The organism is Janthinobacterium fluminis (genome assembly GCF_028595325.1).
GTDB classification, from domain to species: Bacteria; Pseudomonadota; Gammaproteobacteria; order Burkholderiales; family Burkholderiaceae_D; genus Janthinobacterium; species Janthinobacterium fluminis.
Genome location: NZ_JAQQXR010000003.1, coordinates 228,942 through 285,370 on the forward strand (window position 1 = coordinate 228,942; position 56,429 = coordinate 285,370).

The 56,429-nt window shown below is 67.4% G+C and carries 50 protein-coding genes (3 of these 50 running past the window's edge); 27 read left to right on the forward strand and 23 right to left on the reverse strand.

Annotated elements, in window-relative coordinates:
• Together OIK44_RS09725 and OIK44_RS09730 are read right to left on the reverse strand one after the other, a co-directional pair.
• Nucleotides 1-1,998 carry the 5' end (the start) of a calcium-binding protein gene (locus OIK44_RS09725; RefSeq protein WP_273670542.1) on the reverse strand. The gene continues 3,966 nt to the left of window position 1, outside the view, so only the first 1,998 of its 5,964 coding nucleotides appear in the window; its start codon is at nt 1,996-1,998; the stop codon falls past the left edge of the window.
• A gap of 1,364 nt (nt 1,999-3,362) precedes the next feature.
• Nucleotides 3,363-4,202, reverse strand: a complete 840-nt coding sequence (locus tag OIK44_RS09730; RefSeq protein ID WP_273670543.1) for a GIN domain-containing protein — start codon at nt 4,200-4,202, stop codon at nt 3,363-3,365.
• A gap of 316 nt (nt 4,203-4,518) precedes the next feature.
• On the opposite strand from OIK44_RS09730, the gene OIK44_RS09735 reads away from it, so the two are divergent.
• Nucleotides 4,519-4,932 carry a DoxX family protein gene (locus OIK44_RS09735; protein WP_273670544.1) on the forward strand — a complete coding sequence of 138 codons (414 nt, stop codon included), beginning with the start codon at nt 4,519-4,521 and terminating at the stop codon, nt 4,930-4,932.
• Between the two features lie 13 nt (nt 4,933-4,945).
• On the opposite strand, the gene OIK44_RS09740 is transcribed toward OIK44_RS09735, so the two are convergent.
• Nucleotides 4,946-5,272, reverse strand: a complete 327-nt coding sequence (locus OIK44_RS09740; protein ID WP_273670545.1) for a hypothetical protein — start codon at nt 5,270-5,272, stop codon at nt 4,946-4,948.
• A 146-nt stretch (nt 5,273-5,418) separates the two neighbouring features.
• On the opposite strand from OIK44_RS09740, the gene OIK44_RS09745 reads away from it, so the two are divergent.
• Complete coding sequence (locus OIK44_RS09745; protein WP_273670546.1) at nt 5,419-5,808, forward strand: VOC family protein; 390 nt, start codon at nt 5,419-5,421, stop codon at nt 5,806-5,808.
• Nucleotides 5,809-5,905: 97 nt separating this feature from the next.
• Here the strand turns inward: OIK44_RS09745 and OIK44_RS09750 are convergent, their stop codons facing one another.
• The 3 genes from OIK44_RS09750 to OIK44_RS09760 all read right to left on the reverse strand — a co-directional run bounded on the left by OIK44_RS09750 (nt 5,906) and on the right by OIK44_RS09760 (nt 10,711).
• Nucleotides 5,906-6,889 (reverse strand): glyceraldehyde 3-phosphate dehydrogenase NAD-binding domain-containing protein, encoded by a 984-nt coding sequence (locus OIK44_RS09750; protein ID WP_273670548.1) that lies wholly within the window; start codon nt 6,887-6,889, stop codon nt 5,906-5,908.
• Nucleotides 6,890-7,054: 165 nt separating this feature from the next.
• On the reverse strand, nt 7,055-10,072 hold the full coding sequence (locus OIK44_RS09755; protein WP_273670549.1) for an autotransporter outer membrane beta-barrel domain-containing protein: 3,018 nt from the start codon (nt 10,070-10,072) through the stop codon (nt 7,055-7,057).
• A 147-nt stretch (nt 10,073-10,219) separates the two neighbouring features.
• Nucleotides 10,220-10,711, reverse strand: a complete 492-nt coding sequence (locus tag OIK44_RS09760; protein ID WP_273670550.1) for an FAD synthase family protein — start codon at nt 10,709-10,711, stop codon at nt 10,220-10,222.
• 124 nt (nt 10,712-10,835) lie between these two features.
• On the opposite strand from OIK44_RS09760, the gene OIK44_RS09765 reads away from it, so the two are divergent.
• The 12 genes from OIK44_RS09765 (at nt 10,836) to OIK44_RS09820 (ending at nt 24,178) form a co-directional block, all read left to right on the forward strand.
• Complete coding sequence (locus tag OIK44_RS09765) at nt 10,836-11,663, forward strand: alpha/beta fold hydrolase (RefSeq protein ID WP_273670551.1); 828 nt, start codon at nt 10,836-10,838, stop codon at nt 11,661-11,663.
• A gap of 137 nt (nt 11,664-11,800) precedes the next feature.
• On the forward strand, nt 11,801-15,064 hold the full coding sequence (locus OIK44_RS09770) for a TIM-barrel domain-containing protein (protein WP_273670552.1): 3,264 nt from the start codon (nt 11,801-11,803) through the stop codon (nt 15,062-15,064).
• Nucleotides 15,065-15,197: 133 nt separating this feature from the next.
• Entirely contained in the window at nt 15,198-16,283 is a 1,086-nt protein-coding gene (locus OIK44_RS09775; protein WP_273670553.1) for a hypothetical protein, read from the forward strand.
• A 114-nt stretch (nt 16,284-16,397) separates the two neighbouring features.
• Nucleotides 16,398-17,816 (forward strand): sensor histidine kinase, encoded by a 1,419-nt coding sequence (locus OIK44_RS09780; protein ID WP_273670554.1) that lies wholly within the window; start codon nt 16,398-16,400, stop codon nt 17,814-17,816.
• Complete coding sequence (locus OIK44_RS09785) at nt 17,806-18,333, forward strand: hypothetical protein (protein ID WP_273670555.1); 528 nt, start codon at nt 17,806-17,808, stop codon at nt 18,331-18,333. The genes OIK44_RS09780 and OIK44_RS09785 overlap by 11 nt, the downstream gene beginning before the upstream one ends.
• The gene (locus OIK44_RS09790; protein ID WP_273670556.1) at nt 18,330-19,721 is read left to right on the forward strand and encodes a sigma 54-interacting transcriptional regulator; all 1,392 of its coding nucleotides are present in this window, start codon (nt 18,330-18,332) and stop codon (nt 19,719-19,721) included. Before OIK44_RS09785 ends, OIK44_RS09790 begins: the two co-directional genes overlap by 4 nt.
• A gap of 219 nt (nt 19,722-19,940) precedes the next feature.
• Nucleotides 19,941-20,303 carry a BON domain-containing protein gene (locus tag OIK44_RS09795; protein ID WP_273670557.1) on the forward strand — a complete coding sequence of 121 codons (363 nt, stop codon included), beginning with the start codon at nt 19,941-19,943 and terminating at the stop codon, nt 20,301-20,303.
• A gap of 124 nt (nt 20,304-20,427) precedes the next feature.
• Entirely contained in the window at nt 20,428-21,093 is a 666-nt protein-coding gene (gene bluB / locus OIK44_RS09800) for a 5,6-dimethylbenzimidazole synthase (RefSeq protein ID WP_273670558.1), read from the forward strand.
• A 117-nt stretch (nt 21,094-21,210) separates the two neighbouring features.
• Nucleotides 21,211-21,969 (forward strand): molybdate ABC transporter substrate-binding protein, encoded by a 759-nt coding sequence (modA, locus tag OIK44_RS09805; protein ID WP_273670559.1) that lies wholly within the window; start codon nt 21,211-21,213, stop codon nt 21,967-21,969.
• Nucleotides 21,970-21,987: 18 nt separating this feature from the next.
• Entirely contained in the window at nt 21,988-22,659 is a 672-nt protein-coding gene (modB, locus tag OIK44_RS09810) for a molybdate ABC transporter permease subunit (protein WP_273670560.1), read from the forward strand.
• Between the two features lie 13 nt (nt 22,660-22,672).
• The gene (locus OIK44_RS09815) at nt 22,673-23,353 is read left to right on the forward strand and encodes an ABC transporter ATP-binding protein (RefSeq protein WP_273670561.1); all 681 of its coding nucleotides are present in this window, start codon (nt 22,673-22,675) and stop codon (nt 23,351-23,353) included.
• Nucleotides 23,354-24,178 (forward strand): TOBE domain-containing protein, encoded by an 825-nt coding sequence (locus OIK44_RS09820; RefSeq protein WP_273670562.1) that lies wholly within the window; start codon nt 23,354-23,356, stop codon nt 24,176-24,178.
• 9 nt (nt 24,179-24,187) lie between these two features.
• On the opposite strand, the gene OIK44_RS09825 is transcribed toward OIK44_RS09820, so the two are convergent.
• Nucleotides 24,188-27,625 (reverse strand): response regulator, encoded by a 3,438-nt coding sequence (locus tag OIK44_RS09825; RefSeq protein WP_273670563.1) that lies wholly within the window; start codon nt 27,623-27,625, stop codon nt 24,188-24,190.
• 258 nt (nt 27,626-27,883) lie between these two features.
• Here OIK44_RS09825 and fnr point away from each other — a divergent pair, with 258 nt between their 5' ends.
• A complete protein-coding gene (gene fnr / locus OIK44_RS09830) occupies nt 27,884-28,645 on the forward strand; it encodes a fumarate/nitrate reduction transcriptional regulator Fnr (RefSeq protein ID WP_273670564.1) in 762 nt (253 codons plus the stop codon).
• A gap of 19 nt (nt 28,646-28,664) precedes the next feature.
• On the opposite strand, the gene OIK44_RS09835 is transcribed toward fnr, so the two are convergent.
• From OIK44_RS09835 to OIK44_RS09900, 14 genes are all read right to left on the reverse strand, one after another.
• Entirely contained in the window at nt 28,665-29,210 is a 546-nt protein-coding gene (locus OIK44_RS09835; protein ID WP_273670565.1) for a FixH family protein, read from the reverse strand.
• A 13-nt stretch (nt 29,211-29,223) separates the two neighbouring features.
• Nucleotides 29,224-30,612: a cytochrome c oxidase accessory protein CcoG gene (gene ccoG, locus OIK44_RS09840; RefSeq protein WP_273670566.1), complete on the reverse strand. Its 1,389-nt coding sequence runs from the start codon at nt 30,610-30,612 to the stop codon at nt 29,224-29,226.
• 12 nt (nt 30,613-30,624) lie between these two features.
• Nucleotides 30,625-31,545, reverse strand: coding sequence for a cytochrome-c oxidase, cbb3-type subunit III (ccoP, locus tag OIK44_RS09845; RefSeq protein WP_273670567.1), 921 nt, complete (start codon nt 31,543-31,545; stop codon nt 30,625-30,627).
• Nucleotides 31,538-31,723 carry a cbb3-type cytochrome oxidase subunit 3 gene (locus OIK44_RS09850; protein ID WP_273670568.1) on the reverse strand — a complete coding sequence of 62 codons (186 nt, stop codon included), beginning with the start codon at nt 31,721-31,723 and terminating at the stop codon, nt 31,538-31,540. Before OIK44_RS09850 ends, ccoP begins: the two co-directional genes overlap by 8 nt.
• Nucleotide 31,724: 1 nt before the next feature.
• A complete protein-coding gene (gene ccoO / locus OIK44_RS09855; RefSeq protein WP_273670569.1) occupies nt 31,725-32,339 on the reverse strand; it encodes a cytochrome-c oxidase, cbb3-type subunit II in 615 nt (204 codons plus the stop codon).
• 13 nt (nt 32,340-32,352) lie between these two features.
• Entirely contained in the window at nt 32,353-33,780 is a 1,428-nt protein-coding gene (gene ccoN, locus OIK44_RS09860; protein WP_273670570.1) for a cytochrome-c oxidase, cbb3-type subunit I, read from the reverse strand.
• Between the two features lie 227 nt (nt 33,781-34,007).
• On the reverse strand, nt 34,008-34,184 hold the full coding sequence (gene ccoS / locus OIK44_RS09865) for a cbb3-type cytochrome oxidase assembly protein CcoS (RefSeq protein ID WP_273670571.1): 177 nt from the start codon (nt 34,182-34,184) through the stop codon (nt 34,008-34,010).
• A 3-nt stretch (nt 34,185-34,187) separates the two neighbouring features.
• Entirely contained in the window at nt 34,188-36,632 is a 2,445-nt protein-coding gene (locus OIK44_RS09870; RefSeq protein WP_273670572.1) for a heavy metal translocating P-type ATPase, read from the reverse strand.
• Nucleotides 36,629-37,384, reverse strand: a complete 756-nt coding sequence (locus tag OIK44_RS09875; protein ID WP_273670573.1) for a sulfite exporter TauE/SafE family protein — start codon at nt 37,382-37,384, stop codon at nt 36,629-36,631. The genes OIK44_RS09870 and OIK44_RS09875 overlap by 4 nt, the downstream gene beginning before the upstream one ends.
• Nucleotides 37,385-37,394: 10 nt before the next feature.
• Nucleotides 37,395-38,825 (reverse strand): oxygen-independent coproporphyrinogen III oxidase, encoded by a 1,431-nt coding sequence (gene hemN / locus OIK44_RS09880; protein WP_273670574.1) that lies wholly within the window; start codon nt 38,823-38,825, stop codon nt 37,395-37,397.
• Between the two features lie 37 nt (nt 38,826-38,862).
• A complete protein-coding gene (locus tag OIK44_RS09885) occupies nt 38,863-40,509 on the reverse strand; it encodes a methyl-accepting chemotaxis protein (protein ID WP_273670575.1) in 1,647 nt (548 codons plus the stop codon).
• A 200-nt stretch (nt 40,510-40,709) separates the two neighbouring features.
• A complete protein-coding gene (locus OIK44_RS09890; protein ID WP_273670576.1) occupies nt 40,710-42,851 on the reverse strand; it encodes an EAL domain-containing protein in 2,142 nt (713 codons plus the stop codon).
• Between the two features lie 57 nt (nt 42,852-42,908).
• Nucleotides 42,909-43,337, reverse strand: a complete 429-nt coding sequence (gene yiaA / locus OIK44_RS09895) for an inner membrane protein YiaA (RefSeq protein ID WP_273670577.1) — start codon at nt 43,335-43,337, stop codon at nt 42,909-42,911.
• Between the two features lie 80 nt (nt 43,338-43,417).
• Nucleotides 43,418-44,359, reverse strand: a complete 942-nt coding sequence (locus tag OIK44_RS09900) for a DUF808 domain-containing protein (RefSeq protein ID WP_273670578.1) — start codon at nt 44,357-44,359, stop codon at nt 43,418-43,420.
• Nucleotides 44,360-44,549: 190 nt separating this feature from the next.
• Between OIK44_RS09900 and OIK44_RS09905 the strand changes: the two genes are divergently transcribed.
• Nucleotides 44,550-45,197 (forward strand): LysE family transporter, encoded by a 648-nt coding sequence (locus tag OIK44_RS09905; RefSeq protein WP_273670579.1) that lies wholly within the window; start codon nt 44,550-44,552, stop codon nt 45,195-45,197.
• A 9-nt stretch (nt 45,198-45,206) separates the two neighbouring features.
• Here the strand turns inward: OIK44_RS09905 and OIK44_RS09910 are convergent, their stop codons facing one another.
• Complete coding sequence (locus OIK44_RS09910) at nt 45,207-45,674, reverse strand: phage regulatory CII family protein (RefSeq protein ID WP_273670580.1); 468 nt, start codon at nt 45,672-45,674, stop codon at nt 45,207-45,209.
• A 109-nt stretch (nt 45,675-45,783) separates the two neighbouring features.
• On the opposite strand from OIK44_RS09910, the gene OIK44_RS09915 reads away from it, so the two are divergent.
• From OIK44_RS09915 to lipA, 6 genes are all read left to right on the forward strand, one after another.
• Nucleotides 45,784-46,722 carry a hypothetical protein gene (locus OIK44_RS09915; protein WP_273670581.1) on the forward strand — a complete coding sequence of 313 codons (939 nt, stop codon included), beginning with the start codon at nt 45,784-45,786 and terminating at the stop codon, nt 46,720-46,722.
• A 1-nt stretch (nt 46,723) separates the two neighbouring features.
• Nucleotides 46,724-47,512 (forward strand): DUF2491 family protein, encoded by a 789-nt coding sequence (locus OIK44_RS09920; protein ID WP_273670582.1) that lies wholly within the window; start codon nt 46,724-46,726, stop codon nt 47,510-47,512.
• A 47-nt stretch (nt 47,513-47,559) separates the two neighbouring features.
• Nucleotides 47,560-48,324 carry a hypothetical protein gene (locus OIK44_RS09925; RefSeq protein ID WP_273670583.1) on the forward strand — a complete coding sequence of 255 codons (765 nt, stop codon included), beginning with the start codon at nt 47,560-47,562 and terminating at the stop codon, nt 48,322-48,324.
• A gap of 90 nt (nt 48,325-48,414) precedes the next feature.
• The gene (locus OIK44_RS09930; protein WP_273670584.1) at nt 48,415-48,690 is read left to right on the forward strand and encodes a DUF493 family protein; all 276 of its coding nucleotides are present in this window, start codon (nt 48,415-48,417) and stop codon (nt 48,688-48,690) included.
• Between the two features lie 85 nt (nt 48,691-48,775).
• The gene (gene lipB / locus OIK44_RS09935) at nt 48,776-49,480 is read left to right on the forward strand and encodes a lipoyl(octanoyl) transferase LipB (protein ID WP_273670585.1); all 705 of its coding nucleotides are present in this window, start codon (nt 48,776-48,778) and stop codon (nt 49,478-49,480) included.
• A gap of 33 nt (nt 49,481-49,513) precedes the next feature.
• Nucleotides 49,514-50,512 (forward strand): lipoyl synthase, encoded by a 999-nt coding sequence (lipA, locus tag OIK44_RS09940; protein ID WP_273670586.1) that lies wholly within the window; start codon nt 49,514-49,516, stop codon nt 50,510-50,512.
• Nucleotides 50,513-50,704: 192 nt separating this feature from the next.
• Here the strand turns inward: lipA and OIK44_RS09945 are convergent, their stop codons facing one another.
• Nucleotides 50,705-51,631 (reverse strand): hypothetical protein, encoded by a 927-nt coding sequence (locus tag OIK44_RS09945; RefSeq protein WP_273670587.1) that lies wholly within the window; start codon nt 51,629-51,631, stop codon nt 50,705-50,707.
• Nucleotides 51,632-51,809: 178 nt separating this feature from the next.
• Between OIK44_RS09945 and OIK44_RS09950 the strand changes: the two genes are divergently transcribed.
• Nucleotides 51,810-53,873 (forward strand): TonB-dependent receptor, encoded by a 2,064-nt coding sequence (locus tag OIK44_RS09950; RefSeq protein WP_273670588.1) that lies wholly within the window; start codon nt 51,810-51,812, stop codon nt 53,871-53,873.
• A gap of 1 nt (nt 53,874) precedes the next feature.
• Nucleotides 53,875-54,882, forward strand: coding sequence for an ABC transporter substrate-binding protein (locus OIK44_RS09955; RefSeq protein ID WP_273670589.1), 1,008 nt, complete (start codon nt 53,875-53,877; stop codon nt 54,880-54,882).
• A gap of 1 nt (nt 54,883) precedes the next feature.
• A complete protein-coding gene (locus OIK44_RS09960; protein WP_273670590.1) occupies nt 54,884-55,675 on the forward strand; it encodes an ABC transporter permease in 792 nt (263 codons plus the stop codon).
• On the forward strand, nt 55,672-56,429 hold the 5' portion of the coding sequence (locus OIK44_RS09965; protein ID WP_273670591.1) for an ABC transporter ATP-binding protein. It continues 1 nt past the right edge of the window; only the first 758 of its 759 coding nucleotides appear in the window; the start codon lies at nt 55,672-55,674; only part of the stop codon is in view: it crosses the right edge, with 2 bases visible at nt 56,428-56,429. Before OIK44_RS09960 ends, OIK44_RS09965 begins: the two co-directional genes overlap by 4 nt.
• Nucleotides 56,423-56,429: the 5' end (the start) of an NnrS family protein gene (locus OIK44_RS09970; protein WP_273670592.1), read on the forward strand. The gene runs 1,196 nt beyond the window's last position; only the first 7 of its 1,203 coding nucleotides appear in the window; its start codon is at nt 56,423-56,425; the stop codon falls past the right edge of the window. Before OIK44_RS09965 ends, OIK44_RS09970 begins: the two co-directional genes overlap by 8 nt.

Consider the following 56,429-nt stretch of genomic DNA (forward strand, 5'->3'; position numbering starts at 1 on the left):
CGCGGCCGCGCCTGTCGTCGCGGCGAAGGCCGTGCTCTCTTGCAGCAGGGCCAGCGTGGTCAGGCCCGCCGTGCTGCCCCGTTCCGTGTAGCGCGTATGATTTTCGCCGAGATACGTCGTGATCAGGGTCTGGTCGCGCACTTTGATGAGGGGGGTGGGCGAGCCTTGCGTGACCAGCACCCGCGTCTTCGCCATTCTGGTTTGCAGCGCGGCAATCGCGCCGGAGACATCGACCTGGTTGGCGGCCAGGGCGGCCAGGATGCCCTGCCCCTGCCCGCGGCTTTGCGCCGCATAGCCCCTGGACGCATAGTTGGCGAACTGCAGCGCGGCGGCGCCCGGCATCCATTGGGCCGGCGCCGTATTGCCCTGGGCGACCAGTCCGACGTCGGCCACGTCGCCGCGCGTGCCATTGCTTCTGGTGTAAGCCGCGGTCAGCGCGATCTCGCCGCCGCCGAGCTGGCGGCCGTCCACGCGGGATTGCAGGTCGATGGATGTGATGCCCAGCTCGGCCAGCGTGAAGAACTCGCCCGCGTCGCTGTTGCCATCCTGATTGGCGTCCACCCAGATCCGCACCAGGTCGAAATAGCTGGCGCCGCTGGCCGGGTCGCTGCCGGCCGTCTGGCGCGAAAAGCTGGTGGCGCCGGATGCCGCCAAGGTCGCCAGCGCGGCAAAACCGTTCTGGCGCGGCGGCGGCGCGCCGTTGACGGAGAAGGATTCGCCGAACCATTCCGCGGCGCTATCGATTTTCCCGTTGCCGTTCTTGTCGAACACCAAAATGCCGTTGTCCGCCCCGACCCAGCCGACCTGTTCGCGCCGGCCGTCGGCGTCCAGGTCGAAGGTGGCATTGCTTTGCCACGGCGCCAGCAGTTTCACGCCCGCGCCGCTGAGGTCGAGAACGAGGGGATGGTGCGGCTCCAGCACGCGGACGGTGAAAATCGAGGGCTGGGTTTGCCGCAACTGCCACTGTTGTTGCGCAAGATTGGCCAGCGCCTGCTGGATCGCCGCCGTCTGGCTGCCCGCCAAGGACATGCCCGCCGGGATTGTTCCGCTTAGCATGACGGGAGCCCAGCGATCGGACACGGCGCCGAGCGCCAGCCGCGCCGCCAGATAGCGCTCCGAGGCGGCGTTGCCGAGCGCCGCGGCGACCCCTTCGGCGGGCGCCGCCATCGCCCCCGACAGCGCCGCGCCCGAGCTTTGCGTCGCCGACGCGCTCAGGGCCTGCGTCGCGTGCGTCACGGTGTTGGCGATGAAGCTGCCCAAATCGCCGCCCTGGTAGTTGCTGCCGTTTTGCTGCCACTGGATGGCGTCGCCGCCGGCGCCCAGATCCACGGCGTAATTCACGGACAGCTTGCCGTCGGCGCTGGTCCAGCGCACGGCCAGATTGTTATGGCTGAGCGTGATGTTTCCGCTCAGCTCGCCGTGTTTTGTGGCCATGGACAAAACGCCGTCGCCGATCGCGATCGCGGTGCCTGCGGGCACGATAAAAAGGGGCATGCCGTTGATGCCCACAGTCGCCTTGCCGTCGCTGCCAAACATCACCGTGGGGTCGGACGCGGTCGGCGTTGCGCCGAAGGATGGGCTGAGCAGCATATTGCCGCGCTCATCGAAACCCGCGTACTTGATCAAACCGTGCCCGATCGTGATGACGATGTTGTCCGTCAGCGAGGTCACCGTCGTGCCGCCGTTGGGGGTGTACTGGATGTTGAGTTGCCTGGAGATGTTGCCGTTGACGGTCAATACCGTCCGCGCAATGCTGCCGTCGGGGCGGTAATCGTTCGAGGCGGATATCTTGTTGCCGAACGCGTCAGTGCCATTTTCCGTCGACGTCAGGGGCTGTAAGCTCGCCCCGTCCGCCGCCTGCCTGTCGCTGGTGGCGTTGACGATATTTCCTGTCCCATCCGTTTTTGTCTGCCGCAGGATATATCCGCCGTTGGCGGCGTCGATGTCACGCGCATATTTCGTGGTGCCGCCGGTCCCGTCGGTATTGGGGACGAGCATGGAATACGTCCCGGTTTTTGTATTTATGTCGATTTTTGCCCCGTTAATGAAGCTTAATGACAAGTCATTGCCGGAGCGTTGAGGGATGCGTATTGTCTGGTTGGCGGGAACCTTATTGGGGTCGCTGATCCAGGGATTGTTGGCCAGTAAGTCAGATATGCTTATTTTATTGTTTCTTGCATTTTCCAAAGCAATAATGTCACCCAGGCCGGCAAAATCTTTGCCGTTGCTCGACGCGTTTAAAAATGCGCTGTCTACGCCATTGTAGGTTACAAAGCTGCTGGATTCACGGCCGGGGCTATTTATTTGAAGGTAAGGAGGGATAATCTCTGTCGGCGAGAAAAATTTATTACCTGACAGGGCGCCGAAGCCCGCTTTTAAATGCGGGACATTCGCCTCGGCGTTGAAAAAGACGCCAGCAACGTTGACCTTCCAGTTATTTGCTTTGGATATGATGTTTTGAAATCCGCCGCCCAGCATCATTTCTAGCTCGGTCAGCCCTGCGGAGGCGATGGCGAGTCCGTAGCTAAAACTGGCCGCGGCGGTAAAGTCCGGCACGAAATCGCCCTTGCTGGTCGCGCGATAGCCGTTATAGCTGCGTTGCAAGTCGTGGGGGCTGCCTGGAAAGTCCGTGTGAAAATTGTCATACAAGGTCCGCAGGATCACCCCCATTTCAGCGGCACCCGCGAGTCTGGCGTGTTGGGCAATTTGCCTGTATTCCTTCACAATAGAGTTCGCATCATAATCGGCTGGAACGATATACGGCTTCTTGGTGCTGGGATTGATAACGTAGTTGCCGTCATTGTCCTTTAGATATTTTGCGTCAATATCTTTGTCGCCCTTCGATTTTACCGTGAAGGTGTCCGGGCCGAAGATTCCAGTCATGTTTGCGATCCCTATTGATTGTTAATTTTTGAAATTTGAATATGCCGCCATGCCCTGGCTTCGCACATGGCTGGAGTGAATGCATGTGGGCGACACAAATATGCGCGCGCAAATAATGGGTGGAGAAATGGTTGTTTTGTCTGGCCGGCTAGTTGGTATCATTTTTCTGCATGTGGGCGAAGGGAAATGTCGAGCGCCCATCCGGTTTTGAAAAATAGACGGCGCGATTGAAAGCCTGTGTATTTTTAGACCGTAAAAACAGCATAAAACTGCCGTTTGTCACGAAAATGTCATGAAGCAAGGGGAACGGGTGTTGGAATGGCCGTATCGGCGGACCCGTTTCGGCTCTGCCGTGGAGCCTGGATCGACGCTGCTGAAGAAGGGCGGGCGAGTGCGCGCCCGCGCCTGATGCAATCTATTTGCCAGGCGGGGAAAGTATGGGAAGCTGCGTCGTCAGTTTGTGCGGTGTTTTTATCGGCCTAGTCGACAAACTGGATGTGCGTGCCGCTGAGCGTGCGCATGGCGGGGTTGCCGCGCACGGTGACGCCCGAGGCGCCGTTGGCGCGCGCCACCACCGCCTGCGACACGGTCGCGCTGATGTGGCTGCCGCCATCGGCCGACAGCTCGGCCGTGGTGCATTGCAGCGCCGCCGTGTCGATGGCGCCGGCGCCGTTGGCGCGCGCTTCCAGCACGTCCACGGCGCCGCGCGCGCGCATCTTCCCGGCCCCGTTCATCGACATGCTGAGTTTGCTGCCGCGCACCTGCCCCAGGTCCACGTCGCCGGCGCCATTCATGCCTATCGTCGTCGTGCCGCTTGTCAATTGCGTCGCGTCGACGCGGCCGGACCCGTCCACGCGCACGCCCAGCCAGTTGACCTTGCCGGCCAGCTTGACGCCGAGCGTGCCCCAGTTGACGACTTCGAGGGCGCCGCCGTCCAGGCCGGCAACGTTGATCTGGCCGGCGCCGGCCGCGACGATATTGTGCAGTTGCGGCGTCGTGTAGCTCAGGTGTATCGTGCCGCCGCCCTGGATGGGCCGGTCGGTCCAGACGTGCAGCGTGTCGCCGCGGGCTTCGGTGTGTATCAGCGCCAGCAGATTGCCGTCCGCCTCGACGCGCAGCGACGGTTGCGGGCCGACCTGCACGTCGACTTGCAGCGCCACGCCCAGGTTGTTGACCTTCAAGGCGCTCAGGCTGGCAACGGCGCGCACGTCTTGCGCGCGCTGGCCGTTGCCGTGGATGGCCGGGCCGCCGGATAAGCCGGGCAGCGACGCGCAGCCGGTGGCGGCGAGCAGGACGGCGAGGCTGAGGATTAGGCGCATGGATGATCTCCGGTCGGTGCGGGGGCGGAAAAAACAGGGCGGCTGGCGCGCCGCATCCACCCGGAAAAATAATGTTCCCATTTTAATGAGCGGCCCGGCTTTATTTGCCGGATTACGATGAACTGCATGTTTCGGGGGGCAAACCGCGCGTGGGCGGCGCCAGCGGCATTTGCGCGTAAATTTATCCAATAAGCAACAAGTGACGGTAAAAAGCTTGCTAATAATAAAATGTTTTGCTTAACTGGCGGTTGCCGTTTTGCCCGTACGGGGACGGCGAGGAGCAGCATTCATTTCACTTTGAATAGAGGCATGCCGCATGAAAAATTTCCCATTTATCAGCTTCCCCCACGCCATGCTGTTGCTCAGGATCGCCATCGCGATCATGTTCATGGCCCATGCCGGCGTGCGCATCGCCAACGGCACCATCCCGCGCTTCGCCGGCTTCATGAACGACAAGGGTTTCGTCTTCGGCCTGGCCATAGTCTGGGCCATCACCGCGTTTGAGTTGCTGGGCGGCGCCTTGCTGATCATGGGGAAAGCCCGCAAATGGGTGGCCGCCGGCTTCATGGCCATCAGCGGCGGCGGCATAGTCCTGATCCACGCCGCGCAAGGCTGGTTCGTCGGCGAGCATGGCACCGGCGGCGTCGAATACAGCGTCGTGCTGTTCGTCGCCTGCGTCGTCATTGCCGCCGCGGACACGCGGCCGGCGCAGCCGGCGCTGGCGTCCTGAGGCCGCGCCGGCCTTAGTTGGGCAGGCGTCCGACCACCACTTCGCCGGTGCTGAGGGTGATGAGCTTGCCGTTGACGTCGCCGCAATCGCGGTTCGCCAGCCTGACGATATTGCCGTCGACGGTGATTTCGGCGGCGAAGGCGCCGCGCGCGCACACCCGGTAGGAGCTGGACGTGGCGCCGTAGTAAATCGACGCGCCGCGTTCCTTCAGCGTGAAACAGCCGGACCGGCAAGCCTCGACGGCATACGGCGATTCCGGCGTCGCCGGCCCGGACTGGGCGCCCGCGCTGAGCGAGAGCGCGGCGCCGGCCAGCGCGGCAATGATGCTGTTTTTTTGCATATGGTTTCCTGGTGTTGATGTTGCTTAGCGCCTATGGTAGCAGCGGCGTCCGGCAAAAAGTTATATTTCTGAGCTTGTTGGTGATATAGAATTTATGCGCGTCACGACGCTCCCATCCACGCAATTTCTGAACAGGACACGTATATATGGCAAGCAAAATCTTCGTTAATCTGCCGGTCAAGGATCTTGGCCGTTCGGTGACGTTTTTCACGGCGCTGGGCTTCACCTTCAATCCCCAGTTCACCGACGAGACGGCGACCTGCATGATCGTCAGCGACGATATTTTCGTCATGTTGTTGACCGAGGCCAAGTTCAAGACCTTCGCGCCGAAGGGCATTTGCGACACCGGCACTGGCAACGAGGTGCTGGTGTGCCTGTCGTCGGAAAGCCGGGCCGCCATCGACGCCACCGTCGCCAAGGCCGTCGCGGCCGGCGGCAGTACTTTCAAGCCGGTGCAAGACCTTGGCTTCATGTACGGCCACGGCTTCCAGGACCTGGATGGGCACGTCTGGGAATTGATCTACATGGCGTCTTGAGGGCCGTGGCGCGTTGCTACAAGACGCGCCCGCGTATGCGGTGGGCAGCGCGCCGGACGGCTTCGTCGGCCGCGACGACTATGTGCGGGCGGCCGTGTCAATCCCGGCGCCGCACCAGCGCCGTCAGTAGGTCGAGATAGCGCACGGCCGAGTTTTCATTGTCGAAGTAGGCTGGCAGCGACAAGGTGTCGCCGGCCAGGCGCGCGCGCGAACGCAGCAGCACCGCCGACTCCGGACTCAGCTGCCACGCCTGCGGGCCGTCGTCGCGCGCGGCCAGCCGGTACAGGCCGGCCAGTTCGCCGCCCCGGCAGGCCGCGTCCAGCGCGTCCAGCAGGTCCGCCTCGGCCCCGGGGGCGTTCAGGCGGAAGCGGAAATCGATCAGCGACACGCCCGTGTACGGAATCAGCACGTAGTCGACGAAGAAGCGCTGCGGCGCCAGGAAGGGCAGCAGGCGCGGCCCCATGCGCTCCAGCGTGCAGGTGCGCCGTTCCGGCTGGTGCAGCGTGGCCAGGCGCGCCGGCGCGACGTTGTGGATGACGCTGACGGAGGCGTCGCCGACGCCGTAGCGGCCGTGCAGCCAGTGCGCCAGCGGCACGAAGGCGTTGACCGTGCAGGAGCCGTAGGAAATGATTTCGGCGGCGGGGTCCGCCGTGGCCTCGTTGTAGCCGAACACCAGCGTCTGGTCGGCGTCGTCGCAGGTGGCCGACAGCAGCGCGCGGCGCGTGCGTCCGCCCAGCAGCTCGCGGCATTGCTGCGCCGTGGGGTGCGCGCCCGAACATTCCAGCCACCAGTCGGTCTGGCCGCGCCACGGCGCCTGCCGCGCCGGGCCGTGGCTGTAGGCGATGCGCCACGGCGCCTGGCCGCGTTTGTGGATTACCAGCGTGTCGCCGTCGGCGCCGATGGCGCAGTCGGCGAACGACACCTTGGCGTCGCCGGCCAGGATGCGCAGCGCCGCGTCGAGGTCGTGGTAATCGTCGTTGATCGCGGCAAGGCGCGGCGCGTCGGGCCGGTCGAGCCAGGCGCGCAGCAGGTGCAGGCCGAAGCGGCCGAATCCGTTGATTCCCGCGGTGACGTCGCTCATGCCGCTCCTTGGGGCTGTGCGGTATGCGGATGTGGTGCGGGAAAGGCTGGGGGCATTGCCGGTTGTTCCTTGGTGTAATTTGTCAGCGTCATGATAGTACCGGATGGCGGGCCGCGACGACGAAAAAAAGGCGCCGAAGCGCCTTTTTCAACGGCTGGGACAAGCTTAGAACGGCATTCTGAGCTTGACCGAGGCCGTGTGGTTGATGAAGCCCTTGTGGCCCTCGGCATCGTAGCGGGCGCTGATTTCCATCGCCTTGCTGTTGACGTGGATCAGGCCGAAACCGGCGCGCGCCAGCCAGGCCGACGGCCGCAGGCCGACGGTGCTGAACTGGGCGCCGCCGCCGACGTAGGCGGCGGTGATGGCCGCGTCCTTGGACAAGGTGTCGTAGCCGGCGCCGAGGTTGGCGGTGAGCGTCGTGTGCTCGCTCAGCGCGTGGCTCAGCTTGCCGTCGACGGACAGGATCAATTCCTTCGTCGTGTTGGCGGCCACGGCCAGGCTGAGGGCGCCGGCGCCCGTTTCCGTGTAAGCCCGGTCGCGTATCTGCGTGTAGTCGGCGCGCAGCGACGGCGTGAAGGTGGTGCCGGCGGCGACGTCGAAGCTGCGGCCCAGGCCGGCGCCGATGTGGGCGTTCCAGCTGTGGTAGTTGGCCGTGGCGACCGTGCTCAGGCCGCCGAAGCTGATGGCGCGCCGGCCCTCGTTGCTGCCGCTGCCGATGTCGGCCTGGAAGCTCAGGTCGGTGCGCGGGTCGAGGTTGTAGCTGCCGTAGGCGATGACGCGGTAGCCGTCGACCTTGGCGTGCTGCATGGCGACGGCGGAGTTGCCGTCGATTTTGCTGTGCATGTAGGAGAAGGCCAGACCGACGCGGACCTTGTCGGAGGCGACGCCGTCGGCGCCGGCGACGATGCCGTAGGTGTCGGCCTTGTAGCCGGCCACGGCGTTGTTGTCGTCCTGCTTGGCCCAGGAGCCGACCGTCTTGATCCAGCCCTGGCGGTCGCTGACGAAGCCGTCGCCGGAGGACAAGCCCTTGTTCGCTTCCTGGCGCGACTGGATCACGCGGTTGGTCGCGTGCAGGGCGGCGGAATTGATGTCGGTCATGCCGGCGGCCATCAGCGGCAGGGTTTGCTTGACGGCGTCGGAGACGGCTTGCTCGGTGCTGAGCTGGCCGAGGGCGGTGATGACGGGCTTCATCGCTTCCGGCGCGGCCTGGCCCAGGCTGATCAGGCTGTCGAAGACGCGGGCGGCGCCCAGGCCGGGATTATTTTGCGCGCTGGTGACGCTGCTGACGACGGTTGGTGCTGGCGTCGGAGTTGGCGTAGGCGTCGGAGTCGGAGTCGGAGTCGGAGTCGGCGTAGGCGTAGGCGTAGGCGTAGGCGTTGGTGTCGGCGTTGGCGTTGGCGTAGGTGTCGGCGTTGGCGTCGGCGTTGGTGTCGGCGTAGGCGTTGGAGTCGGCGTCGGGGCGGCGCAGGTGCTGGCGCCGGCGACGGCGACGCACAAATCGACGGCGTTGCCGTTCTTGGCCGCGATGAAGTCGAACAGCAGGCTGTTGTCGCTGACGGCAAAGCCGTTCGGCGCCGTCAGCGTGCCGGCGCTGATGACGCCCGGCTGCACGCTGGTGCCGGCGATCAGCACGGGAGCGCCGATTACGTTGACCTTAATATTGTTGCTAGCCGAGAAGTCCGCAATGCCGCTGACCGTCAGCTTGCCGTAGGTGTCGGCGCCGCTCAACCTGGTTTCAAAGACGCCGTTCGCGCTTTGCGTATAGTTGCCGGTAATGGCCGCCGTCGTGCCGGCCGCCACGGCCAGCGTGCCGGCGTTGCTGAAGCCGTTGACAGTGGTCACGGCGTGGCCCATGTTGAACACGCCGCCGTTGGCGATGCTGAAGCTGCCGACGTTAAAGGTGTTGGCCGAGGTGAAGCTGCCGTTGACGACGACGGCCGAGGCGGCCGCGCCGGCGACGGCGCCGCTGACGCTGCCGGCGCTGCCGTTCAGGTTCAACTGGGCTTGGTTCAGGTTGACGGCGCCGTTGATCGTGCCCGTGTTGGTGACGCCGTTGGTGACGATGCCGCCGCTGCCGATGTCGAGGGCGACGGTGCCCGACAGCGTGCCCTCGTTGAGGATGCTGCCGACGGTGCTGTTGACGAGCTTGATGCCATAGCCGGCGGCCTGGCTGCTTGGCAAGCCGAAGCTGACGCTCTGGCTGCCGCCGGTGCCGGAAATGGTGCCGGCATTGCTGATACTGCCGATCGTGCTGCCGGAGATGTTCAGGCCGCTGCCGACGCCGCCGACGCTACTTCCCATCATGCCCGTGCCGCCGTTGCCGCCCGTGCCCTGGATGGTCGCGCCGGCGGCGTTGGAAATGGTGGTGACGCTACTGTCGACGATGCCGACGCCGCTGCCGGCGCCGCCGGCGCCGGACCCCATCATCATGCCGTTGCCGCCGCTGCCGCCGCTGCCGCGTATCAGGCCGCCGCTGGCGTTGGCAATCGAGGCGATGGTGCTGGTGCCGGCAACGCTGATGCCGTTGCCGGCGCCGCCGCCACTGGCGGGGACGGCGGTGCCCATCTGGCCGGCGCCGCCTATGCCCTCGATGGTGCCGCTGTTGGCGACGTTTTGCATCTGGAAGGCCGAGAATTTGAAGCCGAAGCCGGCGCCGCCGGCGCCCGGGCCTGGCGGCATGCCCGGCGTCATCGACTGGCCGCCGGCGCCGCCCGTTCCCCTGATCGTGCCGCTGTTGGTGATGCCGGCGGACAGCTTGCCACTCGCATTCGTGATGCCGATGCCCTCGCCGCCGACGGTGCTGGCGGCGCCCGTGGCGCCGGCGCTGGTGATGCTGCCGGCGTTATTGATGTAGGTGGAGAAAGGCGCGACGCCGGCGATGACCACGCCGGGGCCGCCGGCGACGGTCAGCATGCCATCTGGCAAAGTGACGTCGAGGCTGCTGCCCGAATATAAATAGCAGGTGGTGGTTTGCGCAGTGGAAATCGTGTTGTTGCTCATGTAGATCGCCGGGCAGCTCACCGGCACGGCGAGGGCCGGCGCCGCCACCATCGCGCCCAGCGCCATCAGCACGGCGCTGGCCATTGCCTTGCGCGCCGACGGCGGCATGCTTGCCGACGCGTCCTGGTTAAACATGCTGGCGCCGCCAAGGCGCTGGGAACGGGGACGGTGGGAGCGATTCATGGTTTTCATATTATCCAAATGAAAAGTTTGACTAAAGGTCTACTATCGGTCGTATTCTTGCGGTAAATATACGTGGCAATGGTAGCATTTAGTATTCGCTATTTTGTTGTAATGAGGCAACAGCCGAGTCTGCCGGCCGCGCGCTTTCTAGCCGCCCTCCCGGCCCGGATTGCCGGCGCGGGCCAGGATGCGTTCGCGCAGCGCGCTGCTCGACACCTGCGCCGCGCGCGGCGTAAAACCGAGCCCGATGCCGCGCGCCGCCAGCGCCGGCTGCAGCCGCGCCAAACGCGCGCTGCCGCGCCAGTCGTCGCCGATGAACACGTGGTCGACGCCCAGCGCGGCGATCCAGTCGGCGGCGGCGGCGCTGTCGTCCAGGCTGCAGGGCTGCAGCAGGGCCTCGTCGACCCAGCCGAGGCCGCGCACGATCTCGATGCGCTCGTCCTGGGGCACGACGGGCGCGCGGCCCTTCTTGTCGAGCACCGTGGCGTCGCGCGTGACGGCGACGACGAGGGTGGCGCAGCGGGCGCGGATGAATTGCAGGTAGCGCAGGTGGCCGACGTGGAACAGGTCGAACACGCCGACGGCGAGGGCGCGGGCGGCTGTGGCGCCGGCTGGCGGCGCGGTGGCGGTGGCGGGCATGGCGGCTTCCCTTGGAGAGTGTGTCGGCGCCACGATGGTAAGCGATGGCGGGCCGGGGCGGCGAAAAAAAGCCGCGCCAATGTTTCATTTTCCATGGCGCGCGCGGCGGCTTACAATCGGGCACATGCACGCCCACACCGCCCTCCTCCCGCTCGCCTGCCTGCTGGCCGCCTGCGCCGCGCCGGCGCCCGACACGCGCCGCGAGCACGCCGACAGCCTGGCCGCCGCCGCCGGCTGGCAGCGGCTGACGCTGCCGGCCGACGATTTCGTCCTCGCCGCCTACGGCCCGGCCGCCGCCGCCGGCCCGACGCTGACCGTCTATATCGAGGGCGACGGCCTGGCCTGGCTGAGCCGCGCGCGCGCATCCGACGACCCGACGCCGCGCCGGCCGCTGGCGCTGGAACTGGCCTTGCGCCACGGCCAAGGGCCGGCCGCCTACCTGGCGCGGCCCTGCCAGTACGTCGACGCCGAGGCGCGCCGCGGTTGCGACGTGGCCTACTGGACAGGGCGGCGTTTCGCGCCGCAGGTGGTGGCCGCCAGTAGCCAGGCCATCGATGCGCTGAAGCGCCGCTACGGCGCCACGCAACTGGTGCTGGTCGGCTATTCGGGCGGCGGCGCCGTCGCCGCGCTGGTGGCGGCGCGGCGCAGCGACGTCGCGCGCCTGGTGACGGTGGCGGGCAATCTCGACCACGCGGCCTGGACGGCGCTGCATGGCGTGCCGCCGCTGGCCGGTTCGCTGAACGCGGCCGACGACTGGGCCGCCCTGCAGCACATCCCGCAGTGGCATTTCATCGGCGCCAGCGACGGCAACGTCGGCGCCGGCATCGCCGCCGCCTACGCGGCGCGCTTTCCCGCCGCCCGCCGCCCGCACCTGCAGGTGGTGCCGGGCTTCGACCACAGTTGCTGCTGGGCCGAGCAGTGGCCGGCGCTGTCGGCGCCCGCCTTCCGCTGAGCCGGAGCCGGCGCAGGCGGCCGCCGGCCTGATTGCAGCGCAGCATCGTTGCCGCTGGCAAAAGCCCTTCCCTTTGTGTACATTCTGTCCAACATGCAAAATGCGCAATCCGCGCCGGCCCCAGCCCGAGGACTTCCATGCCCCCTGTTTTTCGCAGCACCGTCATCGCCGCCGCCGCGGCCCTGTTGTGCGCGGCCGCCGCCGCCGCGCCCGTCGGCAATCTGAGCCGCATCGGCCCCCACGAGGGCGGCTTCGAGCTGCGCACCGACAGGGGCGTGGCCCTGCGCGTCGGCATGCCGGCGCCGGGTGTGCTGCGCATCCAGGCCGGCCCCGGCGGCAAGTTCGGCGAGGCCGGCGACAAGGCTGCGCCCATCGTGCTCCGGTCCGCCGCCGCGCCGCTGCCGCTGCGCGTGAGCGAGCTGGCCGACCACCACTTGCTGCGGGGCGAGGGGCTGGCGCTGCGCATCTATAAAAAGCCGCTGCGCTTCGCGCTCTACAAGGCCGACAACGCCACGCTGCTGTGGCAGGAAACCCAGCCGCTGGAACTGGGCGCCGACAACAGCTTCCAGACGCTGTCGGCCGGCGCCGACGAGCACTTCTTCGGCGGCGGCCAGCAGAACGGCGCCTTCGACTTCAAGGGCAAGGCGCTGGAGGTGTCGTATTCGGGCGGCTGGGAGGAAGGCGACCGGCCGAATCCGGCGCCGTTCTACATGAGCAGCAAGGGCTACGGCGTGCTGCGCAACACCTGGAGCAACGGCAGCTACGATTTCCGCTCGAACGACTACCTGAGCGCCAGCCACCGCGAGCACCGCTTCGACGCCTACTATTTTGCCGGCGACGGCATCGCCGACGTGCTGGCCGCCTATACGGCGCTGACGGGGCGCGCCGCGCTGCTGCCGCGCTGGGCCTACGAGTACGGCGACGCCGACTGCTACAACGACGGCGACAACGTCAAGAAGCCCGGCACGGTGCCGGCCGGCTGGAGCGACGGCCCCACCGGCACGACGCCGGACGTGATCGAATCGGTGGCCGCCAAGTACCGCGAGCACGACATGCCGGGCGGCTGGATTCTGCCCAACGACGGCTACGGCTGCGGCTATACGGATTTGCCGAAGGTCGTCGCCGGCCTGAAAAAGTACGGCTTCCGCACCGGCCTGTGGACCGAGAACGGCGTCGAGAAGATCAAGTGGGAGGTGGGCAGCGCCGGCACGCGCGCGCAGAAGCTCGACGTCGCCTGGACCGGCAAGGGCTACCAGTTCGCGCTCGACGCGAACAGCGACGCCGCCAACGGCATCCTGGCCAATTCCGACGCCCGCCCCTTCCTCTGGACCGTCATGGGCTGGGCCGGCATGCAGCGCTACGCCGTCACGTGGACCGGCGACCAGTCCGGCAGCTGGGATTACATCCGCTGGCACATCCCGACCCTGATCGGCTCGGGCCTGTCGGGCCAGGCCTACGCCACCGGCGACGTCGACGGCATCTTCGGCGGCAGCCCGGAAACCTACACGCGCGACCTGCAGTGGAAGGCGTTCACGCCGGTGCTGATGGGCATGTCCGGCTGGTCGAAGTCCGAGCGCAAGCATCCGTGGTGGTTCGACGAGCCCTACCGCTCGATCAACCGCGACTACCTGAAGCTGAAGATGCGCCTGACGCCGTATATGTACACCTACGCGCGCCAGGCCGAGCAGAGCGGCGCGCCGATAGTGCGCGGCCTGATGTGGGACCATCCGCGCGACCCGCACGCCAACGGCGAGGCGCACAAATACCAGTTCTTCCTCGGCCGCGACTTCCTCGTCGCGCCGGTCTACCGCAGCCAGGCGGCCAGCGGCGGCTGGCGCAAGAACGTCTACCTGCCGCAGGGCAGCTGGATCGACTACTGGGACGGCCGCGTGCTCGACGCCGGCGCCGCCGGCCGGCTGGTCGACTATCCGGTCACGCTCGACAAGCTGCCGGTGCTGGTGCGCGCCGGCGCCATCATCCCGATGTACCCGGCCGCGCTGTACGACGGCCAGGTGGCGAAGGACGTGCTGACGCTCGACATCTATCCGCACGGCGCGGCGGCCTTCACGCTGTACGAGGACGACGGCGAAACGCGCCAGTACCGGCAGGGCAGCTTCAGCACGCAGACCTTCGCCGTCGCCGCGCCCGAGGGCAAGGCCGGCGACATCGGCGTCGAGATCGGCGCCGTGGCCGGCGACTACGCCGGGCTGGAGGAGCGGCGCGTCTACCGCTTGCAGGTGCACACGCGCGCGCGCCCGTCCGCCGTCACCTTGCAGGGCCAGGCGCTGCCCGAGCTGGCCACGCTGGCCGCCTTCGAGCAGGCCGGCGCCGGCTGGTTCTACGACGCCGCCGACAGGTACGGCCTGGTCCACGTGAAGACGGCCAGCGTGGCGGTGCGCCAGGCTTACCGGATCACGCTGGCGATCGACGCCGGCGCCGCGCTGGCCGCCACGCCGGAGTTTGGCAGCGCGCCGGCGCTGGGCAACGCGGTGGCGGCCGACAGCATCGTCGTGCTGGGCCGTCCCGCCGAGGAGCCCGGCCACAAGCTGGAGAACGCCTTCGACGGCAAGCCGGGCACCTGGTTCCGCACCGTGCGCGACCAGTCGCAGAAGACCGGGCCGCACGAATTCGTGCTGGCGCTGGGCGAGCGGCGCATGGTCGCCGGCTTCGAGATCGCCCCGCGCGACGACAAGCACTGGAAGAGCGGCCAGGTGCGCGACTTCGAGCTGTATTTGGGCGAGCGCAACGGCGAATGGGGCAAGCCCGTGTTCACGGGCCGGCTGGCGCTGCGGCAGGACATGCAGAAGGTCGAGTTCCCAGCGCGCCCCGGCAGCCTGCTGCGCTTCCGCGTGCTCAGCACGCAGGAGCAGGCCGAGGATCCGACGGTGCAGGACCCGATGGTGACGGCGTCGAGCGCCGGCGCGGCCGCGCCGAAGGCGTTCAACGCCTTCGCGCCGACGCCGGTGAATCCGATCACGATTTCCGAGTTCCGCGTGCTGCAGGCGTCGGCGCCGGAGCGGCCGAAGCAGCAGCTCTACCTGTCCGGCGCGCCGGCGCGGCCGCTGCAGATGAACGGGCTGAAGTTCCGCCAGGGCCTGGCCGTGGCGGGCGGCAGCCGCATCGACTACCGCCTGAAGGGCGATTGGCAGTTGTTCCGCGCCGACGTCGGCGTCGACGACAGCTGCGGCCAGGCCGGCGCCATGCAGTTCCAGGTGTACGGCGACGGCAAGCTGCTGTTCGACAGCGGCGCGCTGCGGGCGCCGGCCGTCGTCAAGCCGGAGCTGGACGTGCGCGGCATCGCCGTGCTGAGCCTGCGCACCTCGGGCGCGCGCGGCAAGGCATGCGCGAACTGGGCCAACGCGACGCTGCTCGGCTTCGAGGGCGACAAGGCGGAGCGCTAAGGCGCCCGCGGCCGATTCGCCGCACGCCGTGTTCGCGGTGCTGCCGGGCGATTACCGGCTGGCCGGCCGCGCCGCCTGAGAAAGCTGTGTATAGTGCGGTGGAAAACGACCCCACCCACATTGGACAGCCTGTATGTTGCACACCATTGCGCCGGACCCCGAACGACTCGCCCTGGAAAACCCGGAAAAGGCGGCGCAGTTCGCCGCGCTGAACGAGCGCCTGGCCCAGGGCGCCGGCATGGACGCCGAGCAGTTGCGCGCCTGGTGCCAGGCCGGGCTGGAACTGGGCCGGGCCGCCGGCGTGCAGGGGCTGTGCCAGGATTTGCTGGCGCGGCCCGAGGTGCATCCGGCGCTGCGGCCGTACTGGTTGTTTTTCCTCGGCGGCGCGCTGTTGCAGCAGTTCCAGGTCGAGGCCGGGGTCGCCGTGCTGCGCGAGGCGCTGCAAGCCCTGTGCGTGGCGCCGCGCGTCCACAATCCGCGCGCCCGCCTGGACAAGTACGAGGATCCGCGCATCGAGCAGTTGCTGTGGCAGGCGCTGGCCCAGTTGGCGGCGGGCGGCGTGCGCGCCTTCGCCCACGCCGGCACGCTGCTGGGGCTGGAGCGGGAGCAGCGCCTGCTGCCCTTCGACAAGGATCTGGACCTGGGCTTGCTGGTCGAGGACTTGCCGCGCGCGGTGGACATTTTGCGGGCGCACGGCTGGCGCTGTCCGGCGCTGGCTTTCAACATCGATAATATGCGCAGCTTGCACCACCCGGGCGTCGACGTCGTGCTGGATTTGTGCGGCCTGATGCAGGAAAGCGGCAGCAGCAATCTGCTGGGCGGTTTCTGGATCCGGCAGTGCCAGCCGATAGGCTTGCAGCGCCTGACCCGTTTCCCCGGCCCCGTCGAACTGGAGCAGGTGGCCGGCCCGGCCGGTCCCGTGTGGCGCTTGAAGCAGCCGCAGCGCTGGCTGGAAGCCCTGTATGGCGCGCAGTGGCGCACCCCCGACCCGTCCTTCGACACCATCATCGGCGCGCACAACCTGATCGGTTTTTCCCCGCTGACGCAGTGGTACGCGTATGCGCGCATCAGCAACGCCTGGCTCAACGGCCACTGGGAAAAGGCGCTGCGGCTGGCGCAACTGGTGCTGCAGCGGCACACGCCGGACGACGCGCTGCTGCGGGCAGTGGCCGCGACGCTGCAAGGCCACCTGGCGCAACTGGGCGGCGCCGTCAACTGAATGCCGTAAAACCGGGCAATGGTGTAAGCTCGCCCGGACCCGCAGCGCCGCTGCCGGGTCTGGCGCGCCGCGCCGCCGCCCTGCGCCGGGCGGCTTCCTCATTGGGTTGCCACTTTGTCCAGACTATCGTTCCGCCAGCTGCTGTTTGCCGCCTTCATCCTGATCGCCGGCGTGCTCACGGCCACCTCCGTGCAAGCGCTGCTGACGCTGGAGCGGCTGGCCCGGCTGGGCCGCGAAAGCGCGGCCCAGGCCGTGATGCTGACCGAGCAGTCGCAGCGCCTGTCCGAGCGCACGCTGGCGATGGAGCGCAGCGCCCGCCAATTCCTCGTGCTCGACGATCCGGTGTTCCGCGAGCGCTATGTCGCCGCCTGGCAGGACGCCAACGCCGCCCTGCTGGCCCTGGGCGGCGCGCTGCCGGGCCTGCCGCCGGCCCTGCTGGCCGAGTGGCGCGCGCAGGGCGAGGCGGCGTGGGATGTGCTGAAGACGGCGCCGCGGCGCAAGCAGGCCGGCCACCCGGCGCTGCACAAGGCGTTCGAGCGCCTGCCTGCGCTCAACGACAGCCTGGCGCGCGCCAGCAAGAGCGAAATCGGCCGCCGCGGCGACGCCCTGCTCGGCGAGCTGGAACGCCAGCGCCGCCTGCTGGCGGCCCTGGTCGGCGGCGCCGTCGCGCTGGCGGCGCTGCTGGCCGCCTGTTTCGGCCTGGTGCTGTCGCGCCCCCTGCGGCGCATCGAAAGCGCCATCGGCCTGCTGGGCGCGAACCGCCTCGACCAGGCCATCAGCGTCGGCGGCCCGGCCGACACGCGCCGCCTGGGGCGCCAGCTGGACTGGCTGCGCCAGCGCCTGGCCGACCTGGACGCCGACAAGGAGCGCTTCCTGCGGCATATTTCGCACGAGTTGAAAACGCCGCTGGCTGCGCTGCGCGAGGGCGTCGCGCTGCTGGAGGACGAGGTGGCCGGGCCGCTGACGGCGGGCCAGCGGGAAATCGCCGGCATCCTGCGCCACAACGCGGCGTCGCTGCAAACGCAGATCGAGGATTTGCTGCGCTATAACACCGCCGCCTTCGACGCCCAGCATTTGCAGCGCGCCAGCGTCGACGTGCCGGCCCTGTTGCGCGCCGTCGTCGACGGCCAGCGCCTGCAGTGCCAGGCGCGCCGCCTGCGCGTCGAGGTGCGCGGCGCGCCCGTCAGCGCGCTGGCCGACGCCGACAAGCTGTCCGCCGCGCTGGCCAATGTGCTGTCGAACGCGGTGCGCTTCAGCCCCGAGGGCGGCGCCATCGTTTTCGCCGTCGAGGCCGGGCCGGAGGCGCTGCGCATCGACTGCAGCGACGAGGGGCCGGGCGTGGCGCCGCAGGACGGCGAGCGCATCTTCGAGCCTTTTTACCAGGGCGCGCGCCAGGCGGCCGGGGCCCGCAACGGCAACGGCATCGGCCTGTCCATCGTGCGCCAATACGTCGCCGCGCACCACGGCAGCGTCGCTCTTTTACCCAGCGCCACGGGCGCCCATTTTCGGATCGAACTTCCCTATGATGCTTAAACTAATCAGCTGCGCCGGCGTCCTGCTGCTGTCGGCCTGTGCCGCGCGGCCGCTGCCGCGCCCCGCCGCCACCTGCGCGCCGCCCGCCCAGGTGGCGCCGGCCGCCGCCGTCAACGAGCTGCTGGCCTACCAGGCCGGTCTGCGCCTGCTGACGCCGGCCGAGCTGGGCAAGGCGCTGGCCGAGGCCAACGCCCACGACGCCCACGACGCCCGGGCGGCGCTGCGCCGCGCCATGCTGCTGGCGGCGCAGCGCGGCGCCGGCGACCTGGGCCGCGCCCAGGCCCTGCTGGACGCCGTGGCCCAGTCGGCGGTTCCCGACGAGCAGGTGCTCAAGCCGCTGGCGCAGTTCCTCGCCGCCGGCTACGCCGACGCGCGCCGCCAGGACGAGGCCGCCGACAGGCTGGGCCAGCAGCTGCGCGAGGGCCAGCGCCGCAACGAACAGCTCAACGACAAGCTGGAGGCGCTGAAGAACATCGAGCGCACGCTGTCGGTGCGGCCGGCGCCGGCGGCGAAATGAGCGCCGCCATGCCAGGCCAGGCCCACGTGCTGCTGGTCGACGACGACCCCGATTTGCTGCGCCTGCTGACGATCCGCCTGAACGCCGGCAACTACCGGGTGACGGCCGTGGCCAGCGCCGAGGCGGCGCTGGCGCGGCTGGCGGTGGAGCTGCCCAACCTCGTCATCAGCGACGTGCGCCTGCCGGGCCGCGACGGCCTGGCGCTGTTCGACGACATCCGCCGCCAGCACGCCGCGCTGCCGGTGATTTTGCTGACGGCGCACGGCACGATACCGGACGCCGTCGAGGCCACCGCGCGCGGCGCCTTCGCCTATCTGACCAAGCCCTTCGACGGCAAGCTGCTGCTCGACAAGGTCGCCCACGCCGTCAACCTGGGCGCCAACGCGGCCGCGCCGGCGGCCAGCGACGAGCGCTGGCGCGCCGGCCTGATCAGCCGCAGCGCGCAGATGGCGGAATTGCTGGCCGAGGCGAAGCTGGTGGCCGCCTCCGACGCCAGCATCCTGATCCGCGGCGCCAGCGGCACCGGCAAGGAATTGCTGGCGCGGGCGCTGCACAACGCCAGCCCGCGCGCCAAGGCGCCCTTCATCGCCGTCAATTGCGGCGCCATCCCCGAGCAATTGCTGGAGTCCGAGCTGTTCGGCCACGTCAAGGGCGCGTTCACGGGCGCCGTCGCCAGCCGCGAGGGCCTGTTCCAGGCGGCCGACGGCGGCACGCTGTTCCTCGACGAAATCGGCGACATGCCGCTGCCGCTGCAGGTCAAGCTGTTGCGCGTGCTGCAGGAGCGCGCCGTGCGCCAGGTCGGCGCCAACGACGTCAAGCCGGTCGACGTGCGCCTGCTGTCGGCGACCCACCGCGACCTCGACGCGGCCATGCAGCAGGGCCAGTTCCGCGAAGACCTGTATTACCGCCTCAACGTCGTCACGCTGTCGCTGCCAACGCTGGCCGAGCGGCGCGAGGACATCGCGCTGCTGGCGAAGCATTTCCTGCAACTGCTGGCCGCCAAGTACCAGAAGCGCCTGAACGGCTTCGCGCCGGAGGCGCTGACGGCGCTGGTGGGCGCGCCGTGGCCGGGCAATGTGCGGCAGTTGTTCAATGTCGTCGAGCAGGTGTGCGCGCTGGCGACGGCGCCGCTGCTGCCGCTGTCGCTGGTGCAGCGGGCGCTGCGCGTGCCGTCGCTGGAGGCGCTCAGCTACAACGAGGCCAAGCAGCGCTTCGAGCGCGACTACCTGGTGCAACTGCTGCGCCTGACCGACGGCAACGTCGCCGACGCGGCGCGGCTGGCCGAACGCAACCGCACGGAGTTTTACAGGCTGCTGCAAAAATACCAGTTGACGCCCAGCCTGTTCAGGGCCGACGGCGACGCTGTCGCCGCCGAGCGACAGAAATAAGGGCTGGAAAATCAAGGACTTGGCGATATGCGGGCGGATGTTGTCGCCGCCAGGCGACAGGCGGCGGGGAAATCCGCCCGCGCGGCCCCGGCTGTTGCGGGGCTGAAAAGCCAAGTCCTTGATTACATGGCGGTTTTTAGAGCTGGCACGGCGCTTGCTGTATGTCCTCGTGTGACGCTTCAAACAGTGTTGCTTCAACCACTAAAGAGAGGATCTACCATGACCATGCAAAAATCGAAACTGCTGAACTCCCTCGTCGCCATCGCGCTGCTGTCGGGTGCATCGATGAGTGCATCTTATGCAGCGGAAGCGGCCACGCCAGCCGCCCCTGCCCAGTCGACCCAGCTCGCGGCCAACGCCGCCGTGACGGATGAAGCCATCACCAGCTCGGCCAAGGCGGCCCTGGGCGCCGACCCGCAACTGGCCGCGCTGCCGGTGAGCGTCAGCGTCAAGAAAGGCGTCGTCCTGCTGTCGGGCGAAGTGCCTAGCGCCGAGGCGGGCGACCGCGTCGTGCAACTGGTCGCCTCCGTGGCCGGCGTCAAGGAAGTCAAGAATGACTTGAAAGTCAAAGCCGCCGGCTAAGCGCCCGCAGCCCGCCCTATCCGGCCCCCGTCGCGCTGCCACGCGACGGGGGTTTTGCGTTTTGGCCCAAAAGGCAACATATAATGGCGAGGTCAGCCTTCCTCCCCACGCCAAAAGGTCCAGCATGACGCCGAACCAGTTCACACCCGCGGAAATCGCCGCCGTGTACCGCGCCATCCGCGAACGCCGCGACATGCGCCACTTCAGCGCCGAGGCGATGGCGCCGGGGCAGCTTGAGCGGCTGATCGCCGCCGCCCACATGGCGCCCAGCGTCGGCTTCATGCAGCCTTGGCGTTTCGTGCGCGTCGGCGCGCGCGCGCTGCGCGAGCGCATCCACGCCCACGTCGAGGAGGAGCGCATCGCGACGGCGGCCGCGCTGGGCCAGCGCGCCGAGGATTTCATGCGGCTCAAGGTCGAGGGCATTCTGAGCTGCGCCGAGCTGCTCGTCGTCGGCCTCGTCGACCAGCGCGAGCACTATGTGTTCGGCCGCCGTACGATGCCGGAAATGGATTTGGCGTCGGCCTCTTGCGCGATCCAGAACATGTGGTTGGCGGCGCGCGCCGAAGGCATCGGCCTCGGCTGGGTGTCGATTTTCGAGCCGGAGCGTGTGCGCGAGCTGTGCGGCATGCCCGAGGGCAGCAAGCCGATCGCCATCCTGTGCATCGGCCCGGTCGCCGAGTTCTACCCGGCGCCGATGCTGGAAACGGAGGGCTGGGACAAGCGCCGCGCCCTGAGCGAGCTGGTGTACGAAAACAGCTGGGGCCAACTGCCGCCCCAGGAGCCCGGCTGAGCCCGGGGCGGCGCGCAAATGCGGTACGCATATGCGGCAGTTTTTGACTTGGCGTGATGCCATGCGCTATATATCCGTGTATATTGCGAGATTCCTCAACATGCTATGGATCACACTATGCGCCCCACCACCCTGGTCAAACTCCTCAGCACGGTCTTGCTGGCCGCCAGCGCCGCCTCCGCCGGCGCCGGCGAACTGCTGGTGTCGGCCGCGTCCAGCCTGACCAACGCCTTCAAGGAGACGGCCCAGTTGTACGAGGCGCAGTATCCCGGCAGCAAGGTGTCGCTCAATTTCGCCGCCTCCGGGGTGCTGCTGCAGCAGATCGTCAAAGGTGCCCCCGTCGACGTGTTCGCGTCGGCCGACCAGGAAACGATGGACATGGCGCAGAAGCAGGGCCTGGTTGCGCCGGCCGAGCGCCGCGACTTCGTGCGCAACAGCCTCGTCGTGATCGTGCCCAGCGATAGCAAGTTCCACGTGAAACGTCTCGACGACCTGGGCCAGGCGGCCATCACCCGCGTGGCGATCAGCAATCCGGCCAGCGTGCCCGTCGGCCGCTACGCCCAGCACGCGCTGGAGGGCGCGAAGTTGTGGGCGCAGGTGCAGCCGAAGGCGATCACGACGCAGAACGTGCGCCAGTCGCTCGACTATGTGGCGCGCGGCGAGGTGGACGCCGGTTTCGTCTACAACACGGACGCGGCGCTGATGAAGGACAAGGTCAAGGTCGCCTTCGAGGTGCCGCTGGACGTCGCCGTCAGCTACCCCATCGCCAGCGTCAAGGCCGGCGCCAACGCGGCCGAGGCGAAGCGCTTCGTCGACTTCATGCTGTCGGCGCCGGCGCAGGCGATTTTGGGCAAGTACGGTTTCTTGAAGCCTTGAGCAGGGTATTATTGACGCATGGATATTGCCTGGACGGCGCTGACCCTGTCGCTGAAAGTGGCGGCCTGGGCCACCGCACTGAATTTGTTGCTCGGCATCGGCACCGGCTTCCTGCTGGCGCGCGGCCGCTTCCCCGGCCGCGATTTGCTCGATGCCCTGCTGACCCTGCCGATGGTCATGCCGCCCACGGTGCTCGGCTACTATCTGCTGGTGCTGCTGGGCCGGCGCGGCTGGCTCGGCGAATGGCTGCAAAGCCATTTCGGCGTTAACCTGATCTTCACGTGGCAGGGCGCCGTCATCGCCTCCACCATCGTCGCCTTTCCGCTCGTGTTCAAGCCGGCGCGGGCCGCCTTCGAGGCCGTCGACGGCCAGCTGGAACAGGCCGCGCGGGTGCTGGGCATTGGCGCCGCCGGCGTCTTTTTCCGCGTCACGCTGCCGCTGGCCTGGCGCGGCATCCTCGCCGGCGTGCTGCTGGGCTTCGTGCGCGCGCTCGGCGAGTTCGGCGCGACGCTGATGGTGGCCGGCAGCATTCCCGGCAAGACGCAGACGCTGTCGGTGGCCGTCTACGAGGCGGTGCAGGCGGGCCAGGACGAGTCGGCGAACATGCTGGTGCTGATTACCTCGGTGGTGTGCGTGGTCGTGCTGCTGGCGGCGGGACGCCTGGCGCCCGGCCGCATCGCCAGACACTAGGATGCTCAGGGCCATGCAATTAGAACTCGATATCAGTACCACTTTGCGCTCCGGCAAACGCAGCTTTGCGCTGCGGGTGCAGTGCGCCTCCGACAGCCAGCGTATCGTCATTTACGGGCCTTCCGGCGCCGGCAAGAGCCTGACCCTGAAGGCCATCGCCGGCCTGGTCACGCCGGAGCGCGGGCACATCCGCCTGAACGGCCGCACGCTGTTCGACTCGGCGGCCGGCGTCAACCTGGCGCCGCAGGCGCGCCGCGTCGCCTATCTGTTCCAGGATTACGCGCTGTTTCCGCATTTGACGGTGCGCCAGAATATCGGCTTCGGGCTGGCGCGCGGCTGGTTCAATCCGCGCCGCGGCGAGCGCCACGACAAGGTCGATTATTGGCTCGACAGCTTCGGCTTGCGCGAGCTGGCACAGCAGTTTCCCGAGGAGCTGTCCGGCGGGCAGCGCCAGCGCACGGCGCTGGCCAGGGCGCTGGTGGCGGAGCCGGCCGCGCTGCTGCTCGACGAGCCCTTCGCGGCCCTCGATCCGGCGCTGCGTGTCACAATGCGCCTTGAGCTGGACCAGTTGCAGCGCCGTCTGGGCGTGCCGATGGTCCTGATTACGCACGACCCGGACGACGCCAGGATACTCGGCGAACATGTGCTGTATCTGCGCGACGGGCAAATCGACAGTATGGAAAAGGCGGGTTAAATGGCGGCGGACGAGAAGGTGGACGAGAAGGCGATCGAACTGCAGGGTTCGGTCTGGATGACGGTCGGCGGCGAGAACCTGGGCGGCGCCGGACGCGTCGAGCTGCTCGCCGCGATCGCGCAGTGCGGTTCGATCACGCAGGCGGCGAAGGCGGTGAAGATGAGTTACAAGGCGGCCTGGGACGCGATCGACGCGATGAACAATCTGGCCGGCGTGGCGCTGGTCGAGCGCCTGGCCGGCGGCAAGGGCGGCGGCGGCACGCGCCTGACGCGGCGCGGCGCGCAGCTGGTGGAAAATTTCAAGATCATCGAGCGCGAGCATCAGCGCTATGTCGGACAGCTGGGGCGCCAGGCCGAGGGCATCGCCGACGATTTGCTGCTGATACGCCGCATGGCCTTGAAGACGACGGCGCGCAACCAGTTCATGGGGCGGGTGGCGCGCGTCAAGCAGGGCGCCGTCAACGACGAGATCGAGCTGGCGCTGCCCGGCGGGCAGAAAATCGTCGCCATCGTCACGCGCGAGAGCACCGAGGGCCTTGGTCTGGGCGTCGGCGCCGAGGCGTTTGCGCTGATTAAGGCGTCGTCGATTATTATCGTCACGGATACGGCGGGCGCGCGCTTTTCGGCGCGCAATCAGATGGCCGGCCGCGTGGCGCGGATGCAGACGGGCGCCGTGAACACCGAGATCGTGCTGGACTTGCCGGGCGGCGCCACCATCGTCGCCGTCATCACCAACGAGAGCCGCAGCGAGCTGGCGCTGCAGGTCGGCGCCGAGGCCAGCGCCATCTTCAAGGCGTCCAGCGTGATTCTCGGCGTGCCGGCCTAGCCCGGCGGCCTATTCGGGCAGGCCGTCCAGCCAGACGCGCGCGTGCGCCAGCACCAGCTCCATTTCGGCGCTGGCGTGCGCGAACAGCGCGGCGATCTCGGCGTCGCGCCGCTCGGCGATGGCGCGCTCGACGTTGAGCGAGGCGACCACCAGGCGCTTGGTGCCGAGCGTGCCGACGGCGCCGCGCATGCTGTGCAGCATGCGGCCGGCGTCGTCGTGGCGCCCCTCGCGCACGGCCGCCTCGGCGCCCTGCAGCGGCGCCATGCCGTTGCCCAGCGTTTCGCCGACCATCTTGCGCAGGATGGCGCGGCCTTTGGCGTCGCGCCCCATCACGCGCATCAGCGGCGCCATCGAGAAGACCTGCTCGTCCGGCTCCAGGCCCAGGGCCGCCGCGCGGCGCGGCGGCAGGTGGCGCTCGATCACGGCGAGCATTTCTTCGACCACCACGGGCTTGGCGATGAAGTCGCTGATGCCGGCGCTGATGCAGCGCTCGCGCTCGGACGCCAGCACGCCCGCCGTCATGGCGATCACCGGCAGCGTCAGGCGCAGCTCCGTGCGTATCATGTGGGTCGCGCTGAAGCCGTCCATCACCGGCATCTGCATGTCCATCAGCACGATGTCGTAGCGCTGCGCCTCGACGCGCAGGCGCTCGACGGCTTGCAGGCCGTCGCCGACGACGTCCAGCGTCGCGCCCATGTGTTCGAGGATGCCGCGCGCCACGGCCTGGTTCAGCAGGTTGTCCTCGACCAGCAGGAAGTGCACGCCGCTCAGGTGGCCGCTCAGGTTCGGGCCGGGGATGGCGTGCTCGTCGCCGCCCTCCTGCGCCGTCAGCGCCTGGTGCAGCGCGTCGAACAGGCTCGATCCGGTGATCGGTTTCATCAGCACGGCGTCCGCCTCCGTGGCGCTGGAAATCTCTTCCAGGCGGTCGCGCGCGAAGGCGTTGACCATGACGACGACAGGCTGCTTGCGGCCGCGGGCCGCCGCGCGGATGGCCTTCGCCGTGGCCAGGCCGTTCATGCCGGGCATGTGCCAGTCGGCCAGCACGACGTCGTAGGGCGCCTGCCCGGCCTGACGGCGCCGGTACAGCTCCAGCGCGGCCGCGCCCGAGTCGACGGCGTCGACTTCCCAGCCCCAGGCGTGGATCAGCTTGGCGATCAGTTCGCGGCTGGTGCGGTTGTCGTCGGCCACCAGCAGGCGCAACTGCCCCAGCGCCGGCCTGCGGCGCTCGTCGGGCTGCTCGCGCAGCACCTCGAACGGCAGCTCGAACCAGAAGGTGCTGCCGCCGCCCTCCTCGCTGGCGATGGCGATCTCGCCGCCCATCATGCGGATCAGGTGCTTGCTGATGGCCAGGCCCAGGCCGGTGCCGCCGAAGCGCCGCGTGATGCTTTCGTCGCCCTGCGAAAAGGCGGTGAACAGTTGCGCCTGCTGGGCCGCGCTCATGCCGATGCCGGTGTCGCGCACCTCGAAGCGCAGCAGCGCGCCGGCCTCGCTGTGGCCGGCCACGCTGACGCCGACGACGACCTCGCCGGCCGGCGTGAACTTGATGGCGTTGCCGGCCAGGTTGACGAGGATTTGCTGCAGCCGCAACGCGTCGCCGCGCAGGCGCCGCGGCACATCGGCCTCGACGCCGATGGCCAGCTCGAGCTCCTTGTCGCCGGCGTTCATCGTCATCGTCGTCGCCAGCGTGTTCATCACCTCGTCGAGATTGAATTCGACGGGTGCCAGTTGCATGCGGCGCGCCTCGATCTTCGAGTAGTCGAGCACGTCGTTGAGGATGCCCAGCAGCGACTGCCCCGACACCCGCACCATCGTCAGGTATTTGCGCTGCTCGCCGGTCAGCGTGGTGTTGCCGAGCAGGTAGACCATGCCGAGCACGGCGTTGAGCGGCGTGCGGATTTCGTGGCTCATGTTGGCGACGAAATCGCCTTTCGCCCGGTTGGCCGCCTCGGCGCGGTCGCGCTCGTCCTCCAGCTCGGCGGCGCGGGCCTGCACTTCCCTCTGCAGGCGGTGGCGCTCGGTGATGTCGGTGATGACGGAGAGCACCTTGGTGCCCTGGTCGGTGGCGACGGCGCTGACGCTGATCTCGACGGGGAACTCGCTGCCGTCGCGGCGCATGCCCCACAGCACCTGGCCGCGCCCCATCAGCCGCGGCTCGGCGCTGAGCTTGGTTTCAAAGAAGCCGTTGCGGTCGCGGGCGTGGATGCCGCGGTAGCGCGGCGGCAGCAGCATTTCCACCATATTGCCGACGACCTCGTCGTGGCGGTAGCCGAAGCAGCGCTCGGCCTGGCGGTTGAAGGTTTCCACCTGGCCGCTGGCGCCGATGACGAGCATGGCGTTCGGCGCGAATTCGATCAGGCTTTGCAGGCGCGCGTCGGCCGCCAGGCGCTCGTGCATCAGGCCGTTGAAGGCGGTCGTCAGCTCGCCGATCTCGTCGTGATGGGTCAGGGGGATCGGCGCGAAGCGGGTGGCGTCGGCGCGCAGGGCGAAGATGGCGTCGCGCAGGCGCACCAGCGGCGACAGCAGGCGCACCGTCAGCCAGCCGACCACGCAGGCCGCCAACAGCGAGGCGAAGGCGCCCCAGGCGGCCAGGCGGTACAGCACGCCGTCTATGGGTTCGAAGGCGTCGCGCAGCGGCAGCGAGGCGGCCAGCATCCAGTCGACGCTGCGCAGCGATTTGAAGCTGTTGATGGCGCGCACGCCCTGGCTGTTGACGCTGACGACGGAGCCCTCGTCGCCGTCGCGCAACATGCGCGTCGTCGTCGGGTTGGCGTGCTGCCCGCGCGGCTGCAGCAGCCGGGCCGGGTCCGGGTGCAGCACGTAGCGCGGCTCGGGGCCGCGCGTCAGCGCGAAATAGTAGCCGCTCTTGCCGACCTTGGCCGTGCGCAGCCGGCCCAGCACATTGTTCTTGTACAGGCGCAGCACGCCGACGACGATGCCGGCCACCTCGCCGCGCCCGTCGAACACGGGCGCGACGATCTGCACGATCGGTTGCCGGCTGCTCTTGCCCATCACCGGCTCGCTGATGTAGGCCTTGCGCGTGCGCATCACGGTGGCGAAGAAGTCCCGGTCCGAGGCGTTCTTGCCGACCCGCCCAGGCATGGGCGGCACGTCGACGAGGATCTGGCCGCGGGCGTCGAGCAGCAGCACGTCGTCGAACAGCGCCTGGATCGCCCGCGTCTCGTAGTAGGCGCGCAGCTTGCCGGGCGAGGCCATCAGCTCCAGCGGCTGCTGCCTGGCCGTCGTGCTGATGATGTTGAGCAGCGTTTCAAGCCGGTCGTCGAGTTCGTCGGCGGTGCGGTTCACCAGCTCCGTCTGTTGCGTCAGCAGCACGCGGGTGAAGTCGTCCTGCATGCGCTGCATCTGCGCCACCGTCACCAGCGCGATCATGACGATGGACGTGACGCTGGTGGCCAGGGCGACTTTCGCTTTAATGCCGAGAGGCTTCATGGTTTCCTTTTCGATGCCCCTGCGGCATTCATACTGCCAAGAATTGTGCTATCAATAATGATTCTTAGCAAGCGCGGCGCTCAGGACGCCGCCGCGGCGGCCGGCCGGCGCGCCGTTTCGAGGGGAGGAATGTTAAATTCCCGCCGTTACCATATAATCAAAGCGTTTTGACGCTGAGTCGTTTACTGGGGTATTGCCCCTCAGTAACGCCCGGATGCGGTAAACTCCTATGCAGCCTCCCCCACCAGGTATCCGACCATGATTCCAGAACTATCCCCCATATCCATGCCCCGCGTTCCCGTTGAAGTCTTGCGCGCGCGTTGTTCCACGTGCAGCATGCACCAACTGTGTCTGCCGATGGGCCTGGATGTGGGCGATATGGACAAGCTGGACCAGATCATCGGGCGGCGCCGCCGCGTGCTGCGCGGCGCCACGCTGTTCCGCATCGGCGACCCCTTCGTCAACCTGTACGCGATCCGCCTCGGCCATTTCAAGACTTACCAGATCAATCCGGGCGGCGAGGAGCAGATCACCGGCTTCCAGATGGCCGGCGAACTGCTGGGCATGGACGCGATCAGCGCCGACCGCCACCATTGCAACGCCGTGGCGCTGGAAGACAGCGATGTGTGCGAAATTCCGTTTTCCAGCCTGGAACAGCTGCTCGGCGAGATGCCGACCCTGCTGCGGCATTTCCACCGCATGATGAGCCAGGAAATCACCCGCGAGCAAAGCGTCATGCTCTTGCTGGGCAATATGCAGGCGACCCAGCGCTTCGCCGCCTTCATCGTCAACCTGGCCTCGCGCTACGAGGCGCGCGGCTATTCCGGGGTGAAGTTTCAGTTGCGCATGTCGCGCGAGGAGATCGGCAACTACCTGGGGCTGACCATCGAAAGCATCAGCCGCCTGTTGTCGAAGTTTAAGAAGGAAGGTTGGTTGCGGGTGAGCAACCGCGAAATTGAAATTTTGAATCCCGTCATGCTCAAGGCCATCACGGCCGGCACCGGCGACGCCTGCGCCTAGGCGCAGGCCCGTCCGTCTTTTACTCGGCCGGTTTCAGCGCCGCGTCCGCGTGCAGTTCGATGGCTTGCTGCGCCGGCCAGATCCAGGTGCCCGCCAGGCGCCAGTCGCGCTGGTCGTTTTCCACCAGCACCTGCCAGCGGGTGCGCTCGAACGCGGGCAGGGGCGCGCTGAAATTGCCCTCGGCATCCGTTTGCACCACCAGCTTGATGTCCTTTTCCGGCTGCGTCGCGTGCGCCAGGTGCAGCAGCAGCGGCACATTGTAGGCCCGCTGGTAGCTGCTGATCTTGCCCACCAGCGTGGCGTGGGCGGCGTCGTAGTGCAGCGCCGTCGCCAGCGCCAGCGCGCTGGCGGCGCGGTCGCGCCGCAAGTCCTGGTTGATCGCCTTGCCCTGCTTGTAGTAGTCGCCCACCACCAGCGCGTCCTGGCGCGTGAACGCCAGGTAGCCGGTGAAGCAGCCGGCCAGCACGATGAGGAAGGGGCCGAGCATCAGGAACCACGGCCAGCGGTGTTCGTACCAGGGGCGTTGCGCCGCTCCGGGCGGGCGCAGGGGCAAGGTGTCGGACATGGTGTTTCTCCTGTTAGCGCGGTACAAAGAAGACCGCTTTTTCGCGTACATGCAGGCTCGCGTCGTCGAGCGCCGTCAATTCTATTTCAATTTTGTTGGAACCCTTGGCGCCGGCGCCGTGGGCCACGCGCAGCCGCACCGGCAGCGCATAGGTTTCCGTGGCCGCCACGCTGACCTCGTCGGGCGTGACCAGGGCCAGCGTCGGGATGCCCGACACCTTGACCTTGTAGCGGTGCGGCCGCTCCGAGGTGTTCATGATCTGCAGGCGGTAGACGTTCTCTATCATGCCGTCCTCGACCTCGCGGCCCATCGCGCCGCGGTCGCGGATCACGTCCAGCTTGAGCGGGGTGCGCAGCACCAGCGAGCCGATCACGGTACAGCTGATCAGCGCCAGGATGGTCGTGTAGATCAGCACGCGCGGGCGCATGGCCCGCTTGCGTATCTGCTTGGTGGTGAAGTTGTTGGCCAGCGCGTGGTCGGTGCTGTAGCGTATCAAGCCGCGCGGCCTGTCGATCTTGTCCATCACGGTGTTGCAGGCGTCGATGCAGGCGGCGCAGCCTATGCATTCGTACTGCAGGCCGTTGCGGATGTCGATGCCGGTCGGGCACACTTGCACGCACAGCGTGCAGTCGATGCAGTCGCCCAGCTTGGCGGCGGCCGGGTCGACCTTCTTGCTGAGGGCGCCGCGCGGTTCGCCGCGCTTGGCGTCGTAGGTGATGATCAGGGTGTCCTGGTCGAACATCGCGCTCTGGAAGCGGGCGTAGGGGCACATGTATTTGCACACCTGCTCGCGCAGCCAGCCGGCGTTGCCGTAGGTGGCCATGCTGTAGAACAGCACCCAGAACCATTCCCAGGGGCCGAAATTGAGCGTCGTCACGGCGGCGGCCAGGACTTTGATGGGGGTGAAGTAACCGACGAAGGTGAAGCCGGTCCACAGCGCCACGGCGCCCCAGGCCGCGTGCTTGGCGGTTTTTTTCGCCGTCTTGCTCAGCGAGGGCCCCTGCTTGTCGAGCGCCATGCGGGCGCTGCGGGGGCCTTCGATCTTGCGTTCGATCCACATGAAGATTTCCGTGTAGACCGTTTGCGGACAGGAGAATCCGCACCAGACCCGCCCCGCTATCGCCGTCACGAGGAACAGCAGATAGGCGCAAATGATCAAGAGTGCAGCCAGGTAGATGAAGTCCTGCGGCCACAGCACCACGCCGAAAATATAGAACTTGCGGGTGCCGAGGTCGAACAACAGGGCCTGGCGGCCGTTCCAGTTAAGCCACGGCAAGCCGTAGAAGGCCAACTGGGTCAGCCACACGCATAGCCAACGCAGGTTGGCGTAGCGTCCTTTGGCCTCGCGGGGATAGATCTCCTCGCGGGCCGCATACATCTTGATTACTTGAGGGGCAGTCATGGTTCTACATCTTTAAGGCTGGGGATTCGACAGGCTCCACACGTACGAGGCCAGGACGTGGACTTTCGCCTCGCCGAGGAACTCGCCGAACGGCGGCATGGTGTTGCTGCGGCCCTTGCGTATCGTCTCCATCACGGTGTCGGCGCTGCCGCCGTACAACCAGGTCTTGTCGGTCAGGTTGGGCGCGCCCAGCGCCTGGTTGCCGCGGCCATCGGCGCCGTGGCAAGCCATACAGGCGGCGAACTTGCTCTTGCCGAAGACCACCTTGATCGGGTCGGCCGTCGAGGCGGACAGGCTGAGCACGTAGTGGGCGACGTTCTCGATATCCTTGTCGGTGCCCAGCGCCGCGCCCATGGCCGGCATTTGGCCGTTGCGGCCGTGCATGATCGTGGTCTTGATCACGTCCGGCGCGCCGCCGTACAACCAGTCCTTGTCGGTCAGGTTGGGGAAGCCCTTGTTACCGCGCGCATCCGAACCGTGGCATTGCGCGCAATAGGTCAGGAACAGCCGTTCGCCGATGGCGTGCGCCTTCGGATTGGCCGCCACCGTCTTGATGTCCTGCGACAGGAATTCGTTGAACAGGGGACCGTAGTCGGCGTCGGCCTTTTTCAGCTCGGCGTCGTACTGGCCCGTCGATTTCCAGCCCAGGCTGCCGGCATAGGTGCCCAGGCCAGGATACAGGAACAGGTAGGCCAGCGAAAACACGATGGTGATGTAGAACAACCACATCCACCAGCGCGGCATCGGCGTGTTCAACTCCGTCAAGTCTTCGTCCCAGACGTGGCCGGTGGTGCCGACCGGGCCGTCGTGCTGCTGGCTCGGGTCGACCTTGTGGGTCGACTGCGAGTACAGCAGGATGCCGCAGCCGATGATGCCCAGCAGCGACAGGACGACGATGTAGATGTTCCAGAAACCGTTGGTGAAGTCAGACATGGCCAGGCTCCCCCACGATGATGACGGCATCGTCGTCGGCGAACGGCATCTGCGCCGCCGTGTCGAAATCGCTGCTGCGGCGGGCGATGAAAGTCCACCACAGGATGCCGATGAAGGTGATGAAGGAAACCACCGTCATGACGCTGCTGGCGCTGTCAAAGAGGTTCTCGATTGCCATACTAATTCCTTGTCTTGATTAATGTACCCATGCCTTGCAGGTAGGCGATCAGGGCGTCTTCTTCCGTCTTGTCGACCAGGGTGGCCGGGGCCGCCTTGATCTCTTCCTCGGTGTAAGGGTCGCCCAGGCGCTTCAAGGCCCGCATCTTCGGCACGATCTCAGCCGGGTCCAGCTTGGTTTTCGCCAACCAGGGGTAGTTCGGCATATTCGATTCCGGCACGACGTCGCGCGGATTGTTCAGATGCGTGCGGTGCCATTCATCGCTGTAGCGGCCGCCGACGCGGGCCAGATCGGGGCCCGTGCGCTTCGAACCCCACTGGAACGGCCGGTCGTAGACGAACTCGCCGGCCACCGAGTAGTGGCCGTAGCGCTCGGTTTCGGCGCGGAACGGACGCACCATCTGCGAGTGGCAGTTGTAGCAACCCTCACGCACGTAGATGTCGCGTCCCGCCAGGCGCAGCGGGCTGTAAGGCTTCAGGCCGGCGACCGGTTCCGTCGTCGTTTTTTGGAAAAACAGCGGAACGATTTCCACCAGGCCGCCGACGCTGACCACGACGGTCACCAGCGCGATCAGCAGCCAGGGGTTCTTCTCAATCCATTCATGTGAAAATTTCATTGCTAACTCCAGATCAGGCGTGGGTCGCGGCCAGCGCGGGAATGCGCGCCGTCACCGTTTGGCGGCCGCGCAGGGTCATGTAGGTGTTGTAGCCCATCATCAGCATGCCGCTCAGGTACAGCAGGCCGCCGGTGAAGCGCACCACATAGTACGGATAGGTGGCCTTGACGCTTTCGACGAAGGTGTAGGTCAGGGTGCCGTCCGGATTGACCGCGCGCCACATCAGACCCTGCATCACGCCGGCGATCCACATTGCCGCGATATACAGCACGATGCCGATGGTGGCGACCCAGAAGTGCAGGTCGATCAGGCGCACGCTGTACATCTTGGTCTGGCCGGCCAGGCGCGGCAGCAGGTAGTAGATCGAACCCATGGTGATGAAGCCGACCCAGCCCAGGGCGCCGGCGTGCACGTGGGCGACGGTCCAGTCGGTGTAGTGCGACAGCGCGTTGATGGTCTTGATCGACATCATCGGGCCTTCGAAGGTGGCGATGCCGTAGAAGGACAGCGAGACGATCATGAATTTCAGCAGCGGGTCGGTGCGCAGCTTGTGCCAGGCGCCCGACAGCGTCATCATGCCGTTGATCATGCCGCCCCACGACGGTGCCAGCAAGACCAGCGAGAACACCATGCCGATCGACTGGGTCCAGTCAGGCAGGGCCGTGTAGTGCAGATGGTGCGGGCCCGCCCACATATAGGTGAAGATCAGCGCCCAGAAGTGGACGATGGACAGGCGGTAGGAGTAAACCGGACGCTCGGCCTGTTTCGGGATGAAGTAGTAGACCATGCCGAGGTAGCCGGCGGTCAGGATGAAGCCGACGGCGTTGTGGCCGTACCACCATTGGATCATCGCATCCTGCACGCCCGTGTAGGCCGAGTAGGACTTGGTGAACGAGGCCGGCATGACCAGACCGTTGACAACGTGCAAAATCGTCACGGCGATGATGTAGGCGCCGAAGAACCAGTTGGCGACGTAGATGTGGGCCACTTTGCGCTTGATCAGCGTGCCGAAGAAGACCACGGCGTAGGCGATCCAGACGACGGCGATGAGGATGGCGATGGGCCATTCCAGCTCGGCGTATTCCTTGCCGCGGGTCATGCCCAGCGGCAGCGTGACGACGGCCGACAGGATCACTGCCTGCCAACCCCAGAAGGTGAAGGCGGCCAGCTTGTCGGAGAACAGGCGCACCTGGCAGGTGCGCTGCACGACGTAATAGGAGGTGGCGAACAGGCCGCTGATGCCGAAGGCGAAAATCACCGCGTTCGTGTGCAGGGGCCGCAGGCGGCCGTATGTCAGCCAGGGTATGTCTAAGTTCAGGGCTGGCCATGCCAGCTGGGCGGCGATGATGACGCCGACCAGCATGCCAATGATGCCCCAGACTACGGTAGCGATCGCGAATTGCTTGACGATCTTGTAGTTGTAGTTCAGTGAATGGTCCACTAATGCTCTCCCGGGATTACTATGATGATGTAGTGCGTCAGAGAGTAAGGGTTTGACCATCAAAAAACTTTGATGTGGATCAAAATTCGCCAGATCAATTGCAGGTAGGACACTAATGTACCAGGGAGTATAAGCCGAACGGCGGACGCCTGCCGGCGGAGGGCGGGCGGCGCCCGCGTGTTGTCAGGGTGATATGCTGGCGGCGCGGCGCGCCGGCACCCGGGGCGCTAGCGCGGCGGCGGCTCTGCCGCGTCGGCGGCGCCGCTGTCGTCGTCCTGCAGCACGCGCAGGCCGGGACCGACCAGGTCGTCGAACTGGCCGCTGTCGGAAGCCTTGAAGAACACCCACAGCGCGATGAAGACGGTGACGATGCTGACGGGGATGAGGAGGTAGAGGGCTTCCATGGACTAGTTCCGGCGCAGGCGCAGCGCGTTGGCAATGACGACGGCCGAGCTGAGCGCCATGCCCAGTCCCGACAGCCAGGGATTCAGATAACCGAGCGCGGCGGCCGGGATCGCCAGCACATTATAGAGCGTCGCCCAGGCCAGGTTCTGGCGGATCACGCGCATCGTCTGCGTCGCCGTGCGGGCCGCCTCGACGACGGAGGACAACTGGCCCGACAGCAGCACCGTGTCGGCGTGGGCCTGGGCCAGCGCGGCGCCCGAGCCCATGGCGAAGGAGACGTCGGCCGCGCGCAGCACGGCGGCGTCGTTGATGCCGTCGCCGACCATGGCGACGACGGCCCCGGTGGCCTGCAGTTTTTGCACAAATGCCAATTTTTCGTCGGGCAGGCATTCGCCGCAGGCGATGTCGATGTGCAGCTCGGCGGCGACGGCCTGGGTCAGGGCGTCGTGGTCGCCGCTGAGCAGGACGACGCACTTGCCGGCGGCGCGGCAATGCTCGACGACGGCGGCCGCGTCGGCGCGCAGGGCGTCGCTGAGCAGCAGGCGCGCCAGCCATTTCCCCTCGGCGCCCAGGTAGACGGGCGTCATGCCGGCGCCGTCGGTCAGGCCGGCGTCGGGCGAGACGCCGGCCAGTTCGGCGACGAAGGCGGCGCTGCCGAGCCGGTAGCGGCGGCCGTGCAAGCTGCCCTCCAGGCCCTGGCCCGGCAATTCCTCGACGGCCTCGGCGCGCCAGTCGGGCGCCTGGCCGGTCGCGTCGGCGGCGGCCGCCTCGACGACGGCGCGCGCCAGCGGGTGGGCGCTGCCCGCTTCCAGGGCGGCGGCCACCTGCAGGCACCAGCCGCGCGGCATGGCGTCGAGGGCGTCGACGCGGCGCACCACCGGTTTGCCCAGGGTCAGCGTGCCGGTCTTGTCGAACACGACGTGGCTGGCGCGGTGCAGGGTTTCCAGCACGTGCGGCTGGACGATCAGCACGCCGCGGCCCAGCAGGCGGTCGGTGGCGGCGGCCAGCGCCGACGGCGTCGCCAGCGACAGCGCGCACGGGCAGGACACCACCAGCACGGCGATGGCGATGGGCCAGGCGCGCGCCGCGTCGTGCCAGTACCAGAAGGCGAAGCTGGCCAGCGCGAACAGCAGCAGGCCGGCGACGAACCAGGAGGCGGCGCGGTCGGCCCACTGGGCGATCTGCGGCTTGCCCATGCCGGCCCGCTCTATCAGTTTCAGCAAGTCCGACAGCGTGCTGTCGCGCGCCGGCCGGCTCACGCGCAGCAGCACGGCGTTGCTGGCGTTGATGGCGCCGCCCGGCACCTCTTCGCCGGCGTGGCGGCGCTGGGCCGCGCTCTCGCCCGTCAGCAGCGACATGTCGATGGCCGTGCTGCCGTCGACGATGACGGCGTCGGCGGCGATGGCCTCGCCGGGCTTGACGAGGATGATGTCGCCGGCGGCCAGGGCGGCGGCCGGCACCACGCTGACGGCGTGGCTGTCCGGATAGCCGTCCAGGCGCGCCGCCGACGCCGGCAAGGCGTGCTGCAGCCGTTCCAGCGCCGAGGCGGCCTTGCGCCGCGCCAGCAGTTCCAGGTAGCGGCTGCACAGCAGCAGGAAGATGAACATGGTCGCCGAGTCGAAATACACCTCGCCCTCGCCGGTCCAGGTGGCGACGACGCTGCCGAAGAAGGCGGCGGCGATGCCCAGCGCCACCGGCACGTCCATGCCGAGGGCGCGCGCGCGCAGGCTGGCCCAGGCGCCCTTGAAGAACGGTTGCGCCGAGTAGCAGATCGCCGGCAGCGTCAGCAGCAGGCTGGCCCAGCGCATCAGGCCGGCCATATTGTCGTCCAGCGTGCCGTCCTCGGCCAGGTAGGCCGGCACGGCGTACATCATCACCTGCATCATCGACAGGGCGGCGACGAACAACTGCCGGCCCAGCGTCTTGGCGGCGGCGCGCAACTGCTCGCCGTGGCGCACGGCGTCGTAGGGATAGGCCGCGTAGCCAACCTCGCGCACAGCTTGCAGGATGTCGCCGGGGCGGCACAGCGCCTTGCTCCAGCGCACATACAGGCGTTCGGTGGCGACGTTCAGGTTGGCCGCCTGCACGCCGGGCAGGCGCGCCAGGCGGCGCTCGATCAGCCAGACGCAGGCGGCGCAGCGGATGCCCTCGACGGCCAGCGTCGCCTCGCAACTGTCCTCGTCGAGCTGGAACAGGGCGTCGGCGTTGTCGTACAGGTGCAGCTCGGGCGGCACCAGCTCGGCGCCGCTGGCGCTGGCGGCGAACGCCGAGCGGGTCTGGTAGTAGGCGCTCTGGCCGATGTCGACGATGGTTTGCGCCACGGCTTCGCAGCCGGGGCAGCACATGGGGCGGGCGGCGCCGTCGATGGCGACGGACCAGCGGCCGCCCGGGGGGACCGGCAGGCCGCAGTGGAAGCAGTCGGCCGCCGTGGCCAGCACGGCGTTCATGGATGCCCCGTCACGCACAGGGCGTCGAGCCAGCCCAGCGACAGGCCGTTGACGGCCCGCGCTAGGCCGAGCAGGCCGAAGGCCAGCACCAGCAGGCCGCCGGCGACGCGCACGCCGCGGCGCTGCGCGGCGGCGCGCAGGCGCGCGCCGAGCAGGCCCAGCGCCAGCAGCGTCGGCAGCGTGCCCAGGCCGAAGGCCAGCATCACGGCCGCGCCCTGCAGCGCCGAGCCGCTCAGCATGGCCGTCAGCAGCACGCTGTAGACCATGCCGCAGGGCACCCAGCCCCACAGGCCGCCCATGGCCAGCGCCTTCAGCGGGCTGTCCATCGGCAGCAGCGGTTTCAGCAGCGGCTGCAGGCGGCGCCAGACGACGCCGCCGGCCGCTTCCAGCCGGGCCAGGCCGCGCCACGCGTCCATCAAATACAGGCCCAGGGCCAGCAGCATCAGGTTGGCCATCCAGTAGAAGGCCACCTGCAGCGCGGCCAGGCGCAGCAGGTTGGCCGCGCCGCCGGCCAGGCCGCCGGCCAGCGCGCCGGCCGCCATGTAACTGGCGATGCGGCCGCCGTTGTAGGCGAGCACGCGCAGCAGCTTGTCGGCGCCGGCCGGGCGCGCCACGGCGATGGCGATCACCGGGCGGGCGCGCGGCGCCGCCGCGGCCGATAGGGCGCCGACGATGCCGCCGCACATGCCGATGCAGTGGGCGCTGCCGGCCAGGCCGACCAGGAACACCGGCAGCAGGTTCAACACATTCATACTGCCACCATCAGACGGTTTTCGAGTAGCGCAGCGGCTGCGGCGCGTTTTCTTTGGCGGCGCTCAGGTGGCGGTCGAACACCATGCAGATGTTGCGGATCAGCAGGCGGCCCTTGGCCGTCACGGTCAGCCACTCGCGGTCTATGGTCAGCAAGCCGTCCGCCTCCAGTTCGGCCAGTTTGGCCAGCTCGGCCGCGAAATAGCTGTGGAAGACGATGGGGTAACCCTGCTCCAGCGAGGCGATGGACAGTTCGAAATTGCACATCAGCATCTGGATGATCAGGCGGCGCAGCAGGTCGTCGTTGTCGAGCTTGATGCCGCGGGCGATCGGCAGGCGGCCCTCGTCGAGCCGCTCGTAGTAGGCGTCCAGGGTTTTTTCGTTCTGGCTGTAGACGGCGCCCACCGAGCTGATGGCGGACACGCCGCAGGCGACCAGGTCGGCCTCGGCGCGCGTCGAATAGCCCTGGAAATTGCGGTGCAGGCGGCCCTGGCCCTGGGCGACGGCCAGGTCGTCGGTCGGCTTGGCGAAATGGTCCATGCCGATATAGACGTAGCCGGCCGCCGTCAGGCGGGCGATGCACAGGCCCAGCATGGCCAGCTTGGTGGCGCTGTCGGGCATGTCGGCGTCGAGGATGCGGCGCTGCGGCTTGAACAGGTGCGGCATGTGGGCGTAGTGGTACAGGGCGATGCGGTCCGGGCTGGCCTGTATGACTTTCGCCAGCGTCTGCTCCATCGTCGTCAGGTTTTGCTTCGGCAAGCCGTAGATCAGGTCGATGCTGACGGAGCGGAAGCCGGCCTCGCGCGCCGCCGCGATGATGGCCAGGGTTTCCGCCTCGGGCTGGATGCGGTTGACGGCCTTCTGCACGTCGGGGTCGAAATCCTGCACGCCCAGGCTGATGCGGTTGAAGCCCTGGGCGCGCAGCGCGTGCACGCGGGCGCGGCTGACGGTGCGCGGGTCGATCTCGATCGAGTACTCGCCGACGTCGTCGGGGGCGAAGTCGAAGTGGTGGCGCAGGTGGGCCATCAGCTCCTCCATCTGGCGCTCGCTCAGGTAGGTCGGCGTGCCGCCGCCGAAGTGTAGCTGCTCGATCCGGTTGATGCCGGAGAACAGCTTGCCCTGCATGGCGATTTCCTGCTTCAGATAGCTCAGGTAGGTGGCCGCCTTGCTGCGGTCCTTGGTGACGATCTTGTTGCAGGCGCAGTAGTAGCACACCGTGTCGCAGAACGGGATGTGGATGTACAGCGACATCGGCCGGCGCCCGCCGCGCAGGCGCAGCGCGGCCAGCGCCTCGAGGAAGTTGCCGTAGCCGAAATCGCTGGAAAAGCGGTCGGCCGTCGGGTAGGAGGTGTAGCGCGGACCCGATTGGCTCAGCTTGCTGATGATGGCCGCGTCGAATTCGACGACGGGGGTCAGCGCGACGGTGCTGGAAGATGTGGACATAAATTCAATTCTAAGGAAACGGGTCGGGGGGCGCGGCTCAGGCCGCCAAACGCTTGACGCTGCCCGGCGGTTTGCCCGGGGCGGCGTTGGCGGCGCGCCGCGGCGGCGCCGGCAGTTTGCCGAACTTGAACAGGCTGACGGCCTGGGTCAGGTTGCCGGCCTGCTGGGCCAGGCTGGTGGCGGCCGCGGCCGCCTCCTCGACGAGGGCGGCGTTCTGCTGCGTCACCTGGTCCATGTGGGCGATCGCCTGGTTGACCTGGTCGACGCCGATGCTTTGCTCGCGCGAGGCCAGCGAAATATCCTGCATGATGGCCGTGACCTGCTGCACCGAGCTGACCACCTGCTCCATCGTCGAGCCGGCCCGGTTCACCTGCGCCATGCCGGCGCTGACCTTGCTGACGGAAATGTCGATCAGGTTCTTGATGTCCTTGGCCGCCAGCGACGAGCGCTGGGCCAGGTTGCGCACCTCGCCGGCGACGACGGCGAAGCCGCGCCCCTGCTCGCCGGCCCTGGCCGCCTCGACGGCCGCGTTCAGGGCCAGGATGTTGGTCTGGAAGGCGATGCCCTCGATCAGGCTGATGATGTCGACGATTTTCTTCGAGGAGGCATTGATGTCGCTCATCGTCGTGATGACGTCGGCGACGATCTCGCCACCCTCGACGGCCACCTTGGAGGCGGCCACGGCCAGCATATTGGCCTCCATGGAATTCTCGGCGTTCTGTTTGACGGTCGAGGAGAACTGGTCGATGCTCGACGCCGTCTCCTCCAGGCTGGCGGCCTGCGACTCGGTGCGGCCGGACAGGTCGAGGTTGCCGGCGGCGATCTGCCGCGTCGCCACGGCCATCGTCTCGACGTTGACGCGGACGTCGCGGATGGTGGCGATCAGGTTGCTGTTCATCTGTTGCAGCGCGCGCAGCAACTGGCCGACCTCGTCGGTGCTGCCCGTGTCGAAGCTGCCCGACAGGTCGCCGGCGGCGATGGCGCGGGCGCTGCCGACGGCCCTGCCCAGCGGCGCCAGCACCGAGGTGCGCAGGGTGTACCAGAGGAAGACGTTGATCAGGAAGCCCAGCAGGGTGGCGGCGAAGATGCCGTAGTTGCTGTTTGACGAGCCGCTGGAGAACAGGGTCGCCGCGCACACGCCCAGCTGCAGCGTGTTGACGACGCTGGTGCACAGCCAGATGCGCATGGCCAGCGACATGTGGCCGAGGTTGCCCAGCACGTGCGACAGGCCGGTCTGCAACACCTGGCCGTTCTTGATGCGCAAGCCGTGCGCCTTGTTCTGCTGTATGGTCGCGTAGGCCCGCTGCGCCGCCTCGATCTCGGCCCGCTCCGGCCTGACCCGCACCGACATATAGCCGAGGGTCTTGCCGTTTTCCTTGATCGGCGTGATATTCGCCCGCACCCAGTAGAAGTCGCCGTTCTTGCAGCGGTTCTTCACCAGCCCGGTCCACGGCGTGCCGCCCTTGATCGAGGCCCACAGGTCGGCGAAAGCCTCGACCGGCATGTCGGGGTGGCGCAAGATGTTTTGCGGCGAACCCATCAGTTCTGCCTCGGAATAGCCGCTGACTTGGCAGAAGTACGGGTTCACATAGGTGATGTTGCCATTTAAATCCGTTTTGGAAACGATGGCCTGGTCGTCCATCACATGGACTTCTTGCTTGGTAACGGGTAGATTTTGACGCATGGCGGCTTCCCAAAACGGATGGATGTGGTAACTCTTGCGTTATTGCAAGAGATGACCAAGTGTACGGAGTCGGGGTCGCAATTTTATTGATATAGATCAAAAAGCCCAATATTGGGCAGAATGAGGATTGCTGCAAAGATATTGCTTTTGTGGTAAGAATGAGGATCGCATAAGGCCCGGGGGCGGCGCGCTGGCCGGCCTCAATCGCGGCCCGGCGTCAGCGGCCGCAGATTGCCCACGGCGTAGCCCTGGGCGTAGTCGACGCCGAGGGCGCGCACCACGCCCAGCGTGGCCTCGTCCTCGACGTATTCGGCCACCGTCTGCAAGCCCATCACGTGGCCGACCTCGTTGATGGCCTTGACCATCGCGCGGTTGACGGCGTTGCCGGCGATGCCGCGCACGAAGATGCCGTCGATTTTCAGGTAGTCGACGGGCAGCGCCTTCAGGTAGCCGAACGAGGAAAAGCCGCTGCCGAAGTCGTCCAGGGAAAAGCGGCAGCCCAGCTGCTTCATATGCTGCATGAACACCTGCGCCCGCGGCAGGTTGGCGATCAGCGCCGTTTCCGTGATTTCAAAGCAGATTTGCTCGGGCGCGACCTCGTACTCGACGAACTGCTCGGTGACATAGTCCTGCAGGCAGGGGTCGCCCAGCGACACGCCGGACAGGTTGACGGAAAACAGCGCCGGCGTGCGCCTGTGGCTTTCGGCGAACGCGTCCGGCGCCGCCAGGCTGTCGCGCACGCTCTTGATGTGGTGGCAGACGGCCTTGATGACCCAGCGGTCGATCGCGGCCATCAGGTCGTAGCGCTCGGCCGCCGGGATGAAGGCGCCCGGCAATATCAGCTCGCCCTGGGTGTTGAGGATGCGTATCAGGATTTCGTCGTGGCTTTCGGCGCGCGCGCTCAGGTGGACGATGGGCATCGCGTACAGGCGGAAATGCTGCAGCTCGAAGGCTTCGTTGAGCCGCGTCACCCACAGCATTTCGCCCTGGCGCCGCGCCAGCATCAGGTCCGACTCCTGGTACACGAGGATGCGGTTGCGCCCCTGCTCCTTGGCCAGGTAGCAGGCCTGGTCGGCGGCGATCAGCAGCCCCGTCATCGACTTGCTGTCCTGGTTGATCTCGACCAGGCCGATGCTCACGCCCAGCTCGAAGCTGCTGGCGTCCCAGACGAAGTGGAAGTCGTTGATGGACTGGCGGATCTGCTCGGCGATCAGGCGCGCCTGGTCGGGCGGGCAATGGGGCAGGAGCACGCCGAGCTCGTCGCCGCCCAGGCGCGCCAGGATGTCGCTGTCGCGCATCGCCTCCTGCAGCATCTTCGCCAGCAATTGCAGCAGCACGTCGCCGGCGGTGTGGCCGCAGGTGTCGTTGACGACCTTGAACTGGTCCAGGTCCATATACAGCAGCGCGTGGACGTGGCCGTCCAGCTTCGACGCGCGCAGCGCGGCGGCCACCTGGGTTTCGAATTCGCGCCGGTTGATCAAGCCGGTCAAGCTGTCGTGGGTGGCTTGCCATGACAGTTGCTGGCTCAGCTTGCGCTCGTGGCTGACGTCGCGGAACACGACGACGACGCCGAGCACGACGCCGTCGCTCGACCAGATCGGCGCGGCCGTGTCCTCGACGGCGATGCGGCGGCCGTCGCGGGTGACCAGCTGGCTGTGCGCGGACACGCCGATGGCCTGGCGCTGGTGCAGGCATTTGACGGCCGGGTGTTCCAGCGCCGCGCCGCTGGCCTCGTCGACGAGGCGCAGCGTGACGCCGATGTCGAGCCCCTGCGCCAGCGCGTTGGTCCAGCCCGTCAACTGCTCGGCGGCGCGGTTCAGGTAGACGGTCTTGCCCAGGGCGTCGGTGGTGATGACGCCGTCGCCTATCGAGCTGAGCGTCACTTCGGCCAATTCCTTGCGCTCGGCGGCGCGCAGCTTGTCCAGCACGCGCGCGCTGACGTCCCAGATCAGGCCCAGCGTGCGCTCGGGCGCGCCGCCGGCGTCGCAAAACACCCGCGCCTTGGCCGCCAGCCAGCGCTGCGTGCCGTCCGGCCAGCGCACGCGGTATTCCAGCTCGTAGTCGCCGCGGCGCTCGGCGGCGTCCTGCATGACGGCGACGACGCGGCGGCGGTCGTCCGGCACGACGCAGTCGAGGAAGGCGGCGAACGGCTGCGTCAGCTGCTGCGCTTTCAGGCCCAGCAGCGTGGCGCCGTGCGCCGACCAGCTCACCGTGCCGTCGACGATTTTGCCGTTCGGCATGCGCGAGTCCCAGATCGCCATGTGCGCCGCGTCCAGCGCCAGTTGCAAACGTCGTTGCGCATCACCCATGCCCATCCCCCAATGAAAAGAGGCGGCGTGCATGCCGCCTCCTTCGAGGGTTGGATAAGTGGCGCGGGCGGAGGTTCCCCGCCGGCCTTGCTACTGCGGGCCGGCCGCCTCGTCGTGCGCCGTTTCGCTGTTGGCGATGTCGCGCACGTTCTTTTGCACGGCGACGGCGGCGAACAGGCTGAGCACGAAGGACATCGCGTAGAAGCCTTTTTCGCTCTGCGCCAGGGTGGCGTTGAACAGGCCCACGGACAGCAGCAGCACCGACAGCAGCACGGAAACCCAGCACAGGCCGAAGTAGATGCCCGTCACCCGCTGGCCCTCCATGCGGTCGCGCACGGACTTTTGCAGCGACACGGCGGCAAACAGGCCATACATCAGGATCGTGAAATAGTAGCCTTTTTCATTGAGTTGCATGGTGGCGTTCCACAGCCCGACCATATAGGTGATCGTGCCGACCAGCAGGGCGGCCCAGGCGGCGGCGACGAAGGCGCCGGTAGGACGTTGGAATTGTGCTTTCATGCGAGTCTCCGGGAATGGGGGGGGGGCGCCGCGCGGCTGGCGGCGGCGCGGCGGTCGGAGCCGGGATCATAGCAGAAAGCTCATTCTTTACGTTTGAGCAATGCCAAGACGCGGCTGGCGCCGTTCACGCCCAGCAGGGCCAGCGCGCCGGCGGCCACGCCGGTCAGGGCGTCGAGCACGGTCGGGGCGAGCGCCTGCAGCGCCGGCCCCAGCAGGGACACCGTGCCGGCCGCGGCCGCGGCGTGCTCGATCCAGGCGTGGGCGCCGGGCAGGCCGTGGGTGACGATGCTGCCGCCGACCATGAACATGGCGGCCGTGCCGATCACCGACAGCGCCTTCATCAGTTGCGGCGCGGCGGCCAGCAGCGCGCGCCCGAGGCCGCGCACCAGGGCGCCGCCGCGCTGGCTCAGGTACAGGCCGGCGTCGTCGAGCTTGACGATGCCGGCCACCAGGCCGTAGACGCCGACGGTCATGGCGACGGCGATGCCGGTGACGACGGCGACTTGCTGGCCGAACGGCGCGGCGGCGACCGTGCCGAGGGCGATGACGATGATCTCGGCCGACAGGATGAAGTCGGTGCGGATGGCGCCCTTGATCTTGTCGCGCTCCAGCGCGACGACGTCGACGGCCGGGTCGCTGAGCGCCTGCGCCAGCGCGGCGTGGTGCTGCTCGTCCTCGTGGGCGCCGTGCAGCAGCTTGTGGGCGACCTTCTCGAAGCCCTCATAGCACAGGTAGACGCCGCCGACCATCAGCAGCGGCGTGATGGCCCACGGCGCCAGCGCGCTGATGGCCAGCGCGGCCGGCACGAGGATGGCCTTGTTCTTCATCGAGCCGACGCCTACGGCCCAGACCACCGGCAGCTCGCGGTCGGCGTGCACGCCCGACACCTGCTGGGCGTTCAGCGCCAGGTCGTCGCCCAGCACGCCGGCGGTTTTCTTCGCCGCCACCTTGCTCATCAGGGCGACGTCGTCGAGGATGCTGGCGATGTCGTCGATCAGCGCCAGCAGGCTGGTGCCGGCCATCTCAGCGGCCTCCCGGCGTGGCGGCGCAGGTGGAAACGGTCGGGCGGACGGGTTTTTTCATGGGGTGTTCTTATGCGTTGGAAAATGGAGCTGGAATCTTACCTCAGACGGCGCCGCAACGGGGGCCTGCGGCGGCGCCGCGCCGCGTGTAGAATCGTTGCTCCCGACCCACTTTTACGATGGAACGCGCATGAGCTTTGCCACCTGGATCACTTTCGTCGCCGCCGCCTGCCTGATCGCCGTGTCGCCCGGCTCGGGCGCCGTGCTGTCGATGTCGCACGGCCTGTCGTATGGCGTGAAAAAAACCAGCGCGACGATCGCCGGCCTGCAGGCGGGCCTGCTGTTGATCTTCCTCATCGCCGGCGCCGGCGTCGGTTCGCTGCTGCTGGCCTCGGAGCTGGCCTTCAACGTCGTCAAGACGGTCGGCGCCCTATACCTGATCTACCTGGGCCTGAGCCAGTGGCGCGCCCGGGTCGAGGTGGCCGGCGCCGGCGCCGGCGCGGCCGCGCAGAGCGCCCTGCCGTCGCCGCGCAAGCGCATGCTGGCGGGCTTCTTGACGAATGCGACCAACCCGAAAGGCATCATCTTCATGGTCGCCGTGCTGCCGCAGTTCATCGAGCGCGGCGCGCCCCTGCTGCCGCAACTGCTGATACTGGGCGCGACGATGTGCACGATCGACCTGGTGGTGATGCACAGCTACGCCTACCTGGCCGCGTCGATGCAGCGCTTCTTCCGCGACGCCGGCGCCGTCAAGAAGCAAAACCGCTTCTTCGGCGGCATGTTGATGGCGGTCGGCGCGGCGCTGTTCTTCGTCAAGCGCGGCGGCGCCCACGCCTGAGCGCCCCGGCTATTGCTCCGGCCCGGCGCGCAGGCGGATGCGCGCCCGCCACGCGCCCAGCGCGGCCAGCGCGCCGTGGAATTCCCGCTCGATGAGGTCGGCCTCGGCCAGCGTCACTTTGCCGTCCATCAGCGCGGTGGAGACGGCCGCGGCGACGGCGCCGACCTGGCTCATGACGAGGCAGACGGTTTGCGACAGGTCGTCGCCGTCGACCTGCTCCGGCTGCGGCACGACGAAGGCCGCCATGCCGTGCCGCACCAGCAGCGCGTGCAGGGGCAGCAGCGCGTCATTGACGCCGGCGCGCTGGCACAGTTCGATAATTGTCGAGACTTCTTCAAACGAGGGATAATGCGAGGCGATCGTCGGTGCCAGTTTATTCCGCAGTACGTTGACGGAAATGCCCATGCATTGCGCCAATGCGTCGACCCCGCCGGGGTAGCCGCGCGCCACTGTATAGAGGGCGTCATGCTGGTTCATGTCCAAATATTTTCGTGTCATGGTGAAGTTGGCCTTTTATTACCGATGCATGGCGCCATTTAGGCTGCTATGCTTGTTTTTAACCGAGTTTATAGCATATGAGACAACGATGAAGTCATATAACATTGCGCTGGTGTTGGCGCTGCTGCTGCCGCTGGGCGGCAACGCGCTGGCCTACTCGTCTAGCAGCTCCGGCAAATCGTCGGGCAAGTCCAGCGGCAGCTCGTCGTCGTTCAAGAGCGGATTCTCGTCGCAAAAGAGCGCGCCGGCCAGAAGCGGCGACGCGCGCCCTGCCTCGGGCGCCAGCAAGTCGACGTTCGGCTCGTTCGGCTCGAAGGCGCCGGCCGCCGCGCCGCGCCCGACGCCCTCGTATGCGCCCGATGCCGCGCCGGAGCGCTCGCGCAGCGGCTTCGGCACGTTCGGCGCCGCGCGCGGCGGCGAGGCGCCGGCGCCGGCCAAGTCGGGTTCGGCCCTGTCGCGGGAGCTGGAGCAGAAAAGCGCCAACGCCAACGCCTTGAAGACGCTCGATGCGCGCCGCGCCGCCGCCAACGCGCCGCCGCCCTTGCCGCCGCTGGACCCGGTGATGGCGCCGAACCGCCAGCAACAAACGTATAACCAGCAGCAACAGACGTACAACCAGCAGCAACAGCCTTACAATCAGCAGCAACGGTCTTACAACCAGCAGCAACAGCCTTACAACCAGCAGCAACAGCCATACAACCAGCAGCAACCGGCGCCCGTCGTGGTGCAACAAAGCAGCGGCCTGGGCAATGCGGCGGCCGGCTTCATGCTGGGTCGGGCGATGAGCGGCGGTTCCAGCCACGCCGCCACCAATCCGGCCAACGCGGGCGGCGTTGCCCCGGCCGCCCCAGCCCCGGCCGCCGCGGCGCCGGCCGCGCCCCCGCCCTCGTTTGGCGTTGCGCTGGCGGCCACCTTCTTCTGGGTGGCGATGCTGGGCGGCATAGCCTGGCTGATCTATTTTGGCGTCAAGCGCTACAAGCGCGGCGCGGCGCGCAGCACGGCGAACTACTCCTTTGAAAGGGAATGAGATGGGTTGGAAAGATGCATTTGAATATATGCGCGGCGTCGCCTCGAAGCACGGCGCCGGCACCCAGCCGCGCCGCGAGGACGAGGGCCTGCCGCTGGGCGCGCGCATCGGCAGCGTCGTCAACCTGCAGCAGTCGCCTTTCATCCGCGCCAACAGCAACGGTTCGCTGATCAGCCTGCCGACGCCGGCCGACACGCGCGTGCTGGCCGTCTCGCAGATCAAGCTGAACATGGCCGGCGGCTTGTACCGCTACTACCTGGCCAAGGGCGACGTCGACGCCAAGGAAAAGTTCTTGCAAGTGTTCCGCAACGGCCAGGGCGAGATCGCCGAGCTGATGTACTGCACCCAGCTGGCGCGCGTGGTGCCGGAGACGGCCGAGGACCAGGACGCCTACACGGGCGTGTCCGGCAGCGGCCTGGGCGACAAGACGTACCGGCTGTGGCGCGAGCAACTGGGCGACATCGGCCTGGACGAAGCCGACCTCGACCTGGTGTTCGGCGACGGCGACAGCATCGACTACTGGCGCGACGCCGGCAGTACCGACGCCGAGTTCGTCGCGCCGTTCAGCGGCACCGAGGTGCGCCTCGACGACGCCAGCGGCAGCCAGGGCTTGAAGCAGGAAATGTATTTCATGCCGTATGTGCGCGAACTCAAGGGTGGTGGCCACGAGTATCTGCTGATCACGACGGAAATCATCGCCAGCGTCAACGGCGATACTTCACAACGCGGTATCCATGTCGACTTCGTCATTGGCATACCGTTTGAGCAGGAACGGGTCGTCATCCAATAAGGGATGGCCCTGGTGTGGTGTTTTCAATTTCAACGAGAGGAAGAAAAATGAGCAATTCGAATGGCTGGGGATTGACGGCACGCCTGATTTCAAAACACTTTGGCGTATTGGGCGACCGCGTCTCCGAGGCGATCGCCAACTTCGACCCGGAAACGGCGACCGAAGCGGACCGCGACCGCCTGGCCGACACGCTGCGCGCGACGGCGCAAAAGCTGGCCTCGGCGCGCGCCTCCTTCGACAAGGAGCATACCGACGTCGTCAACCTGCGCAATCTGATCGCCAACGACGAAAAGGCCACGGAAACGCTGGGCGAGCGCCTGGCCGCCGGCAAGATCTCCGAAGCGACGATCAATATGTTCTGCGACGAGCTGGAGGCGAACAAAGCCCGCCTGCCGCAGGAAATCCAGGAAGAGGCGGACGCCCAGCAATACATGGACGAGCTGCAAAAGATCGTCGACGCGCTGTCGAAGCAGCTGGCCGACTTCGACTCCGCCGCCAAGAAGGCGATGCAGGCGCTGGCCACGGCCAAGGCGCAGAAGGATCTGCAGTCGCTGCGCGCCGAGCGCCAGAGCCAGCTGGCCGGCCTGTCCGGCCTGCAGGGCAATTCCAGCGCGCTGGAAGCGCTGACGCGGCGCGCCCAGACCGTCAGCAACGAGGCGGCCGGCATGCGCATCGTCGCCGACATCGGCCAGCGCCCGATCGACCAGGCCGCTGAAATCGACGCCATCCGCAAATCCGTCAGCCAGGCCGACACGGCCGGCGAATCGGCGCTGGAGCGCCTGAAGCGCCTGTCGGGAAAAAGCGCCGTCTAAGCCCGGCGCGCTACAATACCAGGCGGGCGCGGCGCGACAAGCGCGGCACCCCCTGGTTTTTTATTTTTACGCAATTCGATTGGAACAAACATGGAAACGATCCCACGCAGCGAATCTTTGATCGAGTACCCGAGCGACTTCCCGATCAAGGTGATGGGCCCGACCCATATCGACTTCGCCGCCACCATCACCGAGGTGGTGCTGGGCTTCGACCCGACCTTCCACGCCGGCAAGCTGGAAGAGCGCCCCTCGGCCAAGGGCAACTACACGGGCCTGACCGTGATGGTGCGCGCCACCAGCCGCGAGCAGCTCGACGCCCTGTACACGGCGCTGTCGGCGCACCCGATGGTGAAGATCGTCATGTAAGCCAAGGGCTGCGGCCTGTGCCGCGGCCGGCAAGGAGCGCCGCCCCTGCCTTATAATGGCGGGTCCAACCAATTGCGACCTGCCCATGTCCACACCGCGCGCCACCACGGCGCTGATCCGCCACCTCGGCCTGGCCGACTACGAACCGACGTTTGCCGCGATGCGCGCCTTCACCGACGCGCGCGGCGTCGGCACGCGCGACGAACTATGGATCGTCGAACACCCGCCCGTGTTCACGCTGGGTCTGGCGGCCGACCGCGGCCACCTGCTGAGCGGCGCCGGCGTCCCCGTGCACGGCGTTCCCGTCGTGCAGACCGACCGCGGCGGCGAAGTCACCTTCCATGGCCCCGGCCAGGTGGTGATCTACCTGCTGATGGACCTGCGCCGCAACAAGCCGGGCGGCAAGCTGTATGCGCGCCAATTCGTCCACAAAATCGAGCAAGCCATCATCAATGTGTTGGCGGCGTATAATCTGGCTGGCGAGCGCGTCGAGGGCGCGCCCGGCATTTACATTGCCGACGGGCCGCGCAAGGGCGCCAAAATCGCCGCGCTGGGCCTGAAAGTGCGCGGCAACGGCTGCACCTACCATGGCGTATCGCTGAACGTGGCGATGGACCTGGCGCCATTTAGCTGGATCAACCCGTGCGGCTACTCCGGACTGAAGACGGTGGACATGCGCAGCATGGGCGTGGACGCGGCGCTGGCCGACGTGCAGCAGGCGCTGGCCCAGGAACTGAACGTACAACTCGAAGCGGGCGGCGCCGTGCGCCCCGCAGCAGCAACCGAATAACGTAACTACTAAGCCCCCAGGGCATGCAGCCAAATGACTTCTGAGACCACCTCCAGCATCGCCCCCGCTTACAACCCGAGCGAAAAGCAAAAAGGCGCCAGCAAGACGGCGCGCATCCCGATCAAGATCATCCCTATCGAGCAGGTCGAGCGCCTGAAGAAGCCGGACTGGATACGCGTCAAGGCGGCGTCGGCGTCGACGCGCTTCTACGAAATCAAGGAAATCCTGCGCGAGAACAAGCTCGTCACCGTCTGCGAGGAGGCCAGTTGCCCGAACATCGGCGAATGCTTCGGCAAGGGCACGGCGACCTTCATGATCATGGGCGACAAATGCACGCGCCGCTGCCCGTTCTGCGACGTCGGCCACGGCCGTCCTGACCCGCTCGACGCCGACGAGCCGGCCAATCTGTCGAAAACCATCGCCAAGCTGCGCCTGAACTACGTCGTCATCACCTCGGTCGACCGCGACGACCTGCGCGACGGCGGCGCCGGCCACTTCGTCGAGTGCATCCAGCAAACCCGCGCGCTGTCGCCGAAAACCCGCATCGAAGTGCTGGTGCCGGACTTCCGCGGCCGCCTGGCCAAGGCGCTGGCGCTGTTCAAGGACGGCCTGCCGGACGTGCTGAACCACAACCTGGAAACCGTGCCGCGCCTGTACAAGGAAGCGCGTCCCGGCTCGGACTACACGCATTCGCTGGAATTGCTGCGCGACTTCAAGGCGCTGTATCCGGAGGCGGTGACCAAGTCCGGCATCATGGTGGGCCTGGGCGAAACCGACGAGGAAATCCTGCAGGTGATGCGCGACTTGCGCGCCCATAACGTCGACATGCTGACGATAGGCCAGTATCTGGCGCCGTCGGGCGATCACCTGCCGGTGCGCCGCTACGTGCATCCGGACGTGTTCAAGATGTTCGAGGCGGAAGCGTACAAGATGGGCTTCGTGCACGCGGCCGTCGGCGCGATGGTGCGCAGCTCCTACCATGCGGACGAGCAGGCGCACAACGCCGGCGTGGAAGCGGCGCTCAACACCTGATCGCCGCCGGCGCCAGGCCGCAGCCGTCCAGCCATTCGCTGGGCGGTTTTTTTTCGCCCGGAGGCTGGCGCTTGCCTATTGCCTGGTGTCGGACCAGGCTGGGCTTGGTTGTCCAGTTTTTAACATTAATTGAGGCCGTTGCTCAAGGCAAGGAGGTCATCCTTGCCAAGGCTGGCAAACCGGCGGCTACTGCTATTTCTTGAACGGCCAAATCATTTCCCCCGAAAGGCAGCAGACCAGTCGGCGATTGTCGGCATGGAAAAGGCTCGGGTCTGACGCGTCTTGGGTGCCGACGAAGAAAATCCATCCCTTGGCCAGCTTGTTTTTCTTGGCATCCTCGCGAGCCTCTTCGCGCGTTGTTTCAAATTCCGTCATCAGCGTGCCTCTGCGCGATTGGCTCCAGTCCGACCAGTTCACGCGGAGCCTGCACAGGATCTTATACGTGCCTTTTTCCTCATCCCATTCCCCTGAGTTGAGAGTCAGTTCGTAATAGTTATCCGAGACGACCGGATCGGCAGTCCAACGAATGGCCGCATAAAACAGGCGCGTCGGGGATTCGAGCGGCTCCGGTTTCTTGCGGCTGCTCAAGTGCGAAAAAATACGCGCATACGTGCTGCCGGGAACGCTTGGAATCTGAAGCGGCAGGAATTCGCGGTCTTTTGGGAAATTCATGAACGTGCGGCACATCGGGCGGATGGTCTTTACGGTGTGCCCGTGGTGCCTTCTTAATCCTTCGCCATTTTTCCCGCCACGGCTACGTGGCTTGTCTTCAGCTTGTCCTTCAGGCAACCCATTGCCGTTTGCCTGGGCGGGACGTTCGTCAGTGAGCGTCAATCTGTTCGGGAACGGGAGAGGAAACCCTTCGGGCGTGCCGACCCGCTCCTTTTTGCCCCTGCTGACGATCTTCTCCTGGCCATCTATGTCGCAGTCGATATGCTTATTGGAGGGGCCCAGCGTGAAATAGGGACGCTTCTTGTTGCGCGCCTTGTCGAACGATGCTGGGAATACCTGCGTGGCGCAGCCCCGGCAGATATAGGCTTCGCTATCAACCGTGTCCATGCCCCAAAGCTCTTCCGCTTCGACCAGTTCGTAGCTGTGCTTGTTGCGCGCAGTATCCAATTTCCCTCTAGACTTTTATGATAGTTGCAGTATTGCAATGTGCGGTATTTCTACTGGTTTGACAAGCGTTCCCGGTAATCCTTCCTCGCCTTTCTCCAAAAGCTTGATCTGGCTCAATTACAAATGATTCTCATTTGCACTAGTATGGGTTCTGCCATATCATTCATCGAGAATTTCCATGTCAGTCACACCGCGCCCGTTCACGACGGGTCTGCTTGCCAGTTGCGCCCTGCTGTCCTCCGCCCCCCTATTTGCCCAGGATGTTGCCCCCGCCGGCGCCGTGGCGCTGCCCGCGCTGACCGTCACCGCCAAGGGTTACGCCGGCGATGAGCTGGAAACGCCGCTGGCGACGAACGCCGTCAGCGGCGAGCAGATGCTGGCGAGCGGCGCCAACAATCCCGGCGAGGCGCTGCGCGGCTTGCCGGGGCTGGCCGTCGCCAGCGACGGCGCGCAGGGCCAGAACCCCGTCATCCGCGGCTTGAAGAAGGAGAGCGTGGTGCTGCTGGTCGACGGCATGCGCCTCAATTCGGCGCAGCCGGCCGGCGCCGTCGCGTCCTTCATGTCGCTGGGCTTGGCGGAGCGGATCGAAGTCGTCAAGGGGCCGGCGTCGGTGCTGTACGGCACCGGCGCGCTGGGCGGGGCGATCAATGTGCTGATGCCGCAGGCGACGTTCGCGCCCGGCGTGCATGTGCGCGCCGCCGCCAGCGTCGACAGCGCCAGCTCGGGCGTGCGCGGCACCACCGTCGTGCAGGCGGCGCGCGGCGACCACGCCGTCATGGCCGGCGCTTCGCTGGCGCGCATCGGCGACTACCGCGGCGCGTCCGGCACGGTGCCGCGCACCGCCTACGACGCCGACAGTTTCATCGGCCAGTACCGCTTCCGCATCGACGCCGCCCAGCAGTTGCGCGTCTCCTTGCAGCGCCACACGGACAAGAATGTCTGGTATCCCGGCTCGGCCAAGCCGGGCACGCCGGCCGCGCTCGGCACGGTGACGGTGCATTCGCCGACGCAGACGCGCTCGCTGGCCGAGGTCGGCTACAGCCGCAAGGGCGGCGCCGGCGCGCTGGTGGACCTGGATGTGCGCGCCTACCGGCAGCAGGTGCGCCGGGTGGTGCAAGCCTACGCCAGCGGCATCGGCCGCGAGCAAAGCGACACGGATGTCAGTTTTGTCACCGACGGCGTGGACGCCCGCGCCAGTTGGCTGGCCGGCCCCGCGCATTTTCTCTCTGTCGGCGTCAACGCCTGGCAAATGCAGGCGTCGCCGCAGCGCTATCTGAATAATAATCCGCCGCGCTTCAACAACCATGTGCGCAACGATCCCTTCACGGACGGCCGCATCGACGCGCTCGGCGTGTATCTGCAGGACGATATGCGCTTCGGCAAGCTCAATGTGTTGGCCGGCGTGCGCCACGACACGGTCAAGGGCGAGGCCGCCGCCGTCAACAACGGCGCGCAGAAGAGCGGCCTGTCGCGCCGCGACGGCGCCAGTTCCGGCAGCCTGGGCGTGATTTATGAGGTGGCGCCGCTGCTGCGCCCGTATGCGAATCTGTCGCGCGCCTTCCGCGCCGGCGAGATGCGCGAGCGTTTCGAGTCGTCGCCGCGCGGCGACGGTTATTACTACGCCGGCAATCCGCAGATCAAGCCCGAGTATGCGCGGCAGTTTGAACTGGGCGTGAAGGGGGCCGGCGCCGTTGCCGATTATGCGCTGGCCGCCTACCGCACGGAGATCAGCGACTTCATTTCCGGCCGGGTCAACGGCGCCGTGCTGGCCGGCCTGCCCGTGAAGCAGACGGAAAATATCGGCCGCGTGCGTTTGACGGGCGTCGAGGCGCAGGGGCGCTGGCAGTTCGCCGCCGGGCAGTGGGCCAGCGCCGCGTTTTCGCGCGTGCGCGGCGACAACCTGGATTTGAACGAGGCGCTGTTCCAGATGCCGGCCGACGAGTTGTCGCTGGGCTGGAAGGGCAGCGTCGCGGCCGGCTGGAGCGCCGACGCGGCCTTGCGTCTGGTGGCGCGGCAGGACCGGGTCGCCAAGCTGTATTCGCGCGGCACGGAGAATGCCAGCGCCGGCTTCGCCACGGCCGATATCGGCGCCACCTACGCCTGGCGCGGCCAGAGCGTGCGCGTGGCGCTGAAAAACCTGGCCGGCAAGGCTTACCACGAGCATCTGGCCGAGGGTTTGTCGGGACGGGAAATCGAGGCGCCCGGGCGCAGCCTGATGGCCAGCTGGCAAGGAGGCTTTTGATATGGGCGCCGTGACGCGCGCGCTGCTGGCGCTGGCCCTGGCGGCCGCGGCCGGCATGGCCCAGGCCGGCAAGCTGCCGAAGCTGGTGCTGGCCGGCCCGTATGCGGGGGTGTCTTTTCCGTTGATGCATATGGTCGATAGCGGCGCGCTGGCCGATCTGGCCGATCGGGTCGAGTTCGTGGCCTGGCGCGACCCCGACCAGCTGCGCGTGCTGGCGCTGGACGGCAAGGCCGATATCGTCGCGATGCCGAGCACCGTCGCGGCGAATCTGTACAACCGCGGCAGCAAGCTGGCTTTGCTGAACGTGGCCAGCTGGGGCACGCTGTGGATGGTGTCGCGCGACGCCGGCTTGAAGACGCTGGCCGACTTCAAGGGCAAGGAGGTGGCCATGCCCTTCCGCGCCGACATGCCGGACATCGTCTTCGGCGTGCTGGCCGAGCGCCAGGGCCTCGACGTGCGCAAGGATTTCCGCCTGCGCTATGTCGCTTCGCCGCTGGACGCCATGCAGTTGCTGCTGACGCGGCGCGTCGACCACGTGCTGCTGTCGGAGCCGGCCGTGTCGATGGCCTTGCGCAAGAGCCGCTCCTTCCCCTTGAGCGCCGTGGCGCCGGACATCCACCGCAGCGTCGATTTGCAGCAGGAGTGGGGCCGCCTGTTCAAGCGCGAGGCGCGCATTCCGCAGGCCGGCATCGCCGCGCTCGGCAAGGCCAAGGATGACGCCGCGCTGACGGCGCGCGTGCTGGCCGCGTATGCGGCGTCGGAGAAGTGGTGCGCCGGGCATGCCGACGCCTGCGGCGCGCTGGTGGCCAAGTACGCGTCCGTGCTGTCGGCCGAGGCGGTGGCGGACGCGGTCCGCTCGGCCCCCGGCACGGCCGTCACGGCCCAGAGCGCGCGCCCCGAGCTGGAGGCGTTTTACCGCGTGTTGCTGGGCAAGCAGCCGGCCCTGCTGGGCGGCAAGCTGCCGGACGCCGCATTCTACGGCGGCGCGGCGCCGCCGGCGCAGAAGTAAGATGAAGCGCTGGCGCGACGCCCCGGCCGCCATCCTCTCCTATTTATGGAGCGGCTGGGGCGCGGTCGCCAGCCTGTGCCTGTTCTTCGCGCTGTGGGAATGGGGCGGGCAAGTGTGCGGGCCGCTGGTCTTGCCCGGCCCGCGCGCCGCGTTCGCCACGCTGGCCGGCATGATTGCGACGGGCGAGGCGTGGCCGGAGCTGGCCGTGACGGCGCGCCGGGCGCTGGGCGGCCTGGCGCTGGCGGTGGCCGCCGGCAGCGTGCTCGGCGTGCTCGCCGGCATGTCGATGACGGCGGCGATGGTGGCGCGCCCCCTCGTCACGCTGCTGGTCGGCATGCCGCCCATCGCCTGGCTGGTGCTGGCGCTGCTGTGGTTCGGCGCCGGCGACGCCACGCCCGTGTTCACCGTTTTCGTCGCCTGCTTCCCGCTGGTCTTCGTCGGCGCGCTGCAGGGCGCGCGCACGCTCGACGGCCAGTTGAAGGACGTGGCCCGGGCCTACCGCCTGCCGCTGCGCATGACCTTGCTCGACGTCTACCTGCCCCACGTCGTCTCCTACCTGTTCCCCGCCTGGATCACGGCGCTCGGCATGTCGTGGAAGATCGCCGTCATGGCCGAGCTGCTGGCCAGCGCCGACGGCGTCGGCGCGGCGCTGGCCGTGTCGCGCGCGCACCTGGACACGGCCACCTCGCTGGCCTGGATAGTCGCCGTGCTGGGCCTGCTGCTGGGCGTCGAATATCTGCTGTTGGAACCCATCAAGCGCCACGTCGAGCGCTGGCGCCAGGCGAACCCATGAAAAAACTCACTGTACGCGGGCTGAGCCACCATTTCGCCCTCACCGAAGTGCTGGCCGGCGTCGACCTCGACCTGTTCCCGGGCGAGTCCGTCGCCCTGGTCGGGCCTTCCGGCTGCGGCAAGACCACGCTGCTGAACCTGGTCGCCGGCCTGCTGCCGCACGGCGCGGGCCGCATCGCCAACGGCTACACCAGCGTCGGCTGCGTGTTCCAGCAGGCGCGGCTGCTGCCGTGGAAGAATGCGCGCGACAACATCGCCCTCGGCCTGAAGGCGCGCGGCGTCGACGCGGCCGCGCGGGCGCGCCGCGCCGACGCGCTGGGGCTGCAACTGGGCCTGGACGGCGATGACCTCGACAAGTATCCGCACGCGCTGTCCGGCGGCATGCAGAGCCGGGTCGCGCTGGCCCGCGCGCTGGCGCTGGAGCCGGACTTGCTGCTGCTCGACGAGGCGTTCGCCGCGCTCGACGTCGGCCTGAAGGCGGAGCTGTACGCCCTGCTGCTGGCGCAGCTCGGGGCCGGCGGCTGCGCCGTGCTGATGATTACCCACGACCTGATGGAGGCGGTGCGGCTGGCCGACCGCATCCTGATGATGGCGCCGGCGCCGGGACGCATCGTGCGCGAGTTCCGCCTCGACCGGCCCAAGCCCGCCCGGGACGACGCCTGGGTCTACCGCACCACCGGCGAACTGATGCAGGCGCCCGAGGTGCGCGCCGGTTTCGGGCTGGCGCCGGCGGCCGGAGGGATGCGCTGTGCCTA

What these genes read in the sequence shown, in the direction of transcription:
- OIK44_RS09735 (WP_273670544.1), top strand. Translation starts at nt 4,519, where the DNA reads ATGAAAAATTTCCCATTTATCAGCTTCCCCCACGCCATGCTGTTGCTC.
- ccoG (WP_273670566.1), bottom strand. Translation starts at nt 30,612, where the DNA reads ATGACTGCCCCTCAAGTAATCAAGATGTATGCGGCCCGCGAGGAGATC.
- OIK44_RS09775 (WP_273670553.1), top strand. Translation starts at nt 15,198, where the DNA reads ATGTTGCACACCATTGCGCCGGACCCCGAACGACTCGCCCTGGAAAAC.
- OIK44_RS09835 (WP_273670565.1), bottom strand. Translation starts at nt 29,210, where the DNA reads ATGTCCGACACCTTGCCCCTGCGCCCGCCCGGAGCGGCGCAACGCCCC.
- OIK44_RS09740 (WP_273670545.1), bottom strand. Translation starts at nt 5,272, where the DNA reads ATGCAAAAAAACAGCATCATTGCCGCGCTGGCCGGCGCCGCGCTCTCG.
- modB (WP_273670560.1), top strand. Translation starts at nt 21,988, where the DNA reads ATGGATATTGCCTGGACGGCGCTGACCCTGTCGCTGAAAGTGGCGGCC.
- OIK44_RS09745 (WP_273670546.1), top strand. Translation starts at nt 5,419, where the DNA reads ATGGCAAGCAAAATCTTCGTTAATCTGCCGGTCAAGGATCTTGGCCGT.
- OIK44_RS09910 (WP_273670580.1), bottom strand. Translation starts at nt 45,674, where the DNA reads ATGAACCAGCATGACGCCCTCTATACAGTGGCGCGCGGCTACCCCGGC.
- ccoO (WP_273670569.1), bottom strand. Translation starts at nt 32,339, where the DNA reads ATGAAATTTTCACATGAATGGATTGAGAAGAACCCCTGGCTGCTGATC.
- OIK44_RS09785 (WP_273670555.1), top strand. Translation starts at nt 17,806, where the DNA reads ATGATGCTTAAACTAATCAGCTGCGCCGGCGTCCTGCTGCTGTCGGCC.
- lipB (WP_273670585.1), top strand. Translation starts at nt 48,776, where the DNA reads ATGTCCACACCGCGCGCCACCACGGCGCTGATCCGCCACCTCGGCCTG.
- lipA (WP_273670586.1), top strand. Translation starts at nt 49,514, where the DNA reads ATGACTTCTGAGACCACCTCCAGCATCGCCCCCGCTTACAACCCGAGC.
- OIK44_RS09820 (WP_273670562.1), top strand. Translation starts at nt 23,354, where the DNA reads ATGGCGGCGGACGAGAAGGTGGACGAGAAGGCGATCGAACTGCAGGGT.
- OIK44_RS09795 (WP_273670557.1), top strand. Translation starts at nt 19,941, where the DNA reads ATGACCATGCAAAAATCGAAACTGCTGAACTCCCTCGTCGCCATCGCG.
- OIK44_RS09900 (WP_273670578.1), bottom strand. Translation starts at nt 44,359, where the DNA reads ATGGCCGGCACCAGCCTGCTGGCGCTGATCGACGACATCGCCAGCATC.
- OIK44_RS09905 (WP_273670579.1), top strand. Translation starts at nt 44,550, where the DNA reads ATGAGCTTTGCCACCTGGATCACTTTCGTCGCCGCCGCCTGCCTGATC.
- OIK44_RS09920 (WP_273670582.1), top strand. Translation starts at nt 46,724, where the DNA reads ATGGGTTGGAAAGATGCATTTGAATATATGCGCGGCGTCGCCTCGAAG.
- ccoP (WP_273670567.1), bottom strand. Translation starts at nt 31,545, where the DNA reads ATGTCTGACTTCACCAACGGTTTCTGGAACATCTACATCGTCGTCCTG.
- OIK44_RS09815 (WP_273670561.1), top strand. Translation starts at nt 22,673, where the DNA reads ATGCAATTAGAACTCGATATCAGTACCACTTTGCGCTCCGGCAAACGC.
- OIK44_RS09760 (WP_273670550.1), bottom strand. Translation starts at nt 10,711, where the DNA reads ATGCCCGCCACCGCCACCGCGCCGCCAGCCGGCGCCACAGCCGCCCGC.
- yiaA (WP_273670577.1), bottom strand. Translation starts at nt 43,337, where the DNA reads ATGAAAGCACAATTCCAACGTCCTACCGGCGCCTTCGTCGCCGCCGCC.
- bluB (WP_273670558.1), top strand. Translation starts at nt 20,428, where the DNA reads ATGACGCCGAACCAGTTCACACCCGCGGAAATCGCCGCCGTGTACCGC.
- OIK44_RS09925 (WP_273670583.1), top strand. Translation starts at nt 47,560, where the DNA reads ATGAGCAATTCGAATGGCTGGGGATTGACGGCACGCCTGATTTCAAAA.
- OIK44_RS09955 (WP_273670589.1), top strand. Translation starts at nt 53,875, where the DNA reads ATGGGCGCCGTGACGCGCGCGCTGCTGGCGCTGGCCCTGGCGGCCGCG.
- OIK44_RS09850 (WP_273670568.1), bottom strand. Translation starts at nt 31,723, where the DNA reads ATGGCAATCGAGAACCTCTTTGACAGCGCCAGCAGCGTCATGACGGTG.
- OIK44_RS09930 (WP_273670584.1), top strand. Translation starts at nt 48,415, where the DNA reads ATGGAAACGATCCCACGCAGCGAATCTTTGATCGAGTACCCGAGCGAC.
- OIK44_RS09950 (WP_273670588.1), top strand. Translation starts at nt 51,810, where the DNA reads ATGTCAGTCACACCGCGCCCGTTCACGACGGGTCTGCTTGCCAGTTGC.
- OIK44_RS09755 (WP_273670549.1), bottom strand. Translation starts at nt 10,072, where the DNA reads ATGAATCGCTCCCACCGTCCCCGTTCCCAGCGCCTTGGCGGCGCCAGC.
- OIK44_RS09885 (WP_273670575.1), bottom strand. Translation starts at nt 40,509, where the DNA reads ATGCGTCAAAATCTACCCGTTACCAAGCAAGAAGTCCATGTGATGGAC.
- OIK44_RS09770 (WP_273670552.1), top strand. Translation starts at nt 11,801, where the DNA reads ATGCCCCCTGTTTTTCGCAGCACCGTCATCGCCGCCGCCGCGGCCCTG.
- ccoS (WP_273670571.1), bottom strand. Translation starts at nt 34,184, where the DNA reads ATGGAAGCCCTCTACCTCCTCATCCCCGTCAGCATCGTCACCGTCTTC.
- OIK44_RS09915 (WP_273670581.1), top strand. Translation starts at nt 45,784, where the DNA reads ATGAAGTCATATAACATTGCGCTGGTGTTGGCGCTGCTGCTGCCGCTG.
- OIK44_RS09790 (WP_273670556.1), top strand. Translation starts at nt 18,330, where the DNA reads ATGAGCGCCGCCATGCCAGGCCAGGCCCACGTGCTGCTGGTCGACGAC.
- fnr (WP_273670564.1), top strand. Translation starts at nt 27,884, where the DNA reads ATGATTCCAGAACTATCCCCCATATCCATGCCCCGCGTTCCCGTTGAA.
- OIK44_RS09870 (WP_273670572.1), bottom strand. Translation starts at nt 36,632, where the DNA reads ATGAACGCCGTGCTGGCCACGGCGGCCGACTGCTTCCACTGCGGCCTG.
- OIK44_RS09730 (WP_273670543.1), bottom strand. Translation starts at nt 4,202, where the DNA reads ATGCGCCTAATCCTCAGCCTCGCCGTCCTGCTCGCCGCCACCGGCTGC.
- OIK44_RS09875 (WP_273670573.1), bottom strand. Translation starts at nt 37,384, where the DNA reads ATGAATGTGTTGAACCTGCTGCCGGTGTTCCTGGTCGGCCTGGCCGGC.
- OIK44_RS09750 (WP_273670548.1), bottom strand. Translation starts at nt 6,889, where the DNA reads ATGAGCGACGTCACCGCGGGAATCAACGGATTCGGCCGCTTCGGCCTG.
- hemN (WP_273670574.1), bottom strand. Translation starts at nt 38,825, where the DNA reads ATGTCCACATCTTCCAGCACCGTCGCGCTGACCCCCGTCGTCGAATTC.
- OIK44_RS09765 (WP_273670551.1), top strand. Translation starts at nt 10,836, where the DNA reads ATGCACGCCCACACCGCCCTCCTCCCGCTCGCCTGCCTGCTGGCCGCC.
- OIK44_RS09825 (WP_273670563.1), bottom strand. Translation starts at nt 27,625, where the DNA reads ATGAAGCCTCTCGGCATTAAAGCGAAAGTCGCCCTGGCCACCAGCGTC.
- modA (WP_273670559.1), top strand. Translation starts at nt 21,211, where the DNA reads ATGCGCCCCACCACCCTGGTCAAACTCCTCAGCACGGTCTTGCTGGCC.
- OIK44_RS09960 (WP_273670590.1), top strand. Translation starts at nt 54,884, where the DNA reads ATGAAGCGCTGGCGCGACGCCCCGGCCGCCATCCTCTCCTATTTATGG.
- OIK44_RS09890 (WP_273670576.1), bottom strand. Translation starts at nt 42,851, where the DNA reads ATGCACGCCGCCTCTTTTCATTGGGGGATGGGCATGGGTGATGCGCAA.